This is a genomic window from Streptomyces sp. NPDC020299, assembly GCF_044387825.1.
GTDB lineage: Bacteria > Actinomycetota > Actinomycetes > Streptomycetales > Streptomycetaceae > Streptomyces.
In genome coordinates this window covers 1-57,671 of sequence record NZ_JBIRWL010000023.1, presented here as the reverse complement: position 1 = coordinate 57,671, position 57,671 = coordinate 1, and the positions used below count along the sequence as shown (strand labels likewise).

46 protein-coding genes and 3 pseudogenes (1 of these 49 running past the window's edge) are annotated in these 57,671 nt (G+C 71.0%); 25 read left to right on the top strand and 24 right to left on the bottom strand.

Translation table 11 applies throughout. The features are described from left to right. From ACH45E_RS39480 to ACH45E_RS39460, 5 genes are all read left to right on the top strand, one after another. Positions 1 to 159, top strand: the 3' portion of a protein-coding gene (locus ACH45E_RS39480; protein ID WP_361449186.1) for a carbohydrate ABC transporter permease. Its footprint begins 681 nt before the window's first position; only the last 159 of its 840 coding nucleotides appear in the window; its start codon lies off the left edge, out of view; its stop codon occupies positions 157 to 159. A gap of 29 nt (positions 160 to 188) precedes the next feature. After that, entirely contained in the window at positions 189 to 1,553 is a 1,365-nt protein-coding gene (locus tag ACH45E_RS39475) for a GH1 family beta-glucosidase (RefSeq protein ID WP_361448864.1), read from the top strand. A 510-nt stretch (positions 1,554 to 2,063) separates the two neighbouring features. Next, positions 2,064 to 2,603: a hypothetical protein gene (locus ACH45E_RS39470; RefSeq protein ID WP_361448862.1), complete on the top strand. Its 540-nt coding sequence runs from the start codon at positions 2,064 to 2,066 to the stop codon at positions 2,601 to 2,603. Between the two features lie 72 nt (positions 2,604 to 2,675). Next, positions 2,676 to 3,287, top strand: a complete 612-nt coding sequence (locus ACH45E_RS39465; RefSeq protein WP_361448859.1) for a hypothetical protein — start codon at positions 2,676 to 2,678, stop codon at positions 3,285 to 3,287. Positions 3,288 to 3,363: 76 nt separating this feature from the next. Beyond that, entirely contained in the window at positions 3,364 to 4,122 is a 759-nt protein-coding gene (locus ACH45E_RS39460; RefSeq protein ID WP_361449183.1) for a YcnI family protein, read from the top strand. A 109-nt stretch (positions 4,123 to 4,231) separates the two neighbouring features. Here ACH45E_RS39460 and ACH45E_RS39455 read toward each other — a convergent pair whose 3' ends face one another. Further along, the gene (locus ACH45E_RS39455) at positions 4,232 to 5,062 is read right to left on the bottom strand and encodes a CDP-alcohol phosphatidyltransferase family protein (RefSeq protein WP_361448856.1); all 831 of its coding nucleotides are present in this window, start codon (positions 5,060 to 5,062) and stop codon (positions 4,232 to 4,234) included. A gap of 121 nt (positions 5,063 to 5,183) precedes the next feature. Between ACH45E_RS39455 and ACH45E_RS39450 the strand changes: the two genes are divergently transcribed. The 5 genes and pseudogenes from ACH45E_RS39450 to ACH45E_RS39430 all read left to right on the top strand — a co-directional run. Next, positions 5,184 to 6,164: a zinc-binding alcohol dehydrogenase gene (locus ACH45E_RS39450; protein WP_361448853.1), complete on the top strand. Its 981-nt coding sequence runs from the start codon at positions 5,184 to 5,186 to the stop codon at positions 6,162 to 6,164. Between the two features lie 164 nt (positions 6,165 to 6,328). Beyond that, a complete protein-coding gene (locus ACH45E_RS39445; RefSeq protein WP_361448850.1) occupies positions 6,329 to 6,727 on the top strand; it encodes a 6-carboxytetrahydropterin synthase in 399 nt (132 codons plus the stop codon). Then, the gene (locus ACH45E_RS39440) at positions 6,724 to 7,923 is read left to right on the top strand and encodes a glycosyltransferase family 4 protein (protein ID WP_361448847.1); all 1,200 of its coding nucleotides are present in this window, start codon (positions 6,724 to 6,726) and stop codon (positions 7,921 to 7,923) included. Before ACH45E_RS39445 ends, ACH45E_RS39440 begins: the two co-directional genes overlap by 4 nt. Then, positions 7,920 to 9,005, top strand: a complete 1,086-nt coding sequence (locus ACH45E_RS39435; RefSeq protein ID WP_399042488.1) for a class I SAM-dependent methyltransferase — start codon at positions 7,920 to 7,922, stop codon at positions 9,003 to 9,005. The genes ACH45E_RS39440 and ACH45E_RS39435 overlap by 4 nt, the downstream gene beginning before the upstream one ends. A gap of 65 nt (positions 9,006 to 9,070) precedes the next feature. Continuing rightward, positions 9,071 to 10,291 (top strand): annotated as a pseudogene (locus ACH45E_RS39430) (lysylphosphatidylglycerol synthase transmembrane domain-containing protein); the annotation flags it as partial. Between the two features lie 104 nt (positions 10,292 to 10,395). On the opposite strand, the gene ACH45E_RS39425 reads toward ACH45E_RS39430, so the two are convergent. Beyond that, complete coding sequence (locus ACH45E_RS39425) at positions 10,396 to 11,190, bottom strand: creatininase family protein (RefSeq protein ID WP_361448844.1); 795 nt, start codon at positions 11,188 to 11,190, stop codon at positions 10,396 to 10,398. 39 nt (positions 11,191 to 11,229) lie between these two features. Here ACH45E_RS39425 and ribA point away from each other — a divergent pair, with 39 nt between their 5' ends. After that, positions 11,230 to 11,889 (top strand): GTP cyclohydrolase II, encoded by a 660-nt coding sequence (gene ribA / locus ACH45E_RS39420; RefSeq protein ID WP_361448841.1) that lies wholly within the window; start codon positions 11,230 to 11,232, stop codon positions 11,887 to 11,889. 131 nt (positions 11,890 to 12,020) lie between these two features. Beyond that, positions 12,021 to 13,160: an FAD-binding oxidoreductase gene (locus tag ACH45E_RS39415; RefSeq protein ID WP_361449177.1), complete on the top strand. Its 1,140-nt coding sequence runs from the start codon at positions 12,021 to 12,023 to the stop codon at positions 13,158 to 13,160. 31 nt (positions 13,161 to 13,191) lie between these two features. Here ACH45E_RS39415 and ACH45E_RS39410 read toward each other — a convergent pair whose 3' ends face one another. Further along, the gene (locus tag ACH45E_RS39410; protein ID WP_361448838.1) at positions 13,192 to 14,415 is read right to left on the bottom strand and encodes a serine hydrolase domain-containing protein; all 1,224 of its coding nucleotides are present in this window, start codon (positions 14,413 to 14,415) and stop codon (positions 13,192 to 13,194) included. A 131-nt stretch (positions 14,416 to 14,546) separates the two neighbouring features. On the opposite strand from ACH45E_RS39410, the gene ACH45E_RS39405 reads away from it, so the two are divergent. Further along, complete coding sequence (locus ACH45E_RS39405) at positions 14,547 to 14,984, top strand: PPOX class F420-dependent oxidoreductase (protein WP_361448835.1); 438 nt, start codon at positions 14,547 to 14,549, stop codon at positions 14,982 to 14,984. Between the two features lie 172 nt (positions 14,985 to 15,156). On the opposite strand, the gene ACH45E_RS39400 is transcribed toward ACH45E_RS39405, so the two are convergent. Continuing rightward, positions 15,157 to 16,497: an MFS transporter gene (locus ACH45E_RS39400; protein ID WP_361448832.1), complete on the bottom strand. Its 1,341-nt coding sequence runs from the start codon at positions 16,495 to 16,497 to the stop codon at positions 15,157 to 15,159. Between the two features lie 190 nt (positions 16,498 to 16,687). Beyond that, the gene (locus ACH45E_RS39395; protein WP_361448829.1) at positions 16,688 to 17,353 is read right to left on the bottom strand and encodes a TetR/AcrR family transcriptional regulator; all 666 of its coding nucleotides are present in this window, start codon (positions 17,351 to 17,353) and stop codon (positions 16,688 to 16,690) included. 185 nt (positions 17,354 to 17,538) lie between these two features. Here ACH45E_RS39395 and ACH45E_RS39390 point away from each other — a divergent pair, with 185 nt between their 5' ends. Both ACH45E_RS39390 and ACH45E_RS39385 read left to right on the top strand, forming a co-directional pair. Next, a complete protein-coding gene (locus ACH45E_RS39390; protein WP_361448826.1) occupies positions 17,539 to 18,417 on the top strand; it encodes a shikimate dehydrogenase in 879 nt (292 codons plus the stop codon). A 48-nt stretch (positions 18,418 to 18,465) separates the two neighbouring features. Beyond that, entirely contained in the window at positions 18,466 to 20,265 is a 1,800-nt protein-coding gene (locus tag ACH45E_RS39385; RefSeq protein ID WP_361448823.1) for a TIM barrel protein, read from the top strand. Positions 20,266 to 20,281: 16 nt separating this feature from the next. Here the strand turns inward: ACH45E_RS39385 and ACH45E_RS39380 are convergent, their stop codons facing one another. The 7 genes and pseudogenes from ACH45E_RS39380 to tkt form a co-directional block, all read right to left on the bottom strand. Then, entirely contained in the window at positions 20,282 to 20,893 is a 612-nt protein-coding gene (locus ACH45E_RS39380; RefSeq protein ID WP_361448820.1) for a histidine phosphatase family protein, read from the bottom strand. Between the two features lie 6 nt (positions 20,894 to 20,899). After that, complete coding sequence (gnd, locus tag ACH45E_RS39375; RefSeq protein ID WP_361448817.1) at positions 20,900 to 21,940, bottom strand: phosphogluconate dehydrogenase (NAD(+)-dependent, decarboxylating); 1,041 nt, start codon at positions 21,938 to 21,940, stop codon at positions 20,900 to 20,902. Beyond that, positions 21,832 to 23,457: pseudogene (pgi, locus tag ACH45E_RS39370) on the bottom strand (glucose-6-phosphate isomerase); the annotation flags it as partial. The gene gnd and the pseudogene pgi, both read right to left, overlap by 109 nt. Beyond that, positions 23,450 to 24,385, bottom strand: coding sequence for a glucose-6-phosphate dehydrogenase assembly protein OpcA (gene opcA, locus ACH45E_RS39365; RefSeq protein ID WP_361448814.1), 936 nt, complete (start codon positions 24,383 to 24,385; stop codon positions 23,450 to 23,452). The gene opcA and the pseudogene pgi, both read right to left, overlap by 8 nt. Further along, on the bottom strand, positions 24,382 to 25,968 hold the full coding sequence (gene zwf / locus ACH45E_RS39360) for a glucose-6-phosphate dehydrogenase (RefSeq protein WP_361448811.1): 1,587 nt from the start codon (positions 25,966 to 25,968) through the stop codon (positions 24,382 to 24,384). The genes opcA and zwf overlap by 4 nt, the downstream gene beginning before the upstream one ends. Continuing rightward, entirely contained in the window at positions 25,968 to 27,110 is a 1,143-nt protein-coding gene (gene tal, locus ACH45E_RS39355) for a transaldolase (RefSeq protein ID WP_361448808.1), read from the bottom strand. The genes zwf and tal overlap by 1 nt, the downstream gene beginning before the upstream one ends. Positions 27,111 to 27,129: 19 nt before the next feature. Beyond that, positions 27,130 to 29,205 carry a transketolase gene (gene tkt, locus ACH45E_RS39350; RefSeq protein WP_361448805.1) on the bottom strand — a complete coding sequence of 692 codons (2,076 nt, stop codon included), beginning with the start codon at positions 29,203 to 29,205 and terminating at the stop codon, positions 27,130 to 27,132. A 154-nt stretch (positions 29,206 to 29,359) separates the two neighbouring features. Between tkt and ACH45E_RS39345 the strand changes: the two genes are divergently transcribed. Then, the gene (locus ACH45E_RS39345) at positions 29,360 to 30,283 is read left to right on the top strand and encodes an AraC family transcriptional regulator (protein WP_361448802.1); all 924 of its coding nucleotides are present in this window, start codon (positions 29,360 to 29,362) and stop codon (positions 30,281 to 30,283) included. On the opposite strand, the gene ACH45E_RS39340 is transcribed toward ACH45E_RS39345, so the two are convergent. Continuing rightward, on the bottom strand, positions 30,277 to 31,677 hold the full coding sequence (locus ACH45E_RS39340; RefSeq protein WP_361448799.1) for a glycoside hydrolase family 16 protein: 1,401 nt from the start codon (positions 31,675 to 31,677) through the stop codon (positions 30,277 to 30,279). The genes ACH45E_RS39345 and ACH45E_RS39340 overlap by 7 nt on opposite strands. Before the next feature lie 213 nt (positions 31,678 to 31,890). Further along, positions 31,891 to 33,162, bottom strand: coding sequence for an Ig-like domain-containing protein (locus ACH45E_RS39335; protein WP_361448796.1), 1,272 nt, complete (start codon positions 33,160 to 33,162; stop codon positions 31,891 to 31,893). A gap of 258 nt (positions 33,163 to 33,420) precedes the next feature. Here ACH45E_RS39335 and ACH45E_RS39330 point away from each other — a divergent pair, with 258 nt between their 5' ends. Continuing rightward, positions 33,421 to 34,518 carry a hypothetical protein gene (locus ACH45E_RS39330; RefSeq protein ID WP_361448793.1) on the top strand — a complete coding sequence of 366 codons (1,098 nt, stop codon included), beginning with the start codon at positions 33,421 to 33,423 and terminating at the stop codon, positions 34,516 to 34,518. Positions 34,519 to 34,554: 36 nt separating this feature from the next. On the opposite strand, the gene ACH45E_RS39325 is transcribed toward ACH45E_RS39330, so the two are convergent. Further along, positions 34,555 to 35,310, bottom strand: coding sequence for an IclR family transcriptional regulator (locus ACH45E_RS39325; RefSeq protein ID WP_361448790.1), 756 nt, complete (start codon positions 35,308 to 35,310; stop codon positions 34,555 to 34,557). A 71-nt stretch (positions 35,311 to 35,381) separates the two neighbouring features. Continuing rightward, complete coding sequence (locus tag ACH45E_RS39320; RefSeq protein ID WP_361448787.1) at positions 35,382 to 35,807, bottom strand: MarR family transcriptional regulator; 426 nt, start codon at positions 35,805 to 35,807, stop codon at positions 35,382 to 35,384. A gap of 276 nt (positions 35,808 to 36,083) precedes the next feature. On the opposite strand from ACH45E_RS39320, the gene ACH45E_RS39315 reads away from it, so the two are divergent. Genes ACH45E_RS39315 through ACH45E_RS39300 form a run of 4 tightly spaced genes read left to right on the top strand, consistent with a single transcriptional unit; the run spans position 36,084 to position 39,879 of the window. After that, entirely contained in the window at positions 36,084 to 37,001 is a 918-nt protein-coding gene (locus ACH45E_RS39315) for an SDR family oxidoreductase (protein WP_361448784.1), read from the top strand. A gap of 11 nt (positions 37,002 to 37,012) precedes the next feature. Then, positions 37,013 to 37,888 carry an amidohydrolase family protein gene (locus ACH45E_RS39310; RefSeq protein ID WP_361449174.1) on the top strand — a complete coding sequence of 292 codons (876 nt, stop codon included), beginning with the start codon at positions 37,013 to 37,015 and terminating at the stop codon, positions 37,886 to 37,888. A gap of 12 nt (positions 37,889 to 37,900) precedes the next feature. Next, positions 37,901 to 39,409, top strand: a complete 1,509-nt coding sequence (locus ACH45E_RS39305) for a long-chain fatty acid--CoA ligase (RefSeq protein ID WP_361448781.1) — start codon at positions 37,901 to 37,903, stop codon at positions 39,407 to 39,409. A 14-nt stretch (positions 39,410 to 39,423) separates the two neighbouring features. After that, on the top strand, positions 39,424 to 39,879 hold the full coding sequence (locus tag ACH45E_RS39300; protein ID WP_361448778.1) for a MaoC family dehydratase: 456 nt from the start codon (positions 39,424 to 39,426) through the stop codon (positions 39,877 to 39,879). A 98-nt stretch (positions 39,880 to 39,977) separates the two neighbouring features. Here ACH45E_RS39300 and ACH45E_RS39295 read toward each other — a convergent pair whose 3' ends face one another. From ACH45E_RS39295 to ACH45E_RS39265, 7 genes are all read right to left on the bottom strand, one after another. After that, on the bottom strand, positions 39,978 to 41,645 hold the full coding sequence (locus ACH45E_RS39295) for a PHP domain-containing protein (RefSeq protein WP_361448775.1): 1,668 nt from the start codon (positions 41,643 to 41,645) through the stop codon (positions 39,978 to 39,980). A 33-nt stretch (positions 41,646 to 41,678) separates the two neighbouring features. Next, positions 41,679 to 43,532 (bottom strand): LamG-like jellyroll fold domain-containing protein, encoded by a 1,854-nt coding sequence (locus ACH45E_RS39290; protein ID WP_361448773.1) that lies wholly within the window; start codon positions 43,530 to 43,532, stop codon positions 41,679 to 41,681. Between the two features lie 33 nt (positions 43,533 to 43,565). Continuing rightward, positions 43,566 to 46,517: a glycoside hydrolase family 2 TIM barrel-domain containing protein gene (locus ACH45E_RS39285; RefSeq protein ID WP_361448771.1), complete on the bottom strand. Its 2,952-nt coding sequence runs from the start codon at positions 46,515 to 46,517 to the stop codon at positions 43,566 to 43,568. Next, positions 46,514 to 47,377, bottom strand: a complete 864-nt coding sequence (locus ACH45E_RS39280) for a carbohydrate ABC transporter permease (RefSeq protein ID WP_361448768.1) — start codon at positions 47,375 to 47,377, stop codon at positions 46,514 to 46,516. Before ACH45E_RS39280 ends, ACH45E_RS39285 begins: the two co-directional genes overlap by 4 nt. A gap of 13 nt (positions 47,378 to 47,390) precedes the next feature. After that, positions 47,391 to 48,353: a sugar ABC transporter permease gene (locus ACH45E_RS39275; RefSeq protein WP_361448765.1), complete on the bottom strand. Its 963-nt coding sequence runs from the start codon at positions 48,351 to 48,353 to the stop codon at positions 47,391 to 47,393. Further along, complete coding sequence (locus tag ACH45E_RS39270; RefSeq protein ID WP_361448762.1) at positions 48,353 to 49,639, bottom strand: extracellular solute-binding protein; 1,287 nt, start codon at positions 49,637 to 49,639, stop codon at positions 48,353 to 48,355. The genes ACH45E_RS39275 and ACH45E_RS39270 overlap by 1 nt, the downstream gene beginning before the upstream one ends. A 67-nt stretch (positions 49,640 to 49,706) precedes the next feature. Continuing rightward, positions 49,707 to 50,726 carry a carbohydrate kinase family protein gene (locus ACH45E_RS39265; RefSeq protein WP_361448759.1) on the bottom strand — a complete coding sequence of 340 codons (1,020 nt, stop codon included), beginning with the start codon at positions 50,724 to 50,726 and terminating at the stop codon, positions 49,707 to 49,709. Between the two features lie 135 nt (positions 50,727 to 50,861). Between ACH45E_RS39265 and ACH45E_RS39260 the strand changes: the two genes are divergently transcribed. From ACH45E_RS39260 to ACH45E_RS39245, 4 genes are all read left to right on the top strand, one after another. Next, positions 50,862 to 51,626: a DeoR/GlpR family DNA-binding transcription regulator gene (locus ACH45E_RS39260; protein ID WP_361449172.1), complete on the top strand. Its 765-nt coding sequence runs from the start codon at positions 50,862 to 50,864 to the stop codon at positions 51,624 to 51,626. Further along, the gene (locus tag ACH45E_RS39255; protein WP_361448756.1) at positions 51,623 to 52,960 is read left to right on the top strand and encodes a 6-phospho-beta-glucosidase; all 1,338 of its coding nucleotides are present in this window, start codon (positions 51,623 to 51,625) and stop codon (positions 52,958 to 52,960) included. Before ACH45E_RS39260 ends, ACH45E_RS39255 begins: the two co-directional genes overlap by 4 nt. A 75-nt stretch (positions 52,961 to 53,035) precedes the next feature. Beyond that, entirely contained in the window at positions 53,036 to 56,113 is a 3,078-nt protein-coding gene (locus ACH45E_RS39250; RefSeq protein ID WP_361448753.1) for a glycoside hydrolase family 38 C-terminal domain-containing protein, read from the top strand. A 3-nt stretch (positions 56,114 to 56,116) separates the two neighbouring features. Next, positions 56,117 to 57,367, top strand: coding sequence for an alpha-L-fucosidase (locus ACH45E_RS39245; RefSeq protein ID WP_361448750.1), 1,251 nt, complete (start codon positions 56,117 to 56,119; stop codon positions 57,365 to 57,367). A 49-nt stretch (positions 57,368 to 57,416) separates the two neighbouring features. On the opposite strand, the pseudogene ACH45E_RS39240 reads toward ACH45E_RS39245, so the two are convergent. Continuing rightward, a pseudogene (locus ACH45E_RS39240) lies at positions 57,417 to 57,587 on the bottom strand (chitinase); the annotation flags it as partial. Positions 57,588 to 57,671: the final 84 nt, after the last annotated feature.

Here is a 57,671-nt window from a genome sequence, read left to right as displayed (position 1 = left end):
ACCCTGGCCGTCGGCCTCCAGGGCTACTCCACGCTCAACAACGTCTACTGGAACCAGATCATGGCCGCCTCGCTCGTCGTCAGCGTGCCCGTGGTCGCGGGCTTCCTGCTGCTCCAGCGCTATCTCGTCGCCGGACTGACGGCGGGCGCCGTCAAGTGACCAACACCCCGTATTCCGAAGGGACGTCCGTGTCCGTACGCATCGACCTCGCCGCACTCCCGCACGACTTCCTGTGGGGCACGGCCACAGCGGCGTACCAGATCGAGGGAGCCGTCGCCGAGGACGGCCGGTCGCCCTCGATCTGGGACACCTTCTCGCACACCCCCGGGAAGATCGCGAACGACGACAACGGCGACGTCGCCTGCGACCACTACCACCGCTGGCGCGAGGACATCGGCCTGATGCGCCAACTCGGCACCAACGCCTACCGGTTGTCCGTGGCCTGGCCACGCGTCCGGCCCGGCGGCGACGGACCGGTGAACGCCAAGGGGCTGGCCTTCTACGACGAGTTGGTGGACGCGCTGCTCGACGCGGGCATCACCCCGTCCCTCACCCTCTACCACTGGGACCTGCCGCAGGCGCTCCAGGACCGCGGCGGCTGGCCGGAGCGGGAGACCGCCGTCCTGTTCGCCGAGTACGCCTCGGTCGTCGCCGCCCGCCTCGGCGACCGCGTCAAGCACTGGGCCACCCTCAACGAACCGTCCTGCTCGGCCTGGATCGGCCACCTCGAGGGCACGATGGCCCCCGGCCTGACCGATCTGACCGCCGCCGTACGCGCCTCCTACCACCTGCTCCTCGGCCACGGCCTCGCCACGCAGGCGATCCGCGCCGCCGCCCCCGACGCGCGGATCGGCATCGTCAACAACCTCTCCACCGTGCACCCCGCCACCGACCGCCCCGAGGACGTCGCGGCCGCCCGCCGCCACGACGGGCACGTCAACCGCTGGTGGCTGGACCCGGTGCACGGCCGCGGCTTCCCGGCCGACATGGTCGACACGTACGGCGTCGAACTCCCCGGAAAACCCGGCGACTCGACGACCATCGCCGCCCCGCTGGACTGGCTGGGCCTGAACTACTACTTCCCGGCATACGTCGCCGACGACCCGCACGGCCCCGCCCCCCGCGCCCGCACCGTACGCCGCCCCGGCGTCCCGCGCACCGGCATGGACTGGGAGATCGACGCGAGCGGCATCGAGACACTGCTGCTGCGCCTCACCGAGGAGTACGGCCCGCGGAAGATCCACGTCACCGAGAACGGCTCGGCCTTCGCGGACGTGGTCCGCCCCGACGGCACCGTCGACGACCCCGAACGCCAGGACTACCTGGAGCGCCACCTGGCCGCCTGCGCCTCCGCCGCCCGCAAGGGCGCCCCGCTGGCCGGCTACTTCGCCTGGTCGCTGCTGGACAACTTCGAGTGGGCGTACGGCTACGACAAGCGTTTCGGCCTCGTCCACGTCGACTACCGCACCCAGGCACGCACCATCAAGGGCTCCGGCCACCGGTACGCGGACCTCGTCCGCATCCACCGCGGCCAGTCACGCCGGGCCGCCTGAGCCCGGCCCGGACGACCGGTGGGCGCGGGTGCGGGAGCCCGCGCCCACCGGTCCGCACGAGTGCAAGGGGGAGGGCCGAGACGGGCGCCGGAACCACCTCATGCCTCGCCGAGGCGCACCCCGGGGCAGTCGTCGGCGTCCACCTGCCCGCCGTGGCCGCCGAGGCCGACCCGACCCGGTCGGCCTCGCGCCAGAGGAAGAGGCATACCTCGCCTCCGTGGCGGCCTGGCAGACAGCGACGACTTCCTGCTCACCCAGGCGTGCGCCGAGCCTCCGGTCCCGCGGCCCGGCGCGTGACACGCACCGTCATCCCGTGCAACCGGACTCGGCGTCGGGAAAATCCTCGGACGCGCGGCTGAGCGGAGCGTGGGTGCGTCGTGGCCAGGCACGGGTCCGGTGGCGGTCACGCCTTCGAGTGAGCTTCGCCGAGACCGGGGATGCACGGAAGGCGCGGTCCGTTTGGATCGATGGCGGGGAATCGCCAGACCGACCGACCCCATGGGGGAGCACATGAGCTTTGCCTTTCACCGCAATCCCGACGGCACCACGACGGGCCGCAACATGGAGACCGGCTTCACCGTGACGGACGCCGACGGGGAAGAGGTGCAGCGGCGCCTGCACGAGGACGCGGGATGGGAGTACACGCCTCCTCCGCCCCCCGTGCCACCTGGGTATCACCGGTTCGCCCTGGTGGACGACGCGTTCGAAGCCGGACTTTTCGACGACCGGCGCTACGCGGCACTGCGCGTGAACCCGCCCGAGGGGTGCGTCCCCGCCGACTGGGGGCGCTTCGCCCTCGACTGCGAGCGCCCCGGAGCCACACTTCTCGACGCGGTGACGGACACCGTCGCCGAGATCTGCCGGGAGCACGGCCTGGTCATGAACAGTCTCGGTATCGAGAAGCCCGGGGAGTGGTTCGGGGAGGGCAAGGACGGGTTCAAGGGCCAGATCGTGGCCCACATGCTTCTCGGCGCCGCCTACAGGGCCCGGCTCATCGGCTACGGCCGTGATGAGCTGATCCGTCTGATGGACGCGACCGGCATCGAATAGGGCCAGCGGGCCATTCCGTGAACAGGGGCCGCTCGCCCCACGTATCCCTGCTGCGTGGGAGGATCCCTCACCATGAGCGCGTCCCCGGCCGTCCGGAGCCTGCGTGCCGCGGTGTTCGCCGCGGTGTGCGTGCTGCTGGCTGCCGCCGGGCATGGGCTCGCCATGGGTGACATGCCGCCGGTGCGGGTCGACGCCGCCGGCTTCCTCGGCGTGTTCGCGCTCGGGTGGCTGCTCGGAGGGCGGGAGCGTTCGCTGCTCGGGATCGGGGCGGCCATGCTGGCCACCCAGGCGGGCCTGCACATCGCCTTCGACGCGGCGCACCGCGCCGTCCCCCTGTCCGTGCACGCCATGGGCATGACACGGATGCCCGATCACGTCATGGCGGAGATGGCCCATCCGCACCGCGTTCACGCGGTGACCGCGCACGCCACCGCCGCCCACATCCTCGCCGCCCTGGTCGCCTCCTGGTGGCTCCGGCGCGGCGAGGCCGCCCTGTTCTCGCTGCTGCGGCGGGCGGCCGCCCTGGTGCCGGGCCTTGCCGCCTGGTGGCGCAACGCCCCGCTGCCCGGACTCCTCGACGGGCCGCTGCGCGCCCCGGCCGACCCGGAAACGCCCCGCCTGCTTCCGCTGCGGCACGCGGTGAGCCGTCGCGGGCCGCCAGCCCGGATTCCGTACCCGATCTGACCCCCTACACCTTTCAGTACGTACGGAGATCCACTCACCCATGTCCATCAGCATGTCCTCCCGCATGTCCTCCCGCATGTCCTCCCGCACGTCCGGGAGCGCGCGCCGCGCCGGGCTCGTCACCGTTCTCGCCGCCGCCGGTGTCCTCGCCGCCGCGGGTGCCGCCTCCGCGCACGTCACCGTGCACCCCGAGAGCTACGCCAAGGGCGCCACGGACGGTGTGCTGACCTTCCGCGTGCCCAACGAGGAGAACAGCGCCGCCACCACCAAGGTGCAGGTCTTCCTGCCCACCGACCACCCCGTCCTCGGCGTCCTGGTCTCCCCGCGGGACGGCTGGACCGCCAAGGTGACCACCAGCAAGCTCAAGAAGCCGGTGAAGACCGACGACGGCACCATCACCGAGGCCGCCTCTGAGATCACCTTCACCGGCGGCAAGATCACCGCCGGGCACTTCGAGGACTTCGACGTCGCCTTCGGCCAGCTGCCCGACGACACCGACCAGCTGACCTTCAAGACCCTTCAGACGTACTCCGACGGCAAGACGGTCCGCTGGATCGAGCAGCCCGCGGAAGGCGCGGACGAACCGGAGAACCCGGCACCGGCGCTGAAGCTCACCGCCGAGGGCGCGGCCGAGGACGGCGACAGCTCCTCGGCGAGCGGCAAGGCCGGGTCCCCGGACGCCAAGAGCTCCGCCGGCGCCAAGTCGGCCGCCGCCTCCGGCAGCGACTCCGACTCGACGGCGCGCGGTCTCGGCGTCGCGGGCCTGATCGTCGGCGTGCTCGGCCTCGCCGCGGCGGCCTTCGCCCTCGTACGCGGCCGGTCCGCACGGTCGTAGCGCCGCGCACGGCACAGCGCACACAGCACAGCGCTCGTAGCACCGCACATGCGAAGGGCCCCTGACCAGTCGATGGTCCGGGGCCCTTCCGCACATCTGCCGGGACGGTTCACCGCAGCGCGGGCTCCAGCAGCTGCTCCTCCGCACCCGCCTGCGCCTGCGCCTGCTCCTGCACCGGCGCCTGCTCCTGCACCTGCGCCCGCTTCTCCACCGCCGCCACCGGGCTCGTCCGGGACGTCCGGTACAGCCAGTGCACGTCCCGTCCGAACGACCACAGCAGCGACCCCAGTGCCAGCAGCGCGATCCCCAGGTTGGCGGCGTGCGGCAGGAGTTCCGCGCCGGCCAGCAGCAGGCAGACGCCCTGCGTCGCGGCGACCGTCTTGCGGGCGAAGGACGGCGGCAGCGGCGCGTTCAGCCAGGGCGCGACGCGGGCGGCGGCGACGAACGCATACCGCATACCGCCGATCAGCAGCACCCACGGGCCGAGCTGCATGGCCACGTACACGCTCAGCACCAGGATCAGGAACGCGTCGACCTCCATGTCGAAGCGGGCACCCAGCGCCGTCGAGGTACCCGTGCGGCGGGCCACCTTGCCGTCCACGCCGTCCAGGATCAGGGCGACGGCGGTCAGGCCGACCAGCAGCGTGACCGGCGGGGAGCTCTCGAAGGAGTCCGCGACCAGCGCGGTCACCCCACCGACCAGGGTGGCCCGGCCCAGGGTGACGCGGTTGGCGGGTCCGAAGGAGCGCAGCCGGGAGCGGTGCAGGGCCCGGGAGAGCACCGCCCAGGTGGCGATCGCGAACACCAGGCCCGTCAGCCAGCCGGCCGGCCCCATTCCGATGGCCGAGCCCAGCAGGGCCAGCAGCAGGATCTGGACGCCCGCTCCCACAGCGGTCTCCTGCTGGACCAGCCTTGCGTCGTACGTGTTGTTCAGGGCCACCGCACATCCTCCGGCCGAGTGACAGAGTCGATCAACGCCGCGTACTGTGCGCGGCCTGTGCACATCTCCCTGTGCACAACTCGGTACGTGGACAAGTTCCCGATCGTTCAGGAGGATGCCGATGAACCACTCGGCCCGTGCGTTTTGGCTCGCCTCGCCGGGGAACGGAGAGATCCGTGAAGAGGCGCTCGCGGCACCGGCCGAGGGCGAGGTGCTGGTCCGCGCGCTGTACTCCGGGGTGAGCCGCGGCACCGAGACGCTCGTCTTCCGCGGCGGGGTGCCTCGGAGCCAGCACGCCGCGATGCGGGCGCCGTTCCAGGAGGGTGATTTCCCCGGCCCGGTGAAGTACGGCTACCTCAGCGTCGGGGTCGTGGAGGAGGGGCCCGGCGAGCTGGTCGGCCGCACGGTCTTCTGCCTGTATCCGCACCAGAGCCGTTACGTCGTCCCGGCGAGCGCCGTGACCGTGGTGCCCGATCACGTGCCCCCGCGGCGGGCTGTCCTCGCCGGGACCGTCGAAACGGCCGTGAACGCCCTGTGGGACGCGGCCCCGCTGGTCGGCGACCGGATCGCCGTGGTCGGCGGCGGCATGGTCGGCTGCTCGGTCGCCGCCCTGCTGGCCCGCTTCCCCGGCGTACGGCTGCAACTCGTCGACGCCGACCCCGCGCGCGCGAAGACCGCCGAGGCCCTCGGTGCCGGCTTCGCCTCGCCCGCGGACGCCCTCGGCGACTGCGACCTGGTCGTCCACGCCAGCGCCACCGAAGCGGGCCTGACCCGGTCACTGGAACTCCTCGCCTCCGAGGGCACCGTCGTCGAACTCAGCTGGTACGGCGACCGGCGGATCAGCCTCCCGCTCGGCGAGGCCTTCCACTCCCGGCGGCTGACCGTGCGCAGCAGCCAGGTCGGCACCGTCTCCCCGGCCCGCCCCGGCCGCACCTACGCCGACCGGCTCGCCCTCGCCCTCGACCTGCTCGCCGACCCCGCCCTGGACGCGCTCATCACCGGCGAGTCCGCGTTCGAGGAGCTCCCCGACGTGCTGCCCAGACTCGCATCAGGGGAGATCCCGGCACTGTGCCACCGGGTGCGCTACGGCGAGGACGACTGACGGGTTGTCCGATCCCGGACCACCGGCGGCCCGGCAAGAGCGCCTGACCTGAGAAAAGAGTGAGGAACGGCTGAACAAGGGGAAGCGAAGAGCCGTACTACACGGCATCCCCCCGGCAGGGAATGGCCGGGGAGCCGGACGCGCCGCACCTGGAGGGTCGTCACTTGTTCAGCATCACCGTCCGCGATCACATCATGATCGCCCACAGCTTCCGCGGCGAGGTGTTCGGGCCCGCCCAGCGGCTGCACGGCGCCACCTTCCTGGTGGACGCCACATTCCGGCGCGAGCAGCTCGACGACGACAACATCGTCGTCGACATCGGGCTGGCCACCCAGGAACTGGGTGCCGTGGTGAGCGAGCTGAACTACCGCAACCTCGACAACGAGCCCGACTTCGCCGGCACCAACACCTCCACCGAGTTCCTCGCCAAGGTCATCGCCGACCGGCTCGCCGAACGCGTCCACAAGGGCGCCCTCGGCGAGGGCGCCAGGGGCCTGGCGGGCCTCACGGTCACCCTGCACGAGTCGCACATCGCCTGGGCGAGTTACGAGCGTGCCCTGTGACCGACACGACCATCGACCGGGCGCCCCTCGGCGGCGCGTCGCCTCTCGCCTACGTGCCCGCCCAGCGCGAGACCCTGAACCACGTCGGGATCATCCCCATGTCCCTGCGCACCGTCCACTTCGTCCTGCCGGGCGGCATCGACGACCCGGCCAACCCCAGCGGCGGCAACGCCTACGACCGGCGGGTCTGCCTGGACCTGCCCGGCTTCGGCTGGCAGGTCACCAAGCACCCCGTGGACGGCGCCTGGCCCCGCCCCGGCGCCGCCGCCCGTGACGCGCTCGCCCGCACCCTGCGGGAGCTGCCCGACGGCGCCGTCGTCCTGCTGGACGGCATCGTCGCCTGCGGCGTCCCCGAGATCGTCGTCCCCGAGGCCGAACGGCTGCGCCTGGCCGTCCTGGTGCATCTGCCGCTCGGCGACGAGACCGGCCTCGAGCCGTCCGTCGCCGCCGGCCTCGACGCCCGGGAACGGGAGGTGCTGCGGGCGGTGCCCGCGGTGATCGCCACCAGCGACTGGGCGGTGCGCCGCCTCGTCTCCCACCACGGCCTGGCCCCCGAGCGGGTGCACGTCGCCGCCCCCGGCGCCGACATCGCCCCCCTCGCCCCCGGCACCGACGGCGTCTCCCACCTGGTGTGCGTGGCCGCGGTCACCCCGCGCAAGGGCCAGCACCGGCTGGTGGAGGCACTCGCGGCGGTACGGGACCTGCCGTGGACCTGCACCTGCGTGGGCGGCCTCAACCAGGACCCCGAGTACGTCGCCCACCTGCGCGCCCTCATCGAGAGGCACGGCCTGAGCGACCGCCTGCACCTGGCCGGGCCGCGCTCCGGCGCCGCCCTCGACGCCAGCTACGCCACCGCCGACCTGATGGTCCTCACCTCCTATGCCGAGACCTACGGCATGGCGGTCACCGAGGCCCTCGCGCGCGGCATCCCGGTGCTGGCCACCGATGTCGGCGGGCTGCCCGAGGCGGTCGGCCGCGCCCCCGACGGCGGCGTGCCTGGCATCCTCGTACCGCCGGAGGACCCCGCCGCCCTCGCCGCCGAACTGCGCGGCTGGTTCGGCGAGGCCGATGTGCGCCGCCGTCTGAAGGCCGCCGCCCGCGGCCGCCGCGCGGCACTCGGCGGCTGGGCGGCCACCGCCCGCAGCCTGGCCGGAGTCCTGCTGCGACTCCCCGACGAACCCCGGAGGGCGGCATGAGCCCGACCACCACGACGACCGACGGCATCCCGGCCCAGCCCGGCCCCAGGGGCGTCTCGGACGCGGCAGGGAATACGGCGATTGACAGTGCGACCGACAGGGCCAGCGACATGACGGAACCCGCACCGCGGCACGACACCGCCGGCGAGACCGGACCGTCCGGCGTGATCGCCGGCGCGGGCCCCGTCGCCCGCCCCGGCGAGCGGGCCACCGTACGGCTGAGGGACGCCGGGTCGGAGTCGGAGGAGGAGCCGCCCCGGTACGCGCCCGAATGGCTCCAGCTGCGCGAAGGGGCCGACGGGGCCGCCCGGGCGCACGACCTGCTCGACCCGCTGCGGATACGGCTGGCCAACCGGCCGGGCCGGTGCGGGAGCCTCGTCGTGCACGACCTGGGCTGCGGCACGGGCTCGATGGGCCGCTGGCTCGCGCCCCGCCTGGACGGCGCCCAGCACTGGATCCTGCACGACCGAGACCCCTACCTGCTGCACTTCGCCGCCGTCGCCTCCCCCCGGGCGGCCGCCGACGGCAGCCGGGTCACCGTGGAGACCCGGCGCGCCGACGTCGCCCGGCTCACCCCGGACGCCCTGTCCGGCGCCTCCCTGGTGACCGCCTCCGCCCTGCTCGACGTCCTCACCCGCGAGGAGATCGAGGCCCTCGCCGAGGCCTGCGCCGGCGCCGGCTGCCCGGCGCTGCTGACCCTGTCCGTCGCCGGACGCGTCGAACTCGGCCCGTCCGCCCCGCTGGACGCCGAGATCGCCGAGGCGTTCAACGCCCACCAGCGGCGCGGCGGCCTGCTCGGCCCCGACGCGGTCACCGTGGCCGTCGAGGCCTTCGGCGAGCGCGGCGCGACCGTACGGGTCAACCCCAGCCCCTGGCGACTGGGCCCCGACGACGCCGAACTGACCGCCCAGTGGCTGCGCGGCTGGGTCGGCGCGGCCGTCGAACAGCGCCCCGAACTGGGCGAGCGCGCCGACCGCTACCTCCAGGAGCGCCTGGCCGCCTGCGCCGCCGGCGAACTGCGCGTCACCGTCCACCACAGCGACCTGCTGGCCCTGCCCCGGCCTTCGGGCGGCGCCGCGTGAGCGCGGGGGCCCCGCAGACGGGGAGCGCCGCGACCACGCGTGCCGCGACCACGCGTGCGGCGACCATGCGTCCGGCGAGTGCGCGGACGACGCTCGCGGCCAGTGCGCGTACCACACGGCCGAGTGCCGCCCGGACCTCCCAGGCGTACGGTGCCACGAAGCCGCGGACGGCCGGTGCGGCCACCCACGCGCGCGTGCAGCCCACCACGACCGTACGCACTCGGACCGCACGCACCCGGGTGCGCAGGTCCGCGGGCACGGCCACGGCAACCGGGGCCGTGCCGCAGGCGGTTGCGATGCCCGTGCCCGTGCGGGTGCCCGTGCCCGTCCGGGTGCCGGACGCCGCGGCACCGGCCCCCCACATGCCGGACCCCGTCCCGGTGCCCCCGCAACCCACCGGCCCCGACGCGTCCTCCGGCCCGGACACGCCCTCCGCCCCCCGCTCCGGCCCGCGTTCTCTCCTCGCACGCCTCAACACCCCCGCCGTACGAACCCACTTCGGCACCGTTGCCGGTGTCGTCATCCTCGCCGTCCTGCTGTGGCGGCTGGGCACGGGCGTCTTTCTCGACGGGCTGCGACGGATCGACGGCCCAACGCTGCTCGTGTCGCTGGGAATCGGCGTCGGCACCACGGTGTTCAGCGCCTGGCGCTGGCAGTTGGTGGCCCGCGGCCTCGGGATCCGGCTGCCGCTGGGGGCGGCCGTCGCCGACTACTACCGGGCGCTGTTCCTGAACGCGGCCCTGCCCGGCGGCGTCCTCGGCGACGTGCACCGGGCGGTGCGGCACGGGCAGAGCGCCGGCGACATGGGGCGCGGCGTCCGAGCGGTCGTGCTGGAGCGCGTCGCGGGCCAGGTCGCGCTGGCCGTGATCGGCGGGGCGGCACTGCTGACACTGCCCTCGCCGGTACGGGCCGACACCCGCAGCTTCGCCCTGCCGGCCGTCTTCGCCGCGCTGGGCGCGCTCGCCGTCGTCCTCGCGGTCCGCATGAACCGCGCACCCTCGCGTCGGGGCACCCGCCGTACGAGCCTCGTCGAGGCCCGCCACGCGCTGCTGTCGCGCCGCAACGGTCCGGGTGTCGCCCTGTCCTCCGTCGTCGTCCTGGCCGGACACCTCGCGATGTTCGTCGTCGCGGCCCGGGTCGCCGGATCCGATGCCTCCGTGCCGGTGCTGCTGCCGCTCGCGGTGCTCGCCCTGATCGCCATGGGCCTGCCGCTGAACGTCGGCGGCTTCGGCCCCCGGGAGGGCGCCACCGCCTGGGCGTTCGGCGCGGCCGGGCTGGGCGCGAGCAGCGGACTGGCCGTCGCCGTGGTGTACGGCGTGCTCAGCTTCGTCGCCGCCCTGCCCGGCGCGCTCGTCCTCGTCTTCCGGTGGTACACCGGACTGCGCGGCCGCTACACGCGCACGCTGCCGGAGCCGTCCTCCGGCTCCGACGAGGTGAGCAACTCCAGATACGCGCCGAAGGATTCGGCCAGGCTCGCCAGCAGTTCCCTCCCCTTTTCCGCCGACCCCAGGGAAGGACGGCCGATGACACCCGATTCGGTATAGGCGGACATTCCCACGGTGAGCAGATGACGGCGGTCGTCCGCGGTGAAATCGGCGGACTCGTAACCAGGACGGACATATTCGGGATGAGCGTGCAGCAGAATGGACGTCTCGATTTCTCCCGCGTGCATGTCGGTGAGCAGCGAGGTGAGCACCCCGGCCCGCTCCCGTGCCTCCTCCCAGTCCTCCGCGGCCGGGAACAGCGCCATCCGCTCCCCGCGCGCGGAAGCCTCCTGAACCACGTTGCCCAGCACGTAGTTCCCGCCGTGCCCGTTGACCACGACGAGCGCCTCGACGCCCGAACGGCGCAGCGACGCCGCGATGTCCCGGACCACCGCATGCAGGGTCACGGAGGAGATGCTGACGGTCCCTGGCCAGGCCGCGTGCTCGTGCGAGCAGGCGACCGTCACCGGAGGAAGGAGGTGCACCGGGTGCGCCGCGGCGATCTCCCGGGCGATGGCACAGGCGACCAGGGTGTCGGTCGCCAACGGAAGGTAGGGGCCGTGCTGCTCGAAACTGCCGACGGGAAGGACGGCCACCTGTGCTGAGACGCCCGCCGCCCGCGTCCGTACGTCTTCCGTGGTGTCCGCCGGCAGCGGGCCCCGTGTACCGTACGTCGCCCCACCCGCGCCCGAAACACTCATTTCTTCACGGCCTTTCGTCTCTGCATTAGGAATCAGATCATGACAGACAACATCGGCGTACTCGGCAAGAAGGCACCGCAGCGTACGGGTGTGGAACGCGTCGTCAATGCGCCACTGCCCACGGTGTACGGAAAATTCCAGGCGGTCGGATATCTGGACCACGACCGCGGTGACGAGCAAGTGGCCCTGGTCCACGGCGAGATCGGTTCCGAAGGCGTGCTCGTGCGGCTGCACTCGGAGTGCCTGACCGGCGACGCGTTCGGCTCCCAGCACTGCGAGTGCGGCGACCAGCTGGACTCCGCGCTGCGTGCGGTCGTCGCCGAAGGCAGCGGCATCGTCGTCTACTTGAGAGGGCACGAGGGCCGTGGCATCGGCCTCCTCGCCAAGCTGCGTGCGATGGCCCTGCAGGCGGAGGGCCTGGACACCGTGGAGGCGAACCTCGCCCTCGGACTGCCCGTCGACGCCCGTGACTACGGTGTCGCCGCCGGGATGCTGCAGGACCTCGGCGTGAACTCGGTACGCCTGATGTCCAACAACCCGCGCAAGCGGGAGGCGTTGGTGCGGCACGGCATAGAGGTCGCCGAGACGGTGCCGCTGCTGATTCCGCCGTGCGAGAGCAACATCACCTATCTGCGGACGAAGCGGGAACGACTCGACCACCACCTGCCCCACCTGGACGCCGTCGCTCATCTGTCCTGAACCACGTGTCCCGAACCACCTGTCCCGCATACGAGCCCGGAGATCCGGACAGGAAGAAGAGGCCATGACCGACGGCGTCCTCTTCCTCTCCGGGCCCCGGACGCCGACTGCTGCGGAGGCGCCAAGTGACCATGCAGGCCGGGGTCGTGATCGTCGGCGGCGGGGTGATCGGCACCAGCATCGCCTGGCATCTGGCCCGGGCAGGCATCCGTGACGTCGTACTCGTCGAACGCGACGAACCGGCCGCCGGGTCCACGTCGAAGGCAGCCGGCGGGGTGCGGGCGCAGTTCTCCGACGAGCTCAACATCCAGCTGGGCGCCCGCAGTCTGGAAGCCTTCGCCCGGTTCGAGCAGGACACGGGACACGACATCGGGCTGCACCGGGTCGGCTACCTCTTCCTGCTGTCGACGCCCGAGGACGTGGCCTCCTTCGAGGCGGGCGTGCGGCTGCAGAACTCCCTCGGCGTGCCCAGCCGCATCATCGCCCCCGAGGAGGCCCGGCGCCTGTCGCCGCTGATCAGTACCGACGGACTGCTGGCCGCCGCATGGTCCCCGGACGACGGCCACTGCACGCCCGAGGCGGTCGTCCACGGCTACGTCTTGGCTGCCCGTGCCCACGGCGCCCGGGTCCTGCGGCACACCGAGGTCACCGGCATCGAACGGCACGGCGACACGATCACCGCGGTGACCACGAGCCTGGGCCGCATCGTCACCGGCACCGTGATCTGCGCGGCGGGCGCCTGGTCGCGGGCGGTCGGCGCGATGGCCGGAGTGGACCTGCCGGTGCAGCCGCTGCGCCGCCAGATCGCCGTCACGGAAGCCGTCCCAGGCTTGCCGCCCACGCTGCCGATGACGATCGACTTCACCACCAGCCTGTACTTCCACGCCGAAGGCCCGGGCCTGCTGGTCGGCATGTCCGACCCCGACGAGACACCCGGCTTCGCCACCCACACCCACGACCGCTGGATCCCCCGCCTCACCGAGGCCATGGAACGGCGCGCCCCCGCCCTGCTGGACCTGCGCCGCACCGGCGGGTGGGCGGGGCTGTACGAGAACACGCCCGACCACAACGCCCTGATCGGCGAGGCGTCTTCAGTATCCCGATTTTTGTATGCAACCGGCTTCTCCGGTCACGGTTTCCTGCAGGCACCCGCCGTCGGCGAGGTGATCCGCGACCTCTACCTGGGCCGCACGCCCTTCCTGGATGTCCGTCCCCTGAGCGCCGACCGTTTCGCGGCCGACGCCCCGCGCCCGGAGTCCAACCTGGTTTGACGCATACAGGGGTCGTATACAGAGATCGTATTCAGTCGACGACGGCCGCCCGCACCAGGCGCTTCAGCTCCGGGAAGATCTTCAGTGTCTTCGGACGCACCTGGGTCATGAACTGCGCGGTCAGGTCCCGGCCCGGATCGATCCAGAATGTCGTGGTCGCCACGCCGCTCCAGCCGAACGTGCCCAGGCCCAGGGGCGCCACCGTCCGGACGGGGTCGGTGACCACGGAGACGTTGAAGCCGAAGCCGACGCCCGCGTTGCCGGGCTCTTGATGGGCCCGGGCGCCGAAGGCGCGCAGGTCGGCGCCGCCGGGGAGGTGGTTGGTGGTCATGAGGGCCACCGACTCGGCGGAGAGCAGGCGGGTGCCGTCCAGTTCGCCGCCCCGGCGGAGCATCTCCATGAACCGGTGGTAGTCGTGGGCCGAGGCGACCATGCCGCCGCTGCCGGACAGGAAGCGGGGGCGGCCGCGCAGCGGCAGCCCGGGGATCGGCTTGATGCCACCGGTTTCGGTCTCGCTGTACAACTCGGCGAGCCTGCCAGACTGTTCGGGTGTGACCTCGAAGCCCGCGTCCGTCATGCCGAGCGGCCGGAAGACCCGGTCGGCGAAGAACTGGTCGAGCGGCTGCCCGGAGACCACTTCGATCACCCGGCCGAGCACGTTGGAGGCGACCGAGTAGTTCCACTGCGTACCCGGCTCGAACTGCAGCGGAAGCCGCGCGTACACGTCCATGGTCTCGGCCAGGTCCGCGCCCGGCGGCACCGACGACTCCAGGCCGGCCTCGCGGTAGAGCGCGTCGACGGGGTGGGAGTAGTAGAAGCCGAAGGTGAGGCCCGCGGTGTGGGTCAGCAGGTGGCGCAGGAGTACGGGGCCGTCGGCCGGGCGGGTCTCCACGTCGGGGCCGGAGCCGCCGACGTACACCCGGGGATCGGTGAAGGCGGGGAGGTGACGCTCGAGCGGGTCGTCCAGTGACAGCCTGCCCTCCTCCGCCAGCAGCAGTACGGCGACCGCGGTGACGGGCTTGGTCATGGAGTAGATCCGCCACAGGGTGTCCGCCTCGACCGGCAGTCCCGCAGCGAGGTCGCGGTGCCCGTGCACGGTGAGGTGGGCGACGCGGCCGCCGCGCGAGACGGCCATCAGGAAGCCGGGCAGTCGTCCTTCGCCGACGTGGTGGGCGACGTACTGGTCGAGGCGGTCCAGCGCCTTCGCGTCCAGTCCGGCCTCGCCCGGGTCGACTTCCTGTCGCAGCTGTGCCATCGCTCTCCTCCGGTCATGTCCGGCCTGGTGGGGTCCGTCCTACCCCTCCGGGACGACCACGGACCTCCACTCAAGGCCATAGACACTGTCTACCCGGAATGCGCGGGTGTGACGGGACAGTTGATCCAGACATGACTCACGACGCTCCGCAGGACGCACTGCTCGGGCTGCTCATCGACGGCAACAGCGGAGTGCTGGTCACTCTCAAGCGAGACGGCCGGCCCCAGCTGTCGAACGTCAACCACGCCTACTACCCCGACGAGCGGATCATCCGGGTCTCGCTCACCGACGACCGCGCCAAGACCCGCAATCTGCGACGGGATCCGAGAGCCTCGTACTACGTCACCACCGCCGATCGGTGGGCGTACGCGGTCGCCGAGGGCACCGCCGACCTCTCGCCCGTCGCCGGGGACCCGTACGACGGGACGGTGGAGGAACTGGTCCGCCTCTATCGCGACGTGCAGGGCGAACACCCGGACTGGGACGACTACCGGGCCGCCATGGTCCGCGACCGCCGACTGGTGCTGAGGCTGCGGGTGGAGCGTGCATACGGTATTCCGAAACCGTAGACCGTATGCACGATCGGTCCGCCCGGCGGCCCGCGCGGCGAAGCCGTGCAAGCCCGCAGTCGAGTAGTCCAGGAGCAGCGGCCGTTATGACGCCGTTCTGGACTGCGCCGTCGTACACCCGCCCTGAGTCGTCAGGCTCCCGCCGGCCGGGCGGGAGCCTGGGGGTGGTGCGTCAGGCCGACACCGCCTCCGGCCGCGAGGCCTCCTTCCCCGCCCGCTCGCCCAGCGCCCGCGTGGGAACCCGGTGGGTCTCGCGGGCCGAGAGGGCGGCGATCACCGGCGGGACGCACAGGGCCGCGGTGAACAGGCCGACCGCCGACCAGTCGTCGCCGCCGGGACCCGCGACCTGCGCGGCGAAGGTGACCGCGAACCCGGCGACCGCGAAGCCGATCTGCGTGCCGATCGCCATGCCGGACAGCCGGACCCGGGTGGAGAACATCTCCCCGTAGAAGGCGGGCCACACGCCGTTGGCGGCGCTGTAGACCACCCCGAAGGCGAGGACGCCGGTCAGCAGGGTCAGCAGGTAGGAGCCGGCCGAGATCGCCCACAGGTACAGGAACATCGTCACCGCGCTGCCGGCCGCGCCGGCCAGGTACACGGGGCGGCGGCCGATCCGGTCGGACAGCGTCGCCCACAGCGGGATCGCCGCCAGGGCGACCAGATTGGCGAGAGCCCCCACCCACAGCATCGAGGACCGGGACATGCCGACCGAGTCACTGGTGGCGTAGGCCAGCGACCACACCGTGAAGATCGTGCTCACCGAGGCGATGAGAGCGCCCGCGATCACCCGCAGCACGTCCCGCCAGTGCTCGCGCAGCAGCACCAGCAGCGGCAGCCGTACGACACCCGCGGTAGCCGCCTCCTGGGTGAAGGCCGGGGTCTCCTCGAGCCTGCGCCGGATGACGTACCCGACGACGGCGACGGCGACACTCAGCCAGAACGGCACCCGCCAGCCCCAGGACAGCAACTGGTCGTCGGGCAGCTGGGCGACGAGGAGGAAGACGAGGGTGGCGATCAGCTGGCCGCCCTGGGTGCCGCTGAGGGTGAAGCTGGTGAAGAAGCCGCGCCGGTGTTCCGGCGCGTGCTCCAGACTCATGGAACTCGCGCTGGCCTGCTCTCCCGCCGCCGAGATCCCCTGCAGCACCCGGCACAGCACCAGCAGCACGGGGGCGAGGGAGCCTGCCTGGGCGCGGGTGGGCAGACAGCCGATGAGGAACGTCGACAAGCCCATCAGGATCAGCGTGAACACCATGATCTTCTTGCGGCCCAGCCGGTCGCCGACGTGCCCGAGGAAGAGCGCGCCGACGGGGCGGGCGGCATAGGCGACGCCGAAGGTGGCCAGCGACAGCAGGGTGGCGGTCGCGGGATCGGAGGCGTCGAAGAACACCTTCGGGAAGATCAGCGCGGCCGCGCTGCCGTAGATGAAGAAGTCGTAGTACTCCAGGGCGCTGCCGATCCAGGCGGCGGCGGCCGCCTTTTTCGGTTGCCCGACGGCTTCGGCGGGGACGGACACGGCGTGCTCCTTCGGGGGGACTCCACCGTAGGCGGAGTGAGCGTGAGCGGAGGTGGGAGAGGAAGGTGCCGGATCCCGGCCAATTAACCCACTGGATAGTTAGTCCCGGTGGGTAGGGATGGTGCGTCCGCGTCTTCCGGGTGTCAAGGGGTGCTGCCGTACGACCTCGGCCGGCCGTCCCCGTGCGACCTCAGCCGGCCGCGCGCTCCGCCGTCAGGTAGGCGATCACCATGTCGCCGAGCATGGCGCGGTAGTGCTCGCGCTGCGCGGGGTCCACCAGGTCCCGTCCGAACAGGGCGCCGAAGGTGTGCCGGTTGGCGACCCGGAAGAAGCAGAACGAGCTGATCAACGCGTGCAGGTCGACCGCGTCGACGTCGGCCGTGAACAGGCCGGACTCCTGGCCGGACGCCAGGATGCGGCGGATCACCTCGAGGGCGGGCGAACCGATCTTGCCGAGCTTCTCGGAGGCGGCGATGTGCTCGGCACCGTGGATGTTCTCGATGCTGACCAGGCGGATGAAGTCGGGATGCCGCTCGTGGTGGTCGAAGGTGAGTTCGGCCAGGCGCCGGATGGCCGCGACCGGGTCCAGGTGCTCGACGTCGAGCTCCTGCTCGGCCTCGCGGATCACGCCGTACGCCCGCTCCAGAACGGCCGTGAACAACTGTTCCTTGCCGCCGAAGTAGTAATAGATCATCCGCTTCGTGGTGCGGGTGCGGGCGGCGATCTCGTCGACGCGGGCGCCGTCGTAGCCGGCCCGGGCGAACTCCTGGGTGGCCACGTCGAGGATCTCGGCCCTGGTGCGGGCGGCGTCGCGGATGCGCCCGTTGTCGCGTGCCGGTTCGTCGACGGTGGTCATCGGGTTCCTTCGGGCGTAGGGCCAGTGCCGTGATTGTAGAAGCAGGGTCCCCGGGCGCCGGCGGGATGTTCCGTACGGGCCCCTCCCGGGCGGGGGTGCGCCGCGCCGGGTCTTCCCCAGGGGCTCGTCGGCCTGATATAGCTAACGTACTGGTTCGTACATTAAGCGTTTCAGAGGAGGTCTGCGTGGCCAGGCACTCGTATCTCGTCGGACTCGTCGGTGCGGGCATCGGCCCCTCGCTCAGCCCGGCCCTGCACGAGCGGGAGGCCGACCGGCAGGGGCTGCGCTACGTCTACCGGCTCATCGACATCGACACCCTCGGCGTCGGCCCGCAGGCGGTGGGCGACCTCGTCCGGGCCGCCCGCGACCTGGGCTTCGACGGGCTGAACATCACCCACCCGTGCAAGCAGCTCGTCCTGGAGCACCTCGACGCGCTCGCCCCGCAGGCCGAGGCGCTCGGCGCGGTCAACACGGTCGTGTTCGGCGAGGACGGCACGGCCACCGGCCACAACACGGACGTCACCGGGTTCGCGGCGTCTTTCGCACGCGGTCTGCCGGACGCGCCGCTGGAGCGAGTCGTGGTGCTCGGCGCGGGCGGCGCGGGCGCGGCCGTCGCGCACGCCACGCTCACCCTCGGCGCGGGGCTGGTCACCGTCGTCGACGCGCTGCCGGAGCGGTCCGCCGCCCTCGCCGGCTCCCTGAACCGGCACTTCGGCGCGGGCCGGGCGACCGCCGCGGCCCCCGGGGAACTGCCCGGCCTGCTGACGCGGGCCGACGGCATCGTGCACGCCACCCCCACCGGCATGGCCGCTCTCCCCGGCCTGCCCTTCCCGGCCGACCTGCTGCACCCCGGCCTGTGGGTCGCCGAGGTCGTCTACCGTCCGCTGCGCACCGAACTGCTGCGCACCGCCCGAGCGGCGGCCTGCGCCACCCTCGACGGCGGCGGCATGGCGGTCTTCCAGGCGGCGGACGCGTTCCGCCTGTTCACCGGGCGGGAACCCGACAGCGCGCGGATGCTCGACGACTTCGCCGAACTGGCGGGCGCCGTGGCCAGCCCTCGGTAGAGATCAGCCCCCGGTGCAGATCAGCCCCAGGCAGAGAGAGGTACCGACGTGCGCACGTCCATCGCCACCGTCTCCCTCAGCGGACCCCTCACCGAGAAACTCACCGCCGCCTCCCGGGCGGGCTTCGACGGCGTCGAGATCTTCGAGAACGACCTGCTCGCCAGCCCCCTCACCCCTAAGGAGATCCGCGCCCGCTGCGCCGACCTCGGCCTGAGCATCGACCTGTACCAGCCGGTGCGTGACATCGAGGCCGTGCCCGGAGGCGAGTTCGCCCGCAACCTGCGCCGCGCCCGGCACAAGTTCGAGCTGATGCGCAGGCTCGGCGCGGACACCGTCCTGGTGTGCTCCAGCGTCTCCCCGTCCGCCGCGGACGACGACGCGCTGGCGGCCGCGCAGCTCGGTGAACTCGCCGACCTGGCACAGGACTTCGGGATCCGCGTCGCCTACGAGGCGCTCGCCTGGGGCCGTCACGTGAACACCTGGGACCACGCCTGGCGGATCGTCGAAGCGGCCGGCCATCCGGCCCTGGGCACCTGCCTGGACAGCTTCCACATCCTCTCCCGGGGCGGCGACCCCAAGGGCATCGAGGACATCCCCGGCGAGAAGATCTTCTTCCTCCAGCTCGCGGACGCGCCCCGGCTCGCCATGGACGTACTGCAGTGGAGCCGCCACTACCGCTGCTTCCCCGGGCAGGGCGGCTTCGACGTCGCCGGGCTGCTCGGGCATGTGCTGCGCACCGGCTACGACGGACCGCTGTCCCTGGAGGTCTTCAACGACGTCTTCCGGCAGGCCGAGGCGGGCCCGACGGCCGTCGACGCGCAACGCTCACTGCTGCTGCTCCAGGAGGCGGCCGGGGTGGCGGCGCCGCCCGCGCCGGTGGTGCCGACGGGCGTCGCCTTCACCGAACTGCTCACCCCGGACGCCGAACCGGTCGCGGCGGTCCTGGGCGCGCTGGGTTTCGTCCGTACGGCCCGCCACCGCGGCAAGCCGGTGGACCTGTGGGAACAGGGGGAGGCCCGGATCCTGGTGAACACGGGCGCGGCCGGGCGGCGGGACGGCACCGCCCTCGCCGCGGTCGGCCTGGAGTCACCCGATCCTGCGGGCGCCGCTCGGCGCGCCGAGGCCCTGCTGGCCCCGGTACTGCCCCGCCGCCGCGCCCCCGGGGACGCCCCGCTCGAGGTGGTGGCGGCCCCCGACGGCACGGAACTGTTCTTCTGCGCCACGAACCGTCCTCCACTGCCCGACTGGCGGGCCGACTTCGCGGACGTGCCGCACCTCCCGCCGGCCGAACCGGCCGACGACGCCACCCGCGTGACCCGTGTCGACCACCTCGCCCTGACCCAGCCCTGGCACCACTTCGACGAGGCCGCCCTCTTCCACCGCGGTGTGCTCGGCCTGGACGCCCGGGAGAGCGTCGATGTCGCCGATCCCTACGGTCTGCTGCGCAGCCGCGCCGTCGCCGGCGCCGACGGCGGCGTCCGGATCGCCCTCACCGTGGGCGCGGCTCCCGCCGAGGACGGCGCGCACGCCCAGCACATCGCCCTGGCCACCGACGACGTGGTGACGGCCGCCCGCCGCTTCCGCGCGGCCGGCGGCCGTCTGCTGCCCATCCCCGCCAACTACTACGACGACCTGGCCGCCCGGTACGAGTTCACCGACGCGGAGCTCGAGACGTACCGCGACCTCGGCATCCTCTACGACCGGGACGCGGGCGGCGCCTTCAGGCACTGCTACACCGCCACCGTCGGCCGGGTCTTCTTCGAACTGGCCCAGCGTGATCCCGGCTACCAGGGGTACGGCGCCCCGAACGCGCCGGTACGCCTCGCGGCGCAGCACGCCCAGCGCTAGCGCAGCACGCCCAGCACTAGGGTCTGCTGTTCCACTGAGCGATCACCGGCCGGCCGTGCTCCGTCGACAGGCGGCTGAGGGTGCCGGTGGCCAGCTGGAAGAGGCGGCCGTCGGCGGGCGGCAGGCCCAGCCGGCGGGCGGTCAGGACGCGCAGGAAGTGGCCGTGGGCGACGACCACCACGTCACCGACGTCGCCCGCCTCGCCTTCGTCGCCGGTGAGGGCCGCGTCCAGTCGGGACAGCACCCGGTCGGCGCGCCGGCCGACCTCGGCGGGTGATTCACCGGGGTGCCCCTCGCGGCCGGGCGGCACGCCGTCCGTCCACAGGTCCCAGTCGGGGCGGGTGCGGTGGATGTCGACGCTGGTGACGCCCTCGTAACCGCCGTAGTCCCACTCGTGCAGGTCGGGGTCCGGGACGGCCCCGTCGAGTCCCGCGAGGTGCGCGGTGCGCATCGCTCGGGCGAGCGGACTGGTGAGCGTCAGCGCGTAGGTCCGGCCGGTGAGGAGTGGAGCGAGGGACTTGGCCTGTTCCTCGCCGTGCCGGGTGAGGGGCAGGTCGGTCCAGCTGGTGTGCCGGCCCGACACGCTCCACTCCGTCTCACCGTGGCGGACCAGCAGGAGGTCCCCCACGGCCGGTCAGTCCTTCGCCGACTCGACGGCGTGCCCGCCGAACTGGTTGCGCAGCGCCGCGATCATCTTCATCTGCGGGGAGTCGTCCTGGCGGGAGGCGAACCGCGCGAAGAGGGAGGCGGTGATCGCGGGCAGCGGCACCGCGTTGTCGATGGCAGCCTCGACGGTCCAGCGGCCCTCGCCGGAGTCCTCCGCGTAGCCGCGCAGCTTCTGAAGGTGCTGGTCGTCGTCGAGGGCGTTGACCGCGAGGTCGAGCAGCCAGGAGCGGATGACGGTGCCCTCCTGCCAGGAGCGGAACACCTCGCGGACGTTGTCCACCGACTTGACCTTCTCCAGGAGCTCCCAGCCCTCGGCGTAGGCCTGCATCATGGCGTACTCGATGCCGTTGTGGACCATCTTCGAGAAGTGCCCGGCACCGACCTTGCCCGCGTGGACGTAGCCGTACGGGCCCTCCGGCTTGAGTGCCTCGAAGACCGGCTCCAGGCGCTCGACGTGCGCCTTGTCGCCGCCGACCATCAGGGCGTAACCGTTCTCCAGGCCCCACACACCGCCGGAGACGCCCGCGTCGACGAAACCGATGCCCTTGATGGCGAGTTCCGCGGCGTGCTTCTCGTCGTCGGTCCAGCGGGAGTTGCCGCCGTCGACGACAGTGTCGCCCTCGGACAGCAGTTCCTTCAGCTCGTCGATGACGGACTGGGTGGCGTGGCCGGCCGGGACCATCACCCACACGATGCGGGGCGCGTCGAGCTTCTCGACCAGTTCGGCGAGGTCCTTGACGTCGGAGAGCTCGGGGTTGCGGTCGTAGCCGATGACGGTGTGGCCCGCGCGGCGGAGCCGCTCGCGCATGTTGCCGCCCATCTTGCCGAGGCCGATCAGGCCCAACTGCATGGCTGTCATATCAGCTTCACTTCTCTCTAGGCGTTCTTGAGCGAGCGGTACGCGGCCACCAGGGCGCGGGTGGACGGGTCGAGGCCGGGTACGTCCGCGCCGTCGGTGAGGGCGGGCTCGACGCGCTTGGCGAGGACCTTGCCCAGTTCCACGCCCCACTGGTCGAAGGAGTCGATGTTCCACACCGCGCCCTGCACGAACACCTTGTGCTCGTAGAGCGCGACGAGCTGGCCGAGGACCGACGGGGTCAGCTCGGGCGCGAGGATCGTCGTGGTGGGGTGGTTGCCACGGAAGGTGCGGTGCGGCACCTGCTCCTCGTCGACGCCCTCGGCCCGCACCTCGTCCGCCGTCTTGCCGAAGGCGAGGGCCTGGGTCTGGGCGAAGAAGTTGGCCATCAACAGGTCGTGCTGGGCCTTGAGTTCCCCGCTCAGCTCGGCCACCGGCCGGGCGAAGCCGATGAAGTCCGCCGGGATCAGCTTCGTACCCTGGTGGATCAACTGGTAGTAGGCGTGCTGCCCGTTGGTGCCCGGCGTCCCCCACACCACGGGACCGGTCTGCCACTCGACGGGACGGCCCTGACGGTCCACCGACTTGCCGTTGGACTCCATGTCCAGCTGCTGCAAGTAGGCGGTGAACTTGGACAGGTAGTGGCTGTAGGGCAGCACCGCGTGCGACTGGGCGTCGAAGAAGTTGTTGTACCAGATGCCCAACAGGCCCAGGATCAGCGGTGCGTTTGCCTCGGCGGGCGCGGCCTGGAAGTGCTCGTCGACGATCCGGAAACCGTCCAGCATCTCCCGGAACCGGTCCGGGCCGATGGCGACCATCAGGGACAGGCCGATGGCCGAGTCGTACGAGTAGCGGCCGCCCACCCAGTCCCAGAACGCGAACATGTTGTCCGGGTCGATGCCGAACTCGGTGACCTTCCCGGCGTTCGTGGACAGGGCCACGAAGTGCTTGGCGACCGCCTTGTCGTCGCCGTCCAGCCCGTCGAGCAGCCACGTGCGCGCCGATGTCGCATTGGTGATCGTCTCGATCGTGGTGAACGTCTTGGACGCGACGATGAACAGGGTCTCCGCCGGGTCCAGGTCGCGGGTCGCCTCGTGCAGGTCCGCGCCGTCCACGTTCGACACGAAACGGAACGTCAGCTCGCGTGCTGTATACGATCGCAGTACTTCGTATGCCATCGCCGGGCCCAGGTCGGAGCCGCCGATGCCGATGTTGACGACGTTGCGGATCCGCCTGCCCGTGTGACCGGTCCACTCACCGGAGCGGACCCGCTCGGCGAACGCCGCCATCCTGTCCAGGACGGCGTGCACCTCGGGGACGACGTTCTCCCCGTCGGCCTCGACCACCGCCTCCCGCGGGGCGCGCAGCGCGGTGTGCAGCACGGCCCGGTCCTCGGTGACGTTGATCCGCTCGCCGCGGAACATCGCGTCCCGCAGGCCGAAGACGCCGGTGGCGGTGGCCAGTTCCTGCAGCAGGGCGAGGGTCTCGTCGGTGACCAGGTGCTTGGAGTAGTCGATGCGCAGGTCGCCTACGGTGACGACGTACCGCTCGGCGCGAGCGGGGTCCGCCGCGAACAGCTCCCTCAGGCTCGGGTGCGGCATCGCGTCCGTGCGATGGTCGTGCAGGGCGGCCCACTCGGGCCGCCGGGTGAGGTTCGGGACGTCAGACATGGGCGCGGATCCCTTCGGCGCCGTCGCCGCGCAAGGCGATGGCGTACATCTCGTCGGCGTCGAGACGGCGCAGCTCCTCGGCGATGAGCTCGGACATGGTCCGCACCTTCAGCGCGAGGGTGCGCGGCGGCTGGCCCGGAAGGGTCAGCGTGGCCAGCGGGCCCTCGGGGCGGTCGATGACGATCTCGCCGCTGTCGGTGCCCAGCCGGACGGCCGTGACCACCGGCCCGGCGGTGACGACGCGGTCGACGTGCACCTTCAGCCGTGCCTCCAGCCAGCGGGCGAGCAGCTCGGCGGCCGGGTTGTCCGCCTCGGCCTCCACGGCCGCCGAGGTCACCTCGGTGCGGGCCTGGTCCAGGGCGGCGGCCAGCATCGACCGCCAGGGAGTGAGCCGGGTCCAGGCGAGGTCGGTGTCGCCGGGCGCGTAGGAGCGCATACGGTCCTGGAGGACCGCGAGGGGGTTCTCGACGGCGTACAGGTCGGTGATCCTGCGCTGCGCGAGCGCGCCGAGGGGGTCCTTCGCGGGGTTCTCCGGCGCCTCCACCGGCCACCACACCACCACCGGCGCGTCCGGCAGCAGCAGCGGCAGGACGACCGAGTCGGCGTGCTGGGACACCTCGCCGTAGGTACGCAGCACGACCGTCTCGCCGGTGCCGGCCTCGGAGCCGACCCGGACCTCCGCGTCCAGCCGGGACTGCGTGCGCTCGCGCGGGCTGCGGGCGTGCCGCTTGATGACGACCAGGGTGCGCGAGGGGTGCTCGTGCGAGGCCTCCTCGGCGGCCTTGATCGCGTCGTAGGCGTTCTCCTCGTCCGTGACGATGACCATCGTCAGGACCATGCCCACAGCAGGGGTTCCGATGGCGCGGCGGCCCTGCACCAGCGCCTTGTTGATCTTGCTTGCCGTGGTGTCGGTCAGGTCGATCTTCATGGCCTGCGCCAGCTCCGTCCGTCTCGTGCGAGCATCTCGTCTGCTTCCTCCGGACCCCATGTGCCCGACGGGTACTGGGCCGGCCTGCCGTGTGCCGCCCAGTACCCCTCGACGGGGTCGAGGATCTTCCAGGACTCTTCCACTTCCTGGTGACGGGGGAACAGGTTGGCGTCGCCCAGCAGCACGTCCAGGATGAGCCGCTCGTACGCCTCCGGGCTGGACTCGGTGAACGACTCGCCGTAGGCGAAGTCCATCGACACGTCCCGGATCTCCATCGAGGTGCCCGGCACCTTGGAGCCGAACCGGACGGTCATGCCCTCGTCCGGCTGGACGCGGATGACGACGGCGTTCTGCCCGAGCTCCTCGGTGGCCGAGGAGTCGAACGGGGAGTGCGGGGCCCGCTTGAACACCACCGCGATCTCGGTGACCCGGCGGCCCAGCCGCTTGCCGGTGCGCAGGTAGAACGGGACGCCCGCCCAGCGGCGGTTGTCGACCTCCAGCTTGACCGCCGCGTAGGTGTCGGTCTTGGACCGCGCGTCGATGCCCTCCTCCTGGAGGTATCCGGGCACCTTCGCACCGCCCTGCCAGCCTTCCGCGTACTGACCGCGGACGGTGCTCGCACCCAGGTCCTTCGGCAGCCGCACCGACTTGAGCACCTTCAGCTTCTCGGTGAGCAGCGCCTCCGCGTCGAAGGCGATGGGTTCCTCCATCGCGGTGAGCGCCATCAGCTGCAGCAGGTGGTTCTGGATGACGTCGCGGGCGGCGCCGATGCCGTCGTAGTAGCCCGCCCGGCCGCCGATGCCGATGTCCTCGGCCATGGTGATCTGTACGTGGTCGACGTACGACCGGTTCCAGATCGGCTCGTACATCTGGTTGGCGAAGCGCAGCGCCAGGATGTTCTGGACGGTCTCCTTGCCGAGGTAGTGGTCGATCCGGAACACCTGGTCCGGCTCGAACACGTCGTGAACGACGGCGTTCAGCTCGCGGGCGCTCGCCAGATCGTGCCCGAACGGCTTTTCGATGACCGCGCGCCGCCAGGCGCCCTGCGGGGGGCTCGCCAGACCGTGCTTCTTCAGCTGCCGCACGACCTTCGGGAAGAACTTCGGCGGCACGGAGAGGTAGAAGGCGAAGTTGCCGCCCGTCCCCCGGGAGGCGTCCAGCTCCTCGACGGCCTGCCGCAGCTGCTTGAACGCGGTGTCGTCGTCGAAGTCGCCCGGGACGAACCGCATGCCCTCGGCGAGCTGCTGCCAGACCTCCTCGCGGAACGGGGTGCGGGCGTGCTCGCGGACCGCGTCGTGCACCACCTGCGCGAAGTCCTGGTCCTCCCAGTCGCGGCGGGCGAAACCCACCAGGGAGAAGCCCGGCGGCAGCAGACCGCGGTTGGCCAGGTCGTACACGGCCGGCATCAGCTTCTTGCGGGACAGGTCACCGGTCACACCGAAGATGACCAGACCCGACGGGCCGGCGATACGGGGCAGTCGGCGGTCGCGCGGATCGCGCAGGGCATTCACCCAGTCGGCCGCCGGGACGACGGGCACCCGCACCGGCTCCGGTGCCGTGCCCTGGTCTTCATTGGTGGTCATTACGCGTCAACTCCCTTGCTGTCCAAGGACTTCGTGACCGCGTCCAGCAGGTCCTGCCAGGCCGCCCCGAACTTGGCGACCCCCTCGTCCTCGAGCTGCCCGACGACCTCCTCGTAGGAGATCCCGAGCCGCTCGACGGCCGCGAGGTCGGCGCGGGCCTGCGGGTAGCCGCCGGTGACCGTGTCGCCGGTGACGGCTCCATGGTCGGCGACCGCGTTCAGGGTGGCCTCCGGCATGGTGTTGACCGTGCCGGGCGCGACCAGATCGTCTACATACAGCGTGTCCTTGTATGCAGGATCCTTCACACCGGTGGATGCCCACAGCGGACGCTGCCTGTTCGCCCGGTCTCCGCCCAGGGCCAGCCAGCGCTCGCCGGAGAAGACGTCCTCGTACGCCTCGTAGGCCAGTCTCGCGTTGGCCAGCGCGGCCCGGCCCCTGAGCGCGAGGGCCTCGTCGGTGCCCAGGACCGTCAGCCGCTTGTCGATCTCGGTGTCGACGCGGGAGACGAAGAACGACGCCACGGAGTGGATGGCGGACAGGTCCAGGCCCTTCGTGCGGGCCTTCTCCAGGCCGGCGAGGTAGGCGTCCATCACCTCGCGGTAACGCTCCAGGGAGAAGATCAGCGTGACGTTGACGCTGATGCCCTGGCCGATGACCTCGGTGATGGCGGGCAGACCCGCCCGGGTCGCCGGGATCTTGATCATGACGTTGGGGCGGTCGACGAGCCAGGCGAGCTGGCGGGCCTCGGCGACGGTGGCCGCGGTGTCGTGGGCCAGGCGCGGGTCGACCTCGATGGAGACGCGGCCGTCACGACCGCCAGTCTTTTCGTATACAGGATGCAGAATGTCGGCGGCTGCCCGCACGTCGGCGGTCGTCAGCATACGCACCGCCTCGTCGACCGTGACGCCCCGCACGGCCAGGTCGGCGAGCTGCTCCTCGTAGCCCGCACCGGAGCCGATGGCGGCCTGGAAGATCGACGGGTTGGTGGTGACGCCGACGACGTCGCCGGCCTCGACCAGCCCGGCCAGGCTGCCGGATTCGATCCGGTGCCGGGACAGGTCGTCCAGCCAGATCGACACGCCCTCGTCGGCGAGGCGCTCGAGTGCTCCCGCGGTCGCGGTCGCTTCGGTCACTGTGATCATCTTCCTTCGTGCGATCGGATCAACCGCGGGCGGCAGCGAGGGATTCCCGGGCCTTGGCGGCGACGTTCTCGGCGGTGAAGCCGAACTCGGCGAACAGGGTCTTGGCGTCGGCGGAGGCGCCGAAGTGTTCGAGGGAGACGATGCGTCCGGCGTCTCCCACGAAGCGGTACCACGTCAGGCCGATGCCCGCCTCCACGGCGACGCGCGCCCGCACCCGAGGCGGGAGCACCCGTTCCCGGTACTCGCGCGGCTGCTCCTCGAACCACTCCACGGACGGCATCGACACCACCCGCGTACCGGTCCCCTCGGCTTCCAGCAGCTCACGGGCGGCCATCGCGAGCTGCACCTCGGAGCCGGTGGCGATCAGGACCACGTCCGGCGCCGGGGTGGAGGACTCCTCGAGGATGTAACCGCCGCGCGCCGCGTCCGGGTTCGGCGCGTATGCGGGCACGCCCTGCCGGGTCAGCGCCAGGCCGTGCGGGGCGGGGTGGGTGGAGTGCCGGCGGAGGATCTCCGTCCAGGCGACGGCGGTCTCGTTGGCGTCGGCCGGACGCACGACGTTGAGTCCGGGGATCGCGCGCAGCGACGCCAGGTGCTCGACGGGCTGGTGGGTGGGGCCGTCCTCGCCGAGGCCGATGGAGTCGTGCGTCCACACGTACGTCACCGGCAGCTGCATCAGCGCGGACATCCGGACCGCGTTGCGCATGTAGTCGGAGAACACCAGGAAAGTGCCGCCGTAGATACGGGTGTTGCCGTGCAGCGCGATGCCGTTCATCTCCGCGGCCATCGAGAACTCGCGGATGCCGAAGTGGACCGTGCGGCCGTACGGGTCCGCCTCCGGCAGCGGGTTGCCCGCGGGGAGGAAGGAGCTGGCCTTGTCGATGGTGGTGTTGTTCGATCCGGCCAGGTCGGCAGAGCCGCCCCACAGCTCGGGGAGTACCGGTCCGAGTGCCTGGAGGACCTTGCCCGAGGCGGCACGGGTCGCGACGGACTTACCGGGCTCGAACACCGGTACGGAGTCCTCCCAGCCCTCCGGCAGGCGGCCCGCGACGATCCGGTCGAACAGCTCGCCGCGTTCCGGCCGGGCCTCGCGCCACTCGGCGATCCGCTTGTCCCAGGCGGCGTGCTCCTCCGCGCCCCGGTCGAGGGCCCGGCGGGTGTGGACCAGGACGTCGCCCGCGACCTCGAAGCTCTTGTCGGGGTCGAAGCCGAGGACCCGCTTGGTCGCGGCCACCTCGTCGGCGCCGAGCGCCGAGCCGTGCGCGGCCTCGGTGTTCCGCGCGGTCGGCGCGGGCCAGGCGATGATCGTGCGCATCGCGATGATGGAGGGGCGGCCGGTCTCGGCCCGCGCGGCCTCCAGCGCCGCGTACAGCGCCCGAACGTCGATGTCGCCGTTCCCGGCGGGCTCGATCCGCTGGGTGTGCCAGCCGTACGCCTCGTACCGCTTCAGCACGTCCTCGGAGAACGCCGTGGCGGTGTCGCCCTCGATGGAGATGTGGTTGTCGTCGTAGAGGAAGACGAGGTTGCCGAGCTTCTGGTGCCCGGCCAGCGAGGAGGCCTCCGCCGAGACGCCCTCCTGGAGGTCGCCGTCGGAGACGATCGCCCAGACGGTGTGGTCGAAGGGGGAGGTGCCCTCGGGGGCGTCCGGGTCGAACAGGCCGCGCTCGTAGCGGGCGGCCATCGCCATGCCGACGGCGTTCGCGACGCCCTGGCCGAGCGGGCCCGTGGTGGTCTCCACGCCGGCGGTGTGCCCGTACTCCGGGTGCCCCGGCGTCTTCGAGCCGTGTGTGCGGAACGCCTTCAGGTCGTCCAGCTCCAGCTCGTACCCGGCGAGGTGGAGCTGGGTGTAGAGGGTCAGCGAGGTGTGGCCGGGGGACAGCACGAAGCGGTCGCGGCCCGCCCACTCCGGGTCGGCCGGGTCATGACGCATCACCTTCTGAAACAAGGTGTACGCCGCCGGGGCCAGGCTCATCGCGGTGCCGGGATGGCCGTTGCCGACCTTCTGCACGGCATCCGCCGCCAGCAGGCGGGCGGTGTCGACGGCACGCCGGTCGAGTTCGGTCCATTCGAAGCTGTCCGGTGTCTGCGTGCTCATCTTCAAGAAATCCTCGATCCGAGCGGATGGCTTGGTCTGACGCGTTCAAACTTAAAAGTCTGACTTTTACGGGGGAAGGTCGCGGTGTGTCAGCCTGTGGTGAAAGTGGGACACCAACGCCGGCAACGCCGGCCACGTGCGGCGCGAGAAGGACATGGCGGACCAAACCATCCAAGGCCCAGAAGGCGACAGCGACGGTGACGGCGGCGTGGACGGGATCAGAACCTTCCCCTTCCCGGTCGAACTCAGCGTCTGCGGCGTCGGCATGCAGATCGGCCCCATGGGCGACGGCCGCACCTGGCACGCCGACGCACCGTTGGAGCGGGTGCACCGCATCGACTTCCACGTCGTGATGCTGTTCACCGACGGTCCCGTACGCCACATGATCGACTTCGCCGAGTACGAGGCCACGGCCGGCGACCTGCTGTGGATCCGCCCGGGGCAGGTCCACCGCTTCTCGCGCACCAGCGAGTACCGCGGAACCGTCCTGACCATGCAACCCGGCTTCCTGCCCCGCGCCACGGTGGAGGCAACCGGCCTGTACCGCTACGACCTGCCGCCCCTGCTCCACCCGGACGAGCCCCGGCTGGCAGCCATCGAGGCATCCCTCGCCCAGCTCCGCCGCGAGTACGAGGACACCACGACGCTTCCGCCCAGCCTGCACACCTCGGTGCTGCGCCACTCCCTCACGGCGTTCCTGCTGCGCCTGGCGCACCTGGCGGCCAGCTCCGAACAGGCGGCCAGGCAGCAGGCCGACACGACGTTCACCCTCTTCCGTGACGCCGTGGAGAAGGGCTTCGCCACCAACCACAGCGTCAGCGCCTACGCCGACGCCCTCGGCTACTCCCGCCGCACCCTGGTCCGCGCGGTCCGCGCCGCCACCGGCGAGACACCCAAGGGCTTCATCGACAAACGCGTCGTCCTGGAGGCCAAACGCCTCCTCGCCCACACGGACATGCCGACAGGCCGCGTCGGGGCGGCCGTGGGCTTCCCCGACGCGGCGAACTTCTCCAAGTTCTTCCAACTCCACACCGGACAGACGCCGGTGGCGTTCCGGGCGGAGCTGGGCGGTCAGTGACCGAAGTCGAACCAGTTCACGTTCACGAAGTCCGACGGCTGGCCGCTGGTGAACGTCAGATAGACGTCATGGGTGCCGGTCACCGAGGCGATGTTGGCCGGGACCGTCCGCCAGCTCTGCCAGCCGCCGGTGTTGGAGACCGCGAAGCTGCCGATGGGGGAGTTGCTGCGGCTGTCGAGGCGCACCTCGACCAGTCCGCTCACCCCGGAGGCGGCGCCGCTCGCCACCCGGCCGTAGAACTGCCTGGCCGCCGTGGAGCCGAAATCGACGCCCTTGTACAGGGCCCAGTCGCCGTTCGCCAGGGAACCGAGGTCCTGGCCGCCGCCGGTGTCCGTGCTGGTCTCGGTGGCCGTGCCGGACTGGCTGTCGTACGACTCCGCCTGAATGGCGCCGTAGGCGTCCCGGTTGCCGGACGGCGGGGGCGTGGTACCGCTCCCACCGCCCGCTGACTGAAGCACCTGCACATAGTCCACGGCCATCGGGTGGCCCGGCTCCGTGCCGCTGTCCGGCCCGCCGCCGAAAGCCGCCGGGAAGCCGCCGCCCATCGCCACGTTCAGGATGACGAAGAAGCCGTGGCTGGTGGCGTTCGCCCAGGTGGTGGCGTCGACCTGACTGGCCTTCACCGTATGGAAGTTGACGCCGTCGAGGTAGAAGCGGATCTCCTCGGGGCTGGTGGAGCGGTCCCACTCCATCGCGTACGTGTGGAAGCCCGCCTGGCAAGTGGTGCCGGAGCAGGGGGTGTTGCCGCCGATGCCGGAGGTCTCGTTGCAGGGCCCGCCCGGGTTGGTGCCGCAGTGCATCGTGGCCCAGTCGGTGTTCAGCCCCTGGACGTTCTCCATGATGTCCAGCTCGCCGACGCTCGGCCAGTTCTGGTAGTTGCCGCGGTAGGGCGCGCCCAGCATCCAGAACGCCGGCCAGTAGCCCTTGGCGGCGGCGCCGGTGACGTTGGGCATCTGTATACGGGATTCGACGCGCAGCTTGCCGCCGGCCGGGGGCTGGAAGTCGGTGCGGGTCGTCTCGATGCGGCCCGAGGTCCAGTTGCCGGAGGAGTCGCGGCGCGGGGTGATGAGCAGGTTGCCGTTGCCGTCGAGGGCGACGTTGCTGGTGCTGGAGGTCATCGTCTCGACCTCGCCGGTGCCCCAGTTGGCGGCGCCGCCCGGGTAGGACGTCCCGGTGTCGTACTGCCAGGCGGAGGTGTTGACGCCGGTCCCTGCCGCGCCGTTGAAGTCGTCCAGGAACACCTGCGTCCAGCCGGACGGTGGCGTGGGCGCCGAGGCGCTGGCGGGGAGGGTGGCGGCCGTCGCGGCGGCTGCCGCGAGACCGAGGGTGCCGAGCACGGCCACTAGCGCACGGCGCAGGGGGCGCCGTCTGGGTATGCCGGAGGTTTCACTCATGGGGAGCCTCTCGGGAACGGAGTCGAAGTGCGCGGGGGCCTTGAGAGCGCTCTCAAGGTGCGGCCAATGTGCTCCCCGCCCCTGCGGTCGTCAAGACTTGAAGCAAGGAAAGTCCCCGATTCGAGGGAGAGTTCACCCGATGAAGCCGGGTGCGGGCCCGGTCGCCGGGCCCAGCCGCAAGGCCCCTCGGGGTTCGTCGGGATCCGTCGGCCCCTAGAGCGCGCTGCCGGCCCTCCAGTCCGACCAGGACAGGTTCCAGCCGTTGAGGCCGTTGGCCGGGTCGACCGTCCTCTCGCCCGAGTTCTTCACGATCACCACGTCGCCGAGCATCGAGGACTCGTAGAACTTGTAGCCGGCCACGGAGCCGTCGTTCGCGCCCTTGGCGTCGTGCAGGCCGACGCAGCCGTGGCTGGTGTTCTCGTGCCCGAACACCGCCGTGGATGCCCAGTAGTTGCCGTGGACGAAGGTGCCGGAGGTGGTCAGCCGCTGGGCGTGCGGCACGTCCGGGATGTCGTACTCGTCGCCGAGCCCGACCGTGGACGACTCCATGCGTGTCTGCTTGAACCGCTCGCTGATCACCATGATCCCGGACCAGGTGGTGTGGTCGGAGTCGCCGCCGGAGACGGGATAGGTGGCGACGCTGGTGCCGTCGCGCCTCACCGTCATCTGCTTGGTGGCGAGGTCGACCGTGCTGATCTGCCGGCGACCGATATGGAATACAACATCCTTTGATTGCATACCGTACACACCGTCCGACCCCTCGATGTCCTTCAGCCGCAGGCTCAGCGTGACCGTGGTGCCGGGCGCCCAGTAGGTCTCCGGCCGGAAGTCGAGCCGGGTGTCGCTGAACCAGTGCCCGACCACCTCGACAGCGGGCTCGGCGGTCACCGTGATCGCCTTCTGCACGGCGGCCCGGTCCGCGACGGCGTGCGTGAAGTTGATCGACACCGGCATGCCGACACCGGAGGTGGATCCCGCCTCGGGCGTGAAGTAGCCGACGAACGTCGCGCCGGGGGCCTTGGTCGTGAAGGTGGTCACCGTCTCTTCGGCGGCGGCGCCTTTCGCCTTGGCCGTCACCGTGTACTTCGTTCCGGAGTACGGGTTCTTCGTCGAGGTCCACTTCGTGCGGGTGTCGTTGTAGGAGCCCGTCAGGGTGGAGCCGTCGTTGCCGGTGACCTTGACGGATGCCAGGGTGCCGTCGGTCGCGGTGACTTCGACGCGGCTGGTGAAGTCGGCCTTCTTGGTGCCCGCCGCGGGCGTCACCGTGATCGTGGCCTTCTTCGTCGTCGCGGCCTGGGCGGGCGCGGTCGCGCCCCCGCCGCCCGCGGCCTGCGAGGTGCCGGTGCCGCCGGAGGAGTCCGGGGAGGAGTCGCATCCGGCGAGGACGGCGGCGGCGGGCACGGCGCCGAGGGCGCCGAGGATCCCGCGCCGGGACCAGTTCCGCGCCCGCTGTCCGGCCCGGTTCGATATGTGCGAGACGCCCACGACACGCCTTTCTGAGTTGTCCGTCTGTGCGTGGGCATACTGCGCGGGTTGTCTGGGTCGCTTCTTTGAATCCGAGGGGTCCTGCCTGAGATTCCGGTGAGGACGGGTGACAGCCGTGCCGCCCGGCCGGCCGAACCCTTGACTCCGCCCGAGCCGCGATTCGATCACGTGTCGGACACGGGTGCCGCCCCGGCGGCACCTGACGGGAAACCTGGGGGCATGGGGAGTTACGGGGGCCGTAGGGGACCTGTGGATTCCGTGCCCACGGGCACATCCCTCGGGCGGGGTGGAGTCGCGGGCGGGCTGTGGAACTGCTGCCTGGCGGTGCTTGTTGTCGCGCTGCTGCTGGTGTGCGGTTTCTGGGTGTGGGTCGCCCGCGCCCCGCGCCACAACGAGAGCGTGGCCCGCGACGACATGAGGAAGTCCGTGGCGGCGAGCACGGCCCGGCTGAAGGCGTCCGCGGCGGACGGCGTGCTGCTGGGCACGGAGATCGACCGGGACGTGGCCGGCGCCCCGGTGAGGCCGCTCCCTGCCGACGTGCGGCGGCGGGGACGGACCGTGACGGTGACCGCCCGGTTCATGGGCGTGGGGCCCGGCTTCATGGGCTCCACGGAGGTCACCGGCTGCTACCGCTTCCGGATCGTCCCGCCCGAGGTCTCCGTCCGCGAAGTGCCCGCCGCGGCCTGCCGCGACCTGCGGCACGACCGCCGCCCGGCCGTCGAGATCGCCCGGGACGTGGTCGCCGAGCTGCGCGAGGCTCTCGCCGACGGCGGACCCGAGGCGGTCGGCAGGGCGGCGGTGTGGCAGACGCCGGGCATCCGGATCCAGGACCAGGAGACCGTGGGCGGCCGGTCCACCGTCCTGGCGTGGGTGGGGACCGGTACCGCCGGTTCCGACTGCTACGCGTTCGCCGTGGACACCGTCACCGTCACGGCGAAGGAGCAGTCCCACAACGGCTGTTACCGCATCGAGCGCGAACAGCAGGCCCGCGACGAGGCCACCCGCAGGGCCGAACTCGACACCGCCGCACGCGAAATCGAGCACCGCATCGACCACGCCCTCACCGACGGCAGGCTCACCGACACCGAACTGGCCGACGCCCTCGACCTGCCCAGGACCGACACGCTCGGGAAGCCGGCGCCCCGCGACCCGGTGGCCGTGGCGGTCCACACTCGCCGGTCGGCCACCGGGGTGAGGGTCGAGGCCAAGGTCAACGCACTCGACCAGTCGTCGTGGAACGAGGGATGCTACGAGTTCACGGTCCGCCCGCGCGAGCGGTCCGTCACCCGCCGCGCGACGGGCACGGCCTGTCTCGTGCCGACCGCGCCCTCCTCCACCGCGCCGGACCCTGGCTGACCAGGGGCACCGGCGGACGGCGCCCGGCGCAGACGCTCAGGGGGTCCGTTCCGGCTGCCAGCCCAGCGCCCGGGATATCCCACGTGCCGCCAGCCGTACCGCCGGTGCCAGCACCGGTACCTGGGCGGCCTGTTGAGGGACGACGACGGACACGGCGGCGACCACGGCCCCGCCCGGGCCGCGCACGTCGGCCGCCACCGACAGCGCGTCCTCCGTGACCTGACGGTCACTCACCGCCACGCCGGTACGGCGTACTTCGGCCAGCACCCGGCGCAGCCGCGCCGGATCGGTGATCGTGTACGGGGTGAAGGAGGCGAGGGGACCGGCGCAGTACTCCTCCTGGAAGCCGGTGCCGGAGTGCGCCAGCAGCGCGAGCCCGACCCCGGTGGCGTGCAGGGGCCAGCGCGCCCCGACCCGGATGTGCACGCCGACCGCCGAACGGCCCGAGATCCACTCGATGTAGACGACCTCGGACCCGTCCCGCACCGCCATCTGCACGTTCTCGTGCGTCGCCTCGTACAGGTCCTCCAGGTACGGCAGCGCGATCTGCCTGAGCGCCAGGCCGCGCGGCGCCAGGGCGGCGATTTCCCACAGCCTGAGACCGACGTGGTAGGCACCGTCCGGGTCCCGTTCCAGGGCGCCCCACTCGGTGAGCGCGGCGACCAGTCGGTGCGTGGTGGTGAGGGTGAGCCCCGCCCGGCGGCTGATGTCCGTCAGGCACAGCGCCGGATGCTCGTGGTCGAACGCGGCGAGCACCGACAGCAGTCGGTCGGGCGCGGAACGGACGGTCATCGCCGAGTGCCCCTTTCCAGCGGTGCGGCATCGGTTTCCAGCGGTGGGGCCTCAGTCTTCGGCGGTGCGGCTCAGGAGAGCCCGTCCTCGGCGACCCGCAGGAGCAGCGCGTGCAGCGTCTCCCGCTCGGCCGGATCCAGGGGGGCCAGGAGTTCCCCGGTGACGCGCAGGCCGGCCTCGTCGGTGTCGCGCAGGAAGGCCCGGCCCGCACCGGTGAGTACGACGATGCGGCTGCGGCGGTCGTCGGGGGCGGGGCGGCGTTCGGCGAAGCCCAGCTTCTCCAGGTCGTCGACCAGGCCGACGATCGCGCTCGGGTCGTAGCCGAGCCGCGTGCTCAGTTCCCGCTGGAGGGCTCCCTCGGAGGTGGTGAGGAAGCGCAGCAGCGCGTAGTGGCGCAGGCGCAGGCCCGACTCCTGCAGGAAGGCGTTGAACAACTGCCCGGAGCGCAGGCCCAGCCGGTACAGCAGGTAGCCGGTGTCGGCGTGCAGGCCGCGCATCCACGGCTCCTGCGCGTCGAGGCTGGGGTTCGTGGCGTGCTGGCGGGTGATGGCGGTTCTCCCTCGTCTCGGCCGGCCCGGACGTCGTCCGGCCGTCGCAGGCCAGCATGCCCCACCCGTAGGTCTGGGACAACTATTGACGTCAACAATTATTGCTCTTAGCTTCGATCTCGAAGTCGCGGCACACAGCCACGGCACCGCATCGCCTTGTGAACTGCTTCGCCCTGTGAACCGCACCGCCTCGTGAACCGCTTCGCCTTGTGAAGGGACTCGCCCGTGTCCAGCATCGATCTCACCGGCAAGGCCGCCGTCGTCACCGGCAGCGGCCGGGGCCTCGGCCTCGCCTACGCCCATGCCCTCGCCGCCCACGGGGCGTCCGTGGTCGTCAACGACATCGACGAGGACGTCGCCGAGCAAGCCGTGAAGTCCATCGTCGAGGCGGGCGGCACGGCCGTCGCGGAGGTGGTCCCGGTCGGTACCGCCGAGGCCGCCGAGCGGCTGGTCGGCCGTGCGGTCGAGGAGTTCGGCAGGCTGGACGTCCTGGTCACCAACGCCGGCATCCTGCGCGACAAGGTGCTGTGGAAGATGACCGACGAGGACTTCGACGCGGTGATCACCACCCACCTCAAGGGCACCTTCACCTGCGCCCGGGCCGCCGCCGTCCGCATGCGTGAGCAGGGCGAGGGCGGCACCCTGATCCTGGTCGGCTCCCCGGCGGGCCAGCGCGGCAATTTCGGCCAGACCAACTACGCCGCCGCCAAGGCGGGCATCGCCGCCATGGCCCGTACCTGGTCGATGGAGCTGGCCCGCGCGGCCATCACCGTCAACGCGATCGTGCCGGTCGCCGCGACCGCCATGACCGAGACCATCCCCGCCTTCGCCCCGTACGTCGAGGCCATGAAGAACGGTGAGCCGCTGCCGGACTTCCTGCGCAAGGGCGAGGGTTTCGGCAGCCCCGAGGACTGCGCGGCCCTCGTCCCGTTCCTCGCCTCCGAGGCCGCGCGCGGCATCACCGGCCAGGCCATCGGCATCGGCGGCGACAAGGTGGCACTCTGGTCGCATCCGCAGGAGATCAGGGCGGCCTACGCCGACGGCGGCTGGACCCCGGACGCCCTGGCCGACGCGTGGGCCGGTTCGGTCGGCGCGGAAGCGCAGACCGTCGGCATCCCGGCGCCCAAGTTCCCGGAGGCGTGATGGACCTCGGCATGAACCTCGAGGAACTCGTCGCGATCGACGTCCACACTCACGCGGAGGTGTCCTCCAAGGGCCACTCCTCCCTGGACGACGACCTGCACGACGCCTCCTCCGCCTACTTCAAGGTCGAGGGCAAGCGGAAGCCGACCCTTCAGGAGACGGCCGCGTACTACCGCGAACGGAAGATGGCCGCCGTGATCTTCACGGTGGACGCCGAGTCCGCCACCGGCACCGCGCCGGTCCCCAACGAGGAGGTCGCCGAGGCCGCGGCCGCCAACGCGGACGTGCTGATCCCGTTCGCCTCCATCGACCCCTTCCGGGGGAAGGCGGGCGTCAGGCAGGCCCGCCGCCTGGTCGAGGAGTACGGGGTGAAGGGCTTCAAGTTCCACCCCAGCATCCAGGGTTTCTTCCCCGACGACCGCTCGGTGGCGTACGACCTGTACGAGGTGATCGAGGAGACGGGCACCATCGCCCTCTTCCACACCGGCCAGACGGGCATCGGCGCCGGAGTCCCCGGCGGGGGCGGGATCAGGCTGAAGTACTCCAACCCGCTCCACGTGGACGACGTCGCCGCCGACTTCCCGCATCTGAAGATCATCCTGGCGCATCCGTCCTTCCCCTGGCAGGACGAGGCGCTCGCCGTCGCCACGCACAAGCCGGGCGTGCACATCGACCTGTCCGGCTGGTCGCCGAAGTACTTTCCGCCGCAACTGGTGCAGTACGCCAACACGCTGCTGAAGGACAAGGTCCTCTTCGGCTCCGACTTCCCCGTCCTCACCCCCGACCGCTGGCTCGCCGACTTCGAGAAGCTGCCGATCAAGGACGAGGTCCGGCCGAAGATCCTCAAGGAGAACGCCGCCCGTCTGCTCGGGCTGACGAAACCGTGAAGGGGGCGTCGGATGCGCAATGAGGGACTGGGGTCGTGGCCCGCCCGGCGGGCCCGCAAGACCCCGCACCGCACGGCCCTGGTACACGGTGACCGGTCCACCGACTACCGCACACTGTATGCGCGCACCACGCGCCTGGCCCACGTCCTGCGCGCCCGGGGGGTCCGCCGAGGTGACCGCATCGCCTACCTCGGCCCCAACCACCCCGCCTACCTGGAGACGCTGTTCGCCGCGGGCACCCTCGGCGCGGTCTTCGTCCCCCTCAACACCCGCCTCGCAGGCCCGGAGATCGCCTACCAGCTCGCCGACTCCGGCGCCAAGGCCCTCGTGTACGGTCCCAGCCACGCAGGGCTCGTCGCCGGACTGCCCGGCGAGACCGGCGTACGGACATACGTCGAGGTGGGCGCCGAGTACGAGGAGGCGGTGGCCGCCGCCCCGCTGGACCCCATCGACGAACCGGTCACCGCTGACGACACCTGCCTCATCATGTACACCTCGGGGACGACCGGCCGCCCCAAGGGCGCGATGCTCACCCACGGCAACCTCACCTGGAACGCCGTCAACGTCCTCGTCGACCACGACCTGATCGCCGATGAACGCGCCCTGGTCTCGGCCCCGTTGTTCCACACGGCCGGCCTCAACATGCTCACCCTGCCGGTACTGCTCAAGGGCGGGACCTGCGTCCTGGTGGACGCCTTCGACCCCGACGCGACCTTCGACCTGATCGAACGGCACCGCATCACCTTCATGTTCGGCGTGCCGACCATGTTCGACCAGGTGGCCCGGCACCCCCGCTGGGCGGGCGCCGACCTGTCCTCCCTCCGCATCCTCACCTGCGGCGGTTCGCCCGTCCCGACCCCGCTCATCGCCGCCTACCAGGAGCGCGGCCTGACCTTCCTCCAGGGCTACGGCATGACCGAGGCCTCGCCCGGCACCCTCTTCCTGGACGCCGGACACGCCGTGACCAAGGCGGGGTCGGCGGGCGTACCGCACTTCTTCAGCGACGTACGCGTCGTCGGGCCGGACCTCACCCCGGTCGACGTCGGCGAGACCGGCGAGGTCGTGGTGCGCGGCCCGCACGTCATGCCCGGCTACTGGGGGCTGCCCGAGGAGACCGCCGCCTCCTTCGTGGACGGCTGGTTCCGCAGCGGGGACGCGGCACGGGTCGACGAGGACGGCTATGTGTACATCGTCGACCGTATGAAGGACATGATCATCTCGGGTGGGGAGAACGTCTACCCCGCCGAGATCGAGGACCGGCTCCTCGCCCATCCCGACATCGTCGAATGCGCTGTCATCGGTGTGCCGGACGACAAGTGGGGCGAGGTGCCGCGCGCCGTCGTCGTACCCCGCGAGGGCGCCGCCCTCGACGCCGACGAGGTGCTCGCCTCCCTGGCCGGCCGCCTCGCCAAGTACAAGGTCCCCAAGTCCGTGGTGATCGCGGACGAACTCCCGCGCACCGCGTCGGGAAAGCTCCTCAAGTCCCGGGTGCGTCAGCGCTACGGCAACCAACTCCCCTAAGGAACAAGGTACTCATGAGCGTTACCGTCAACGGCCTGGACGAACTGAAGAAGCTGGCCGGCAGCGACCTCGGCAGCAGCGAGTGGATCGAGGTCACCCAGGAGCGCATCGACACCTTCGCCGACGCCACCGGCGACCACCAGTGGATCCACGTCGACCCGCAGCGGGCCGCCGAAGGGCCGTTCGGCGCGCCCATCGCCCACGGCTATCTGACGCTGTCCCTGTTCATCCCTCTGTTCACCGAACTGCTGGACGTCCAGGGAGTCACCACCAAGGTCAACTACGGCCTGAACAAGGTGCGTTTCCCCGCGCCCGTCAAGGTCGGCTCCCGAATCCGCCTGGTGGCACGACTGGCTGAGGTCGAGGAGGTGCCCGGCGGGGTGCAGATCACCGTCGACGGCACGATCGAGATCGACGGCGGCGGGAAGCCCGCCGCCGTCCTGCAGAGTTTGTCCCGGTTCTACGCCTGACGTCTACTGTCTACGAACTTCGTCTACAGTCTGCGATTTTCGTCTGCCGTCTACGGTCTTCGTCTACCGTCCGCGGTCTTCGTCTACGGCCCGCGGTATCAGGCGCCCACCACGTCGACGAAGACTGGATTCGAGTAGAACCACGTGTCGGCCCACGGGTCACCGTTCCCGGGCTCGTGGGGAATCGGGCCGTGCGGGTCGACGGCGGCGCCCAGGTAGCCGGCCCCGTGCCGGTTGCCGTCGCTGCCGCGGAGCCGGACGTAGAAGGACTCGTCGCCCACCGGCAGCGGGATGCGCAGTGTGTATCTTCCCTTGCGACCGGACACGTCCGTCGTGTGCACGACCTTCGTGTCCGGCGCCTTCCAGGTGTCGCGGTCGCCCACCGGACCGCGCACCGCGCCCCGGATCACGTCCACCTGGGCCAACTGGGGCAGGATCCCCTGCGGGTTGGCCCGGGAAGCCGTCGTCACCGTCACGTACAGCGTGGTCTTCTCGCCCTTGCGGACCCGCAGCCGCCCGCCGAGCGTGACGCCCCGGCCGGCGTCGCAGTCGCGCTTCAGGCGGACGTCGAGCCCGTCGAGCAGATGCCCGTGGTCGAGCCAGACCCGGCCCGCGCGCAGGCCCGCCATCACCGCGCGGTAACCGTAGCGGGTCACGCCCACATGAGTGCGGCTGAACTGACCGGGCCAGAAGTCGCCGCCGGGCTGTGGGGAGTCCGTGTTCACCGGGTCGGGGATCTTGCCGGTGTTGTCGAAGTTCTCGCCGGGCGGCCAGTCGCCGTTCTTCCAGGTGTCGAAGACGACCCGGTGCACATCGGAGTTGGTGGTGATCGTGAACAGCTTGCCCTCGGCGAGCATCGAGTCCCATATACCGCCGACCGTCGCCGTCATCCAGTCGAAACCGCCGTACAGTACGTAGGCGTTCTCCGGGTAGCCGGCCCAGGAGTTCACGGACGGCTTGTTGGTGTACTCGCCGCGCTGCGAGTCGGGGCCCTCCCAGCCGGGGATGCCCCCGCCCTGCGCGCCGGGGGCGCCCTCCATGCCGATCATGATCTCGGGTGCCGCGTCCCGCCAGTTGCGCATCTCGTGCGGGGAGTCGATGCCCAGCCGCATCGGGTGGTTCGCGAGTACGAGGACGTCGTCGACGAATCCGGTACGGCGCTGTTCGGCGAGCCACTGGATGGCCTTGACCGCGTGTGCCTCGTTGCGTGCAGTGTTCGGATTGTCCGGGGCGCCGTCCGTGTAGCCGAGAAGCTTGCCGTCGTAGGCCAGCTCGAACTGCGTCAGCACGTCGACTTCGTTGGGGCCGGGTGCGGCGAAGATCGTGCAGTGCTCGGCCGCCGGGATGTACCACTCCAAGCCCTGGAAGATCAGCTGACGCGGGTTCTCGGCGCGGGCCTTGAGGATCTCCTCGTGCTCCATCTTGGCGCCGTACCAGGCGTGCCCGAAGTTGGAGTGCTCGTTGAACACCATCCAGTCGAGGCCGTACTTGGCGGCCGCAGTGGCCAACTGGGAGAAGGTGTACTTCGCGTCGTGGCTGTAGACACTGTGGACGTGGTGGTCACCGACGACGTAGGCGAGGCCAGGGTCGTTGCCGCCGAAGCGGTCCGCGGCTACAGCCTCGGGCATCGCCGCTGAGCCGAGGGTGAACGCGGCGCCGAACAGGCCCGCCCGGCGCAAGAGTTGACGACGGGAGACACCTTGGGCATCAAGGGTGGTGGGTGAGACGGACGGATCGGCCCAGGAGGGCACCTGTTGTTCGGTCATGATTGTTCCTCGGGGGGGGGGGGAGTTGCTGTGTCAGCGGTTCATGAACGAGGTGACGGGCAGCGCCCGCGAGACGATCCGGACGTCGCCGAGGCGGCCGTGCAGGATCTGGTCGATCTTGCCGGCGTACTCGTAGCCGCCGAGCAGCCACGGCAGTCCGACGGAGGTGATGCCGGCCGCGGCGGCCTTCGGATTGCGGACGACCGGGCAGCCCTCGACGTACAGGGTGGTGTGCTTGCCGTCGTTGACGACCGCGAGATGCCACCAGGTCTCCAGCGGGGTCTCCTGGCCCCAGTTGGTGGCGATGCCCTCCTGGTTGAGCGGGCGCATCGCCCACTGCGGCTCGCGGTCGTTGGACAGCGACAGTGTGGCGAGGGGCTCGTCGGGGTCGTCGGCGGTCTTGCCGGCGGCGCCGCCCGTGCCGGTGCGGCTGACGATGCCGGACCAGGCGTTGTGGTCGGGGTCCCAGTCGGCGGGCAGCCGGTAGAACGCCTCGATGGTGTAACCGTCCTTGAAGCCGGCCGAGTTGAGCGGTGCGTCGTCGACCGTCATCAGATACGCGCCCTTCAGCGGCGACTTGTAGCCTCGGAACTCCAGGCTGCCGTGGCCGGGCTGGTCGGGATGGTGGTCGGAGGACCAGGCCAGGGCGCCGCCGCCCACCGTGACGAGGGTGAGGTCATTGCCGCGTCCGGACAGGTCGCGGACGGTGCCCGTGACGGCCGTACCGTCGTCGTGTCCGTCGAAGCGCCAGTAGGCGACCGTGCCGGGAACCAGTACCTTGGACGCGGGGCGCGCCGGGCGTGCTGGGACCGGGGCGAACCCGGAGAAACGTTTCTCGAAGTCGATCTCCACTGAGAAGCGGTCGGCGTCGCCGCTCAGCTCGATCTCCTCTCGCTCCAGCTCGTTCAGGCCTTTCGCGGCCCGGCCCAGGATCCACGGGGAGACCGTCTCCACGTCGATGACGTTCCGGTCCAGGTCGAAGCGGTAGAGGCGGATCATGGCCGCGCCGCCGAAGTAGCGGTTCTGGTAGTTCGTGAGGTGCAGGTGCACCTCGTTGCCCGCCGCGTTCTTACGGGCCGCCCGGCCGGCCGGCCAGTAGTGGCCGTTCAGGGTCAGGAAGATCTGGTCGTGGTCCTCGATCAGCTGGTCCCACAGCTGCTGCCCGTACGCCGACAACTGACCGTCTCCGACGACCAGTTCGTGCGTGGTGAGGATGACGGGCGTCTTCGGGTGCCGCGCGAGGACGTCCTTCGCCCAGGCGTACCCCTTCGCCGACAGCCGCCAGTCCAGCGCCAGCACCATCCACTCGCGTCCCGCGGCCCTGAACAGGTGGTAGGTGTTGTAGCCGTCCGCGGAGGCGCCCCCGAACGTCGGCCTGCTCTTGAAGCGCTGCGGTCCGAAGGCGTCCAGGTACGGGGTCGAGCCGCGCTGGTCGTCCGTCGAGGACTTCACGTCGTGGTTCCCGGCGAGGACGCTGTAGCCGACGCCCCGCCGGTCGAGGATCCCGAACGCCTCGCCGATCGCGGCGAATTCGTCCTGGGCGCCGTTCTGCGTGAGGTCGCCGAGGTGGGAGAGGAAGACGAGGTTCTCGTCCCTGCCGTGCTCGAGGAGGTAGCGCAGGGACGCCTCCACCGGCGCCTTGTCGATGCTGGGTCCGTCGAAGAGGTACTGGGTGTCGGGCATCACGGCGAGGGTGAAGCGCCGGCTGTCGGGATCCGGGCGCAGGCCACCGGCTGCCGGCGCCGGGGCGGCCTCGGCGCCGGCAGCCGGCAGCGCGACGCCTGCCGTGGCGACGGCGCCGAGCAGCGCGGTGGCCCTGAGGAAACTGCGTCTGCCGGCGTCGGCCTGCGCGGCCTCGCCCTGGGTGTGGTCATGCGACTTACACATGTGTGCTCCGTGAGGATGGTGAAGCCGGGGAACTCAGAGGACGCGCAGTGTCCAGCTCCAGTGGTGGACGCCCGCAGGGACCAGATAGGAGGGCGCCGTGTCGGGCCCGCAGGACGCCGTGCCCACACCACGGTGGGCCGCGTCGATGTGCACCACGCACCCGGGACGCGCCACCAGTTCGTCATGGTGTGTGGCGGCGGTCAGGTCCTCGGCGCGGTAACGGGTGACGGACACCTGGCGAGGCTCGTCCAGGTCCACCGCGAGTCCGGTGGCGTCGGGCGCCGACAGCGTGAAGCGCCGTACGCCGTGCCGGCCGCCGCTCTCCTGCGGCCGCAGATACGGGGTGAACAACTCGTCGACAGGGAGCGTGTGATGACCGACGGGTGCGCCGGTGCTGCGGTCCGGGTACGACTCCCACGGGCCCTGCCCGAACCACTCCAGCAGATCCAGGCCCGTCACCGTCTCGAAGACCGACCCGACCCGGGCCACGTCGTCGAACTCCTCGGGCAGCTCGGCCCATTCAGCCACCCGGATGCCCCCCTCCACAGGCGTGAACTCCTGGCCGTGCCGGATGACGCCGACCGCTGCGGCGTACTCGGCGAGCACGGTCACCCGGCCGCCCGCACGGTTCACCGAGACGAGCTTGCGGACCAGGGCGTCGAGCCCCCACGCCCGCCAGCGCAACGCGACGCCGCCCAGCTCGTCGTTGTCGGTGGGCGCCCGCCACAGGGACAGAGCGGGCGCGGCGGTCAGCAGGGGATGGACCAGGAGGCCGTCGGCGTCGACCTCGACATGCTGCTGCGCGGCGGCCACGGCGGGCAGATCCGGGACCGGGGGCGGGGCCGGAGTGGCGGCAGCCGCCCGCAGCCGCACCTGCGGCGCGCACACCTCGGTGCCGTGCGGCGCCCACGCCTCGTCCCGGGCCGTCGTCACCCGCAGCGTCAGCCACGCCTCGCCGCCGTGCCGCGGCAGTTCGAGGGGCAGCGGCACCACCGCCGTCTCGCCCGGCCGCAGATCGGGCAGTTGGGCCGGCGCGGTCAGCGTGCGGCCGTCGGCCAGGGACAGCTCCCACTCGGCGGCCAGCCAGTCCAGACCGCGGAAGTGCTGGTGGTTGGCGAGCACCAGCCCCTCGTGCCGGAAGCACCTGATGCGGACCGGCGCCGCGATCTCCCGGTGCTCGTAGAGGGCCGGCTTCGGGGTGCGGTCCGGGAAGACGACCCCGTCCGCGACGAACGCGCCGTCATGGACGCTCTCGCCGAAGTCACCGCCGTACGCCCAGCGGTGGCCGGGCGCGGCGACACCGTTCGTATACAGCCCGGCGCCCGTGCGCCCGGCCGGTCTTCCGTCGCTCACGCGCTGCAGGATGCCGTGGTCCCAGAACTCCCAGATGAAGCCGCCCTGAAGACCCGGGGTGGACTCGATGGCGGCCCAGTGATCGGCGAGGGTGCCGTTGCTGTTGCCCATGGCGTGCGAGTACTCGCACTGGATCAGCGGCTTGGTCTGGTCGCCGGACAGCGCATGTGCAATACAGTCTTCGATCGGTGCATACATGGGACAGGCGATGTCCGAGGCCACGTCCGGGTCCGCCCAGCCACGCTTCGCGGCGCCCTCGTACTGCAGGGGCCGGGTCGGATCGTGCCGCCGTACCCAGCCCGCCGCCGCGTCGTGGTTCGCGCCGTAGTCGGACTCGTTGCCCAGCGACCAGATGATCACCGACGGATGGTTCTTGTCCCTGAGCACCGTCCGGGAGACGCGGTCGACGAAGGCGGGCAGATAGCGCGGGTCGTCGGCGATCTCATGGGCGTGGTCGTGCGACTCGATGTCCGCCTCGTCGACGACGTAGAAGCCCAGCTCGTCGGCGAGGTCGTACAGGCAGGGGTCGTTCGGGTAGTGGGAGGTGCGGACCGCGTTGAAACCGAAACGCTTCAGCAGGGCGAGGTCCGCGCGCATGTCGTCGTACGACACAGTGCGGCCGGTCAGCGGATGGAAGTCGTGCCGGTTGACGCCCCGGATGAACACCCGCTCGCCGTTGACCAGCAGATCCCGGCCGACGACCGCCACGTCGCGGAAGCCGACCCGGTGGCGGAAGGTGTCGGCGACCGTGCCGTCCGCGCGGTGCAGCCGGACGGACAGGTCGTAGAGCTCCGGCAGCTCGGCGTTCCAGGTGCGCACCTCGGGCACGGTGGTCCGCAGCCGTGCCTCGCCGAGGAAGTCGGAGACCCGCTCGTCGTCGGCGTTGACCCGGTCGAACTCGGCGTCCTGGGCGACGGGATGCCCGTCCAGATCCCCGCTGACGTGCCAGCCCTCGGGCAGCGCCCCGCCGCCCGCGTCCCGCACCTGGCAGTCCACCGTGAGCTCGCCGTTGTACCGCGCCCGTACGGTGACGTCGGCCAGGTGCAGCCGGTCTGTCACGTACAGCAGCACCGAGCGGGTGATCCCGCCGTGCCACCAGTGGTCCTGGTCCTCGATGTGCGAGGCGTCCGACCACTTCACCACCGTCAGCCGTACGACGGCCCGCTCTCCCGGGCGGACCGCGTCCGTCAGGTCGAAGTCGGCCGCGAGGTGGGAGTCCTTGGAGATGCCGACGGGCTGGCCGTCCACGTGCACGAGCAGGACGCTCTCGGCGGCGCCTACCTGGAGCACGATCCGGCGGCCGGCCCACTCGGCGGGGACGTCGACCTCACGCTCGTAGACGCCCGTCGGGTTGGCGGCGGGCGACAGCGGAGGGTATTTCGTATACGGCATACGGACGTTGGTGTACTGCGGCAGATCGTCCGTGTCCTGCATCGTCCAGACGCCGGGCACGCATGCCGACGACCATGCGTCGGCGAGCGGCGCGTCCGGTGCGGGCAGCAGTTGGAAGCGCCATTCCCCGTCCAGCGACACCGCACCCGGGCGCCGGTCCACGGCGTTCATCGGCAACCGCCCCCAGGAGGTCACCTCGGGGGCCTCCCAGGGCCGGAGCGCGAGCAGCGGGTCCGTCATTTGACGGCCCCCTTGGCGAGGTCGCCGATCATCTGACGGGCGCCGATCGCGAACACGATCAGCAGCGGGATGAGGGCGAGCAGTGCGCCGGTCATCACCATGCCGTAGTCGGTGGTGCCGTGCACGCCGTTGAGCTGGGACAGGGCCACCTGGAGGGTGACGTTGTCCGGGTTGGTGAGGGCGATCAGGGGCCAGGCGTAGTCGTTCCACTGGCCCATGAAGGTGAAGATGCCGAGGAAGGCGAGGCCGGGGCGGACCACGGGGAGCGCCACGTGCCAGTACTGGCGCAGGAAGTTGGCGCCGTCGAGCTTCGAGGCGTCGAGCAGTTCGTCGTGGATGGCGCTCTTCATGTACTGGCGCATCCAGAAGATGCCGAACGCGTTGGCCGCCGCGGGCACGATCAGCGCGGTCATCGAGCCGATCCAGCCGAGCTTCGCCATGATCACGAACTGCGGGATGACCTGGAGTTGCGTCGGCACCATGAAGATCGCCATCAGGAGCGCGAAGAGCACCTTGCGGCCGGGGAACTCGAACTTGGCGAAGACGAACGCGGCCAGCGAGTCGAAGAACAGGACCAGGAAGGTCACCGCGCCCGCCACCAGCAGCGAGTTGAACATCGAGCCGAAGAAATCGATGCTGTCGAAGAGATGGCGGAGGTTCTCGAGGAAGTGCGAGCCGGGCAGCAGCTTGGGCGGGTAGGAGAAGATCTCCGACGCGGTGTGCGTCGACATGATCACGGCCCAGTAGAACGGGAAGGCCGACAGCAGCAGGCCGACGACCAGGACGGCGTGCAGCGCTATGCCCCGGCTGCGGGTGCCCTTGACGGGCCTGGGCCGGCGTGTGCCTTGGATGGATGCCATGGTGACGGGCTCCCTAGTCTTCGCCCCGGCGCTGCACCAGGCGCCAGTTGATGATCGAGAAGAGGATGACGACGAGGAAGATGCCCCAGGCCACGGCGGCGCCGTAGCCGAAGTCGTTGTTGTCGAAGGTCTGCTGGAAGAAGTAGAGGACCATGGTCCGGCCCGCGTGACCCGGACCGCCCGAGAACGTCGAGTCGTTGGAGGTGTTCTGCAGCAGCACCTGCGGTTCGGAGAAGCTCTGCAGGCCGGTGACGGTCGAGACGACGAGCACGAACAGCAGCGTCGGCCGCAGCAGCGGCAGGGTCACCCGGAAGAACGTCTGCACGGGCCCGGCCCCGTCCATGCGCGCGGCCTCGTACAGTTCACCGGGAATCGTCTGCAGACCGGCGAGGAAGATGATCGCGTTGTAGCCGGTCCACTGCCAGGTCATCAGCGTCGCGATGGCGACCTTGATGCCCCACGGAGTGTTCAGCCAGGCCACCTGGTCCAGGCCGACCGCCTGGAGAAAAGCGTTGACCAGGCCGAAGTTGGTGGAGAATACCGAGCCGAAGATGATCGCGATCGCCACGACGGAGGTGACGTTCGGCAGGAAGTAGGCGATGCGGTAGAGGTTCTTGAAGCGGACCGCCGAGTTGAGCATGACGGCCGTGACCATCGCCAGGGCGATCATGGGGAAGGTGGCCAGCGCCCAGATGACGATCGTGTTCCCGATCGACTGCCAGAAGTCGCTGTCGCTCAGCAGATACTGATACTGCGTCAGTCCCGCCCACTCCATCGAGCCGAGCCCGTCCCAGCGGTGGAAGGACAGGTAGAGCGAGAAGCCGACGGGGATCAGTCCGAAGGCGAGGAAGAGAAGGTAGAAGGGCGAGATCGCGGCGTAGAGGTGCCAGTACTTGCGAAAGCCCTTTTGGGGCCGCACGGCGGCTGGTTCCGTCGTCGCCACCGGGGGTTTCTGCAGTGCGGGGGCGGTGGCCATCAGTAGCTCACCCCCAGGTGCTTCGCGATGCGCCGGCACTTGCTCATGGCGTCACTCCAGGCTTTCTGCGGGTTCTTGCCGAGGACGCCGACGTTCTTGATCTCGTCCTTGATCGGCTGCCCGAGCGCGATGTCGTACGGGCTGTTGTAGGCGATCGCGATCTTCTGCGCGGCGGGTCCGAAGACGTCCGTGGTGATCTGGCCGCCGAAGAACGGGTCCGGTTCGCGTAGTTGCCTCTGGCGGTACGAGGCGGGAGTGGAGGGGAACAGGCCCGCGTCGACGTACCCCTGGGCCTGGTTGGCCGCGTCGAGCATCCAGGCGATGATCTCGAAGGCCCGCTCGGGCTCCCGGCACGCCTTGGTGATCGAAAGGAAGGAACCGCCGTTGTTGGCCGGCCGCACGGGCATGTCGGCGACCCGCCACCTGCCCTTGGTCTTCGGCACACCGTTCTTCAGGTCGTACGTCGCCCAGGAGGCGCCCAGCTGGCTGGGCAGCTTGCCGTCCTCGACGGCCGAGAGCTGGTCCGGGGTGCCGGTGACCAGGTTCGATACGAGTCCCCGCCGCTTGGCCTCCACGGCGAGCGCCCAGGCATGGCGCACATGCTCCTGGTCGCCGATGAAGTGGCGGTCCTTGTCGACGTACCGCTTGGAACCCTGCTGCACCACGTTCTCGAACACGCTGTTGACGTCGGTCAGCAGGGAGGTCCCCGGGATCCGTTTCCTGAGTCGCTCGCCCGCGGCGAAGAACTTCTCCCAGGTGTCCAGTTCCTTCGAGACGTCCGCGGGCTCGTACGGCAGCCCCGCCTTGCGGAAGACCTCGTACTGGTAGAGGTGCGCGACCGGGCCGCAGTCGATCGGGAAGCCGATCATCGTCCCGTCGTCGGCGATGCCCTGTTCCCACTTCCACGGCAGGTACTGGCTCTTGTACTTGTCGGCGCCCAGGGTCCGCAGGTCCACGAACTGGTCGGCGTTGGGCAGGTAGGACGCCATGTCCTCGCCCTTGAGGCCCGCGATGTCGGGGACGCGCGCCCGGCCCGCCATGGTGGTGATCAGCTTGGAGCGGTAGTAGCCGCCGATCTTGATAGCTTGCAGGGCGACCGTGCTGTCGTAGCGGGCCTTGGTCCGCTTGACGACCGTGTCGCCGAGGCCGCCGTCCCAGTACCACAGGACCATGTTCCGGCCGGTCGAACCGGTCGGGACGGCGCAGCCGGAGGCCAGGCCGCCGAGGGCCGTGGCGGCCGTGCCGGCCAGGCCGGCGCGCAGCAGGCCTCTTCGTGAGAGCCGCACAGCTCCCACCGCCTTTCGGGATCTTCTCGCGAGGTCGCGGATGCGCGACGTCGTGGATGTACGGGGGTCAGTGCCGCGGTGCGGGAGGGGTGACCGGGGCGTACCGGACGGGAGGGCCGGGGTCGGCCGGCAGCCGGTCCGCGAGGAAGCCGTACGCCCGGCGCAGCCCGGGGTCGGTCAGCGAGCGCCACCAGCGGTCGACGCCGTACCAGCCGGGTGCCGCCGGCGCGCCGCCGTGGTGCTGGACGGAGAGCCCGGCGGCCAGGACGGCGAAGCGCAGCCGCTCCTGAAGCGGCCAGCCGCCGAGGGAGGCCGCGACGAAACTCGCGCCGAAGACGTCGCCGGCGCCGGTCGCGTCGAGGACGTCGACGTCGAGGGCGGGGACCTCCGCGTACTCGCCGGTCGTCTGGTCGACGGCCATCGCGCCGTCGCCGCCCCGGGTCACCACGGCCACCGGCACCAGTTCGCAGAGCGTGCCGAGGGCGGCGACCGCGCTGTCGGTGCGGGTGTATGCCATCGCCTCGGTCTCGTTGGGGAGGAAGGCGTGGCACAGGGCGAGCTGCTCGAGGAGGTCGGTGGACCACTGCTGGGTGGGGTCCCAGCCGACGTCGGCGTAGATCCGGGTGCCGTTCGCGGCGGCCTTGGCGAGCCACTCGCGCGGTTCGGCCTCGAGGTGCACGAGGGCCGTGCGTGCTTCGGGAGGGTCGCCCATCAGCGCGTCCTGCGAGAAGGGGGGCTCTTGGCCGTGGGTGACGAGGGCCCGGTCCTGGCCTTGGGCGAGGCTGACGGTGACCGGGGTGGGCCAGTTGTCCGCGACGCGGGAGAGGGAGAGGTCGACGCCCTCCTGGCCTGCGAGGATCTCCTGGCAGTGGGCGCCGTAGAAGTCGTCTCCGAAGACGGTGGCCAGCGAGGTGCGCAGGCCGAAGCGCGCGGCCGCCACGGCGAGATTGGCGATGCCGCCGGGGCCGCAGCCCATGCCCGTCGTCCAGATCTCCTCGCCGGGGGTCGGCGGCTTGCCCAGTCCGGTGAGGACGAGGTCGTAGAAGAGCAGCCCGGTCAGCAGCACATCGGGCCGGTCGTCGTCCACGGAAGCGTCCTCTCGTCGGCTCGTCAGAACTCTGCAATTCAATGCCCGGAATCGTGCGCTGCTCCGCGAGTTTGGTCAATACCCGAGCAGAACTGAGCATGGAAATGATCGAAGATGACGAGTAGTGTTCACCGTGTGCTGGCAGAACGACGACACCAACTCATCCTGCGGGCCCTGCGCTCCGGCGGTCCCGCGGCCGTGACCGATCTCTCCGAGCAGCTCGGTGTGAGCCCGGCCACCATCAGGCGTGACCTGGTCAAACTCGAGGACGACGGCCTGCTCACCCGGGTGCACGGCGGCGCGGTCGCCGAGGAGGGCGACCAGCCCTTCGCCGAGGTCGCCGAGGTGCGGGTGGCGGAGAAGGACGCGATAGCGGCGCGCGCGGCGGCGATGGTCAAGGACGGTCAGTCGGTGCTGCTCGACATCGGCACCACCGCCTACCGCCTGGCCCGCCAACTGCACGGCCGCCGCCTCACCGTGATCACCAGCAACCTGGTGGTCTACGAGGAACTCGCCGACGACGAGGGCATCGAACTCGTGCTGCTCGGCGGCATGGTCCGGCGCGAGTACCGCTCCCTGGTCGGTTTCCTCACCGAGGACAACCTGCGCCAGCTGCACGCCGACTGGCTCTTCCTGGGTACCAGCGGCGTCCGCCCGGGCGGGCAGGTGATGGACACGACGGTCGTCGAGGTGCCGGTGAAACGGGCCATGATCAAAGCGAGCGGCAGAGTCGTCCTGCTCGCCGACGCGGCCAAGTTCCCGGGTACGGGGATGGCGAAGGTCTGCGGTCCCGAGGACCTGGACGTGGTGGTGACGAACGCGCCGGTCGACCCGGCGACCCGCTCCACGCTGGAGGAGGCGGGCGTCGAGGTGGTCGTGGCAGGAAAGGTGCAAGCGTGAAGCTGACGATTCTGGGCGGCGGCGGGTTCCGGGTGCCGCTCGTGTACGGTGCGCTGCTGTCGGACCGCGCCGAGGGCCGGGTCACCCGGGTCGTGCTGCACGATCTGGACGCCGGGCGGCTTTCGGCGGTGACCAGGGTGCTGGCCGAACAGGCGGCCGGGGTCCCCGACGCGCCCCGGGTGACGGCGACGACCGACCTGGACGAGGCGCTGCGCGGCGCCGACTTCGTGTTCTCCGCGATCCGGGTCGGCGGCCTGGAGGGGCGGGCGAACGACGAGCGGGTGGCGCTCGCGGAGGGCGTGCTCGGGCAGGAGACGGTCGGCGCGGGCGGGATCGCATACGGTCTACGAACATTGCCTACAGTCGTCGACATCGCGCGGCGTGTCGCCCGTCTCGCCCCGGACGCCTGGGTCATCAACTTCACCAACCCGGCCGGCCTGGTCACCGAGGCGATGTCCCGCCACCTCGGCGACCGCGTCATCGGCATCTGCGACTCCCCGGTGGGCCTCGGCCGCCGGATCGCCCGCGTGCTCGGTGCGGACCCGAAGGAGGCGTGGATCGACTACGTCGGCCTCAACCACCTCGGCTGGGTTCGCGGCCTGCGCGTCGCCGGCCGCGACGAACTCCCGCGCCTGCTCGCCGATCCCGACCTGCTCGGCTCCTTCGAGGAGGGCAAGCTCTTCGGCGTCGACTGGCTGCAGTCGCTCGGCGCCGTCCCGAACGAATACCTGCATTACTACTACTTCAACCGCGAGGCCGTGCGCGCCTACAAGAACGCCGCTCAGACCCGCGGTGCCTTCCTGCGCGACCAGCAGGGCCGCTTCTACGAGGAGATGAAGGACCCCGGGGCGTCGGCCCTGAAGGCCTGGGACCGCACCCGCGCCGAACGCGAGGCCACCTACATGGCCGAGAACCGGGAGACCGCGGGCGCCGGTGAACGCGACGCCGACGACCTCTCCGGCGGCTACGAGAAGGTGGCACTCGCCCTCATGCGGGCCATCGCCCGCGACGAACGCGCCACCCTGATCCTCAACGTCCGCAACCGCGGCACGCTGTCGGTGCTCGACGCCGAGGCCGTCATCGAGGTCCCGTGCCTCGTCGACGCCAACGGTGCCCACCCGGTCGCCGTCGACCCGCTGCCCGACCACGCCGCCGGGCTGGTCTGCGCGGTGAAGGCCGTCGAGCGGGAGGTGCTCGCCGCCGCCGAGTCCGGTTCCCGTACGACGGCCGTGAAGGCCTTCGCGCTGCACCCGCTCGTCGACTCCGTGAACGTGGCCCGCAGGCTCGTCGAGGGCTACACCGAGGTGCATCCCGGCCTGGGCTACCTCAAGTAGTCTCTCGTCGGAAAGCGCTTTCCCCCGCCCGGTTCTCCCCTCCCTCCAAGCTCGCTCCCTCCCTGGAGATCCCTCATGCACGACGAACGCCGCCGGATCGAGGAGCGCGTAGAACGCCTCCACAACCAGCGCATCAAGCCCGCGGTCTACGCGGCCACCGTTCCCCTCGCCGTCGAGGCCTGGCAGGCGCCGGGGGAGCCGGTCCCGTTCGAGGAGGCCGCCGCCGCCCCGTACAAGCCCTTCGCGATGGACACGCCCTGGGGCCCGCCCTGGGGGACGACCTGGTTCCGGATGTGCGGGCAGGTGCCGGCCGAGTGGGCCGGCCGGCGTGTCGAGGCGGTCATCGACCTGGGCTTCGTGGGCGACTGGCCGGGCAACCAGGCCGAGGCCCTGGTCCACCTCACCGACGGAAGGCCGCTGAAGGCGGTCAACCCGCTCAACCAGTACGTGGCGATCGCCAACCCGGCGGCGGGCGGCGAGAGCGTCGACTACCTGGTCGAGGCAGCCTCCAACCCCGACATCCTGGCGAACGACTTCGCGGCTCCGACGCCGCTCGGCGATGTACTGACGGCGGGCGATCGTCCACTGTATACATTCCGCCGCGCCGACATCGCCGTCCTGGACGAGGAGGTCTGGCACCTCGACCTCGACATCCAGGTGCTGCGCGAGCTGATGCTGGAGCTCGGCGAGCACGACCCGCGTCGGCACGAGATCATGCACGCGCTGGACCGCTCCCTGGACCTGCTGGACCTGGACGACATCGCGGGCTCGGCGGCGGATGTGCGCGCGGTGCTCGCGCCGGTGCTGGCCAAGCCCGCCCATGCGAGCGCGCACGTGATCTCCGGCGTCGGCCACGCACACATCGACTCGGCGTGGCTGTGGCCGATCCGTGAGACCAAGCGCAAGACCTCCCGCACCTTCTCCAACGTCACGTCCCTCGCCGACGAGTACGAGGAGTTCGTCTTCGCCTGCTCCCAGGCACAGCAGTACGAGTGGGTGCGCGACAACTACCCGCACGTATGGGCCCGGATCCAGGAGTCGGTGAAGAAGGGCCAGTGGGCGCCGGTCGGCGGCATGTGGGTGGAGGCCGACGGCAACCTGCCCGGCGGAGAGGCCATCGCCCGCCAGCTGATCCACGGCAAGCGGTTCTTCATCGAGCAGTTCGGCATCGAGACCAAGGGCGTCTGGCTGCCGGACTCCTTCGGCTACACCGCCGCCTACCCGCAGCTCGCCAAGCTCGCGGGCAACGACTGGTTCCTGACCCAGAAGATCTCCTGGAACCAGACCAACAAGTTCCCCCACCACACCTTCTGGTGGGAGGGCATCGACGGCACCCGCATCTTCACCCACTTCCCGCCGATCGACACCTACAACGCCCGCTTCAGCGGCGAGGAGATGTCCCGCGCGGTCCGCAACTACAGCGAGAAGGGTGGCGCCACCCGGTCCCTGGCCCCCTTCGGCTGGGGCGACGGCGGTGGCGGCCCGACCCGCGAGATCATGGAGAGGGCACGGCGGCTGAAGAACCTGGAGGGCTCCCCGAGGGTCGAGGTCGAACACCCCGACGCCTTCTTCGCCAAGGCCCGCGAGGAGTACCCGGACGCCCCGGTGTGGGTCGGTGAGCTGTACCTGGAGCTGCACCGGGCCACGTACACCTCCCAGGCCCGCACCAAGCAGGGGAACCGGCGCAGTGAACACCGGCTGCGCGAGGCGGAGTTGTGGGCGACGACGGCCGCGCTGCACGCCCCGGGCTACGCCTACCCGTACGAGAGGCTGGACCGGCTGTGGAAGACGGTGCTGCTGCACCAGTTCCACGACATCCTCCCGGGATCGTCGATCGCCTGGGTGCACCGCGAGGCGGAGGCCGAGTACGCGCGGGTGGCGGTCGAACTGGAGGACCTGACACGCGAAGCCGTGGCCGCGCTGGGCGGCGCCGGGACCCATGTGTTCAACACCAGCCCGTTCGACCGGGCGGAGGTCGTCCGTACGGCCGGCGGTGTACCGACGTACGTCGAGGTGCCGGCGAGCGGCAGCGCGCCCCTCGGGGTCGCCGAGCCGCCGCGGCCGGTGACGGTGAACGGCCGGGTGCTCGACAACGGGCTGGTCCGTGTGGAGGTGGCGGAAGACGGCACGCTGTCGTCTGTATACGATCTTCGTATGCAACGCGAGGTCCTCGCCGACCGCGGCAACCTCCTCCGCCTGCACACCGACCTCCCGAACTACTGGGACGCCTGGGACATCGACAAGCACTACAAGAACCGCTACACCGACCTGCTGGAGCCGGACTCCGTGACGGTCGTCGAGGAGGACCCGCTGCTCGGCGCGATCCGCGTGGAGCGCAGCTTCGGCAAGGGCTCGAAGATCACCCAGACGATCACCCTGCGCGCCGGCAGCCCCCGCATCGACTTCGAGACCGACATCGACTGGCACGAGGCCGAGAAGATCCTCAAGGCGGGTTTCCCCGTGGACATCCGGGCCCCGCACTCCAGCGCGGAGATCCAGTTCGGCCACGTCCAGCGGCCCACCCACACCAACACCAGCTGGGAAGCGGCCCGCTTCGAGGTGTCCGGCCACCGCTGGGTGCACATCGGGGAGCCCGGCTACGGCGTCGCGGTCATCAACGACTCCACCTACGGCCACGACGTCTCCCGCACGGTCCGCGAGGACGGCGGCACGACGACCACGGTCCGCCTCAGCCTGGTCCGCGCCCCGCGCGTCCCGGACCCGGGCGCCGACCAGGGCCGCCACCGCTTCGCCTACTCCCTGCTGCCCGGCGCGAGCATCGCCGACGCGGTCGCCGAGGGCTACTCCCTCAACCTCCCGCTGCGCGTGGCCGACGCGGCGGGCGCGCCCGAACCGGTACGCGAGCCGCTGCCCGAGCCGGTCGTCTCCGTGGACGGCGAGGGTGTCACCGTCGAGGCGGTCAAGCTCGCCGACGACGCCTCGGGCGATGTCGTGGTCCGCCTGTACGAGTCCCGCGGCGGCCGTGCCCAGGGCGTGCTGCGCGCCGGCTTCCCGCTCGCGCGCGCCCAGGTGACCGACCTGCTGGAGCGGCCGCTGGCGGACGCGGACAGGGACTCCGAGGGCGCGGTGACCGTCGCCCTGCGGCCCTTCCAGATCCTCACCCTGCGTCTTGGCCGGGCCGAGGGGAGCTGACCGGTGTCCATGCAACCCTGGTTCACCGACGCCAAGTTGGGGATCTTCGTCCACTGGGGCATCTACGCCGTCGACGGCGTCCAGGAGTCGTGGTCCTTCTACGATGACATCGTGCCGTACGACCGGTACATGTCGCAGCTGGACCGGTTCACCGGCGCCCACTACGACCCGCGCGCCTGGGCCGGCCTGTTCGCCCGCGCGGGCGCCAGGTACGCCGTCCTCACCAGCCGGCACCACGACGGTGTCGCCCTGTGGGACACCGCGTACGGCGACCTCGATCTGGGCCGCGACTACATCTCGGGCTACGCCGACGCCCTGCGCGAGCAGGGCCTGAAGGTGGGCCTGTACTACTCGCACTCCGACTGGAGCCACCCCGACTACGCCACCACCCGCAAGCCGGGCCGCCCCGCGGAGATGGAGGACAACCGGTACTCCGAGTGCTCGGCCGAGGACGAGGACCTCGATGCCTGGGAGCGGTTCATCGCCTACCGCGACGGTCAGATCCGCGAACTGGCCTCCCGTTACCGGCCCGACCTGATGTGGTTCGACGGCGAGTGGGACCGCAGCGAGGAGCAGTGGCGCATCAAGGAACTCGCCGCGCTCGTCCGCTCCTACGTTCCCCATGTCGTCTTCAACGCCCGCATGCTCAGCGAGGGCGACTACGCCACCCCCGAGCAGGGCGCCCCCATCGTGCCGCCGGACGGTCCCTGGGAGCTGTGCCTGACGATCAACGACTCGTGGGGGTACCAGCACCACGACCACCACCACAAGTCGCTCGCGCAGCTCATCCGGTACTTCACCGAGACCATCGGAGGGGGCGGCAACCTGCTGCTCAGCGTCGGCCCGAGGGAGGACGGCACCATCCCGCAGCCACAGGCCGAGCGACTCGAAGGCCTGGGGGAGTGGATCCGCAGGCACGCCGAGGCCGTGTACGGGACGGTGCGCGGGCTGCCCGCCGGACACCACTACGGGCCCAGCACCCTTTCCGCCGACCGTCGCACCCTCTACCTGACCCTGTTCGACGCGCCGCGCGCCGAGATCGGCGTCCGGGGACTTGCCACACCGGTCCGCAAGGTGACCGTGCTCGGCACCGGCGCCGAACTCGGCCACCGGGTCGTGGGCGGGCTGCACGAGGCCGTCGGTGTGCTGTGGATCGACCCGCCTGCCGCGTCCGACCTCGACCCGTACGCCACCGTGCTCGCCGTCGAACTGGACGGTGAACTGGAGCTGTACCGGGGTTCGGGCCGGTTCTGACGCGCCGAGGCGGCCGGTCCTCGTGGGACCGGCCGCCTCAGCGGGATGCTCAGCCGGTGAAGCCGGCCGTGATCGAGGTGAACTGCCAGTTGTTCTGGCTGATGCCGGAGCAGTTGCTCACCACGCCGCCGCCCGGGCACGGCCGGTCACGGTTGACCGACCAGAAGGCGAGCCGGGCGATGTGGTGGGAGTTCGCCCAGTCCCGGATCTGGGTCCACAAAGTGATTTAGGGGTGGCTATTCGCCTGTCTGGGCGGGGCCGAGTGGAGGGGCATTGAAGACCTCGTCCACGACGGCTAGTACGT

Coding starts and splice junctions, on each gene's coding strand:
- ACH45E_RS39470 (WP_361448862.1), top strand. CDS start 2,064: ATGAGCTTTGCCTTTCACCGCAATCCCGACGGCACCACGACGGGCCGC.
- ACH45E_RS39465 (WP_361448859.1), top strand. CDS start 2,676: ATGAGCGCGTCCCCGGCCGTCCGGAGCCTGCGTGCCGCGGTGTTCGCC.
- ACH45E_RS39460 (WP_361449183.1), top strand. CDS start 3,364: ATGTCCTCCCGCACGTCCGGGAGCGCGCGCCGCGCCGGGCTCGTCACC.
- ACH45E_RS39450 (WP_361448853.1), top strand. CDS start 5,184: ATGAACCACTCGGCCCGTGCGTTTTGGCTCGCCTCGCCGGGGAACGGA.
- ACH45E_RS39435 (WP_399042488.1), top strand. CDS start 7,920: ATGAGCCCGACCACCACGACGACCGACGGCATCCCGGCCCAGCCCGGC.
- ACH45E_RS39425 (WP_361448844.1), bottom strand. CDS start 11,190: ATGAGTGTTTCGGGCGCGGGTGGGGCGACGTACGGTACACGGGGCCCG.
- ribA (WP_361448841.1), top strand. CDS start 11,230: ATGACAGACAACATCGGCGTACTCGGCAAGAAGGCACCGCAGCGTACG.
- ACH45E_RS39415 (WP_361449177.1), top strand. CDS start 12,021: ATGCAGGCCGGGGTCGTGATCGTCGGCGGCGGGGTGATCGGCACCAGC.
- ACH45E_RS39410 (WP_361448838.1), bottom strand. CDS start 14,415: ATGGCACAGCTGCGACAGGAAGTCGACCCGGGCGAGGCCGGACTGGAC.
- ACH45E_RS39405 (WP_361448835.1), top strand. CDS start 14,547: ATGACTCACGACGCTCCGCAGGACGCACTGCTCGGGCTGCTCATCGAC.
- ACH45E_RS39395 (WP_361448829.1), bottom strand. CDS start 17,353: ATGACCACCGTCGACGAACCGGCACGCGACAACGGGCGCATCCGCGAC.
- opcA (WP_361448814.1), bottom strand. CDS start 24,385: ATGAAGATCGACCTGACCGACACCACGGCAAGCAAGATCAACAAGGCG.
- zwf (WP_361448811.1), bottom strand. CDS start 25,968: ATGACCACCAATGAAGACCAGGGCACGGCACCGGAGCCGGTGCGGGTG.
- tal (WP_361448808.1), bottom strand. CDS start 27,110: ATGATCACAGTGACCGAAGCGACCGCGACCGCGGGAGCACTCGAGCGC.
- tkt (WP_361448805.1), bottom strand. CDS start 29,205: ATGAGCACGCAGACACCGGACAGCTTCGAATGGACCGAACTCGACCGG.
- ACH45E_RS39345 (WP_361448802.1), top strand. CDS start 29,360: ATGGCGGACCAAACCATCCAAGGCCCAGAAGGCGACAGCGACGGTGAC.
- ACH45E_RS39340 (WP_361448799.1), bottom strand. CDS start 31,677: ATGAGTGAAACCTCCGGCATACCCAGACGGCGCCCCCTGCGCCGTGCG.
- ACH45E_RS39325 (WP_361448790.1), bottom strand. CDS start 35,310: ATGACCGTCCGTTCCGCGCCCGACCGACTGCTGTCGGTGCTCGCCGCG.
- ACH45E_RS39320 (WP_361448787.1), bottom strand. CDS start 35,807: ATGCGCGGCCTGCACGCCGACACCGGCTACCTGCTGTACCGGCTGGGC.
- ACH45E_RS39310 (WP_361449174.1), top strand. CDS start 37,013: ATGAACCTCGAGGAACTCGTCGCGATCGACGTCCACACTCACGCGGAG.
- ACH45E_RS39305 (WP_361448781.1), top strand. CDS start 37,901: ATGCGCAATGAGGGACTGGGGTCGTGGCCCGCCCGGCGGGCCCGCAAG.
- ACH45E_RS39300 (WP_361448778.1), top strand. CDS start 39,424: ATGAGCGTTACCGTCAACGGCCTGGACGAACTGAAGAAGCTGGCCGGC.
- ACH45E_RS39295 (WP_361448775.1), bottom strand. CDS start 41,645: ATGACCGAACAACAGGTGCCCTCCTGGGCCGATCCGTCCGTCTCACCC.
- ACH45E_RS39290 (WP_361448773.1), bottom strand. CDS start 43,532: ATGTGTAAGTCGCATGACCACACCCAGGGCGAGGCCGCGCAGGCCGAC.
- ACH45E_RS39285 (WP_361448771.1), bottom strand. CDS start 46,517: ATGACGGACCCGCTGCTCGCGCTCCGGCCCTGGGAGGCCCCCGAGGTG.
- ACH45E_RS39280 (WP_361448768.1), bottom strand. CDS start 47,377: ATGGCATCCATCCAAGGCACACGCCGGCCCAGGCCCGTCAAGGGCACC.
- ACH45E_RS39275 (WP_361448765.1), bottom strand. CDS start 48,353: ATGGCCACCGCCCCCGCACTGCAGAAACCCCCGGTGGCGACGACGGAA.
- ACH45E_RS39250 (WP_361448753.1), top strand. CDS start 53,036: ATGCACGACGAACGCCGCCGGATCGAGGAGCGCGTAGAACGCCTCCAC.